Raw genomic sequence first — 57,671 nt, forward strand, 5'->3', positions numbered from 1 at the left:
GGCGCCGCTCCCGGCCGGGACGGTGGCGCTGCTCCTCGGGAGTGGCGACGAAGACGTGTCCGGCGTCGCAGAGCCAGCACAGGTACACGTCGGCCGCGGGCGGGATCTGGCTGAGCACGATGCCCTCGTTGTACTCGGGCCGGTACTGCCGCACCAGGACGGGGTAGGACGCCCACGCCTCCCGGTAGGTGCCGACCGCGTAGGGGACGTCGGCGCCGCGCGAGAACCGCCGCCGCTGCCACCACCGCCCGATCGCCTCCGCCACCCTCCGCACGCTACGCGCGACCACCGACGCGGAAGCGGCGCCCGCATGCGCAGGCGGGATCTCGAGACGCCCTCCGGGCTGCTCGATCAGCATGAACGGCGGGCACTCCGCGGAGGGGAGCACGGAGCGGCCTCAGGCGGGAACGCGCTCGCGTGCGCGGCGGATCCCGAGACGCCCTGCGGGCTGCTCGATCAGCAGGCGCGGCGGAAGGGACCCTCCACCCGCGATGCTGTGCTCCCGGCCGACTAGGTGACGGCGGAGCCGTCCCTCACCTAGTGTGCGGAGTCCTGCTCGTCGATGTCCGCGATCTCGGCCTCGTCCGGCTTGAAGGTCAGCGAGAACATGGCGATCGCGACGAGCACGACGATGAAGGCGACGCCGAACGAGATGAGCGCGACGACCGGCTCGCGGGTCGAGAGCATGACGACCAGACCGACGAAGGCCGCCATCACCGCGGAGAAGCCGATGAGCTCGAGCGGGCGCAGGCGGTCCTTGCGGGTCGGCTGGAACGTGCGGGGCGTGAACTCGCCGGGGTCGCGCGCCGGGGCGGAGTCGGCGGCCGAGGCGCGGTCGGCGGGAGAGGCGGGGTCGGGCTGCTGGCCTTCGGCGGTCATCGGTCTCCTCCGGAGGTCGGTGTCGTGGGGGCGACGGGATCGTGTCCGGTGGCTGCGTCGGCGCCGGCGGCCCATTTGAGCGAGAACGCCGCGATGGCGAGGAACACGGCGACCATCACGGCGTAGGCGCCGAGGAGGCCGACGGTGACGACGGGGTGGGGCGGGAGGAGTCCGAAGGCGGCGCCGAGCAGCATCGTGCCGACGCCGACGATCACGGAGTCGCGGGCGGCGAGGCCCTGACCGCGGCGGCCGCTCGAGAACTCGAGGAAGCCGGAGAGCAGCGCCCAGCCGGCGACGAGGGCGACGAAGGAGAGCAGGTTGGCGACCGGGAGCGCGACGAGCGCCGCGACTCCGGCGACCAGGGTGAGCACCGCGGAGCCGAGGGCGAGCGGGCGGGCCCGGCCGCTCCAGCTGCGGAGCCCGAGGGCGAGCGAGACGGCGCCGGTCGCGATCGCGAAGCCGCCGAAGACGGCGAGGCCGAAGGCGGGCCCGTGGTCGGGCGAGAAGGTGACGACGCAGCCGGCGACCGCCGCGATCACGGCGCGCGCGAGGGGCAGGGTCCACAGGCGGCGGTCGGAGTCGGCGGCGATGGCCACGGTCGAGCCTCTCTGGGATGGAGGGAGAAGGCGTCCGGGAGCGGACGGCTGGGCGCGCGACGGCACGGCGACGCGGACTCCAGCGATTTTACGCTCCCGCGGCTCCGCCCAGGCCCGGAGCGGGGCCCGGGGCGCGATCCGGGGCGAAGTCGCAGGCGGCTCAGCCGAGCCAGACCTCCTCGACCCGCGGGAACACGGCGTCGGCGGAGAAGCGCTCGCGGAAGCGCGCCCCGGCCTTCTCGACGACCTCGGCCCGGGCGTCCTCGTCGGTGATGAGCTCGGTCAGCGCGGCGGCGAGGCCCTCGACGTCTCCGGGCGCGACAACGCGGCCGCAGCCGTCGCCGAGGACCTCGGGGATGCCGCCGACCGCGGTCGAGACGACGGCCGCGTCGCGGGCGAGGGCCTCGAGGATGAAGATCGGCATCGCCTCGTCGCGCGAGGGCAGGACGGCGATGGACGCCTCGTCGAGCAGGGCGAGCAGGCGGGCGTTCTCGAGCGAGCCGAGGAACTCGATCCCCGGGACGCCGCGGTCGACGACCTCCGGCTCGCGGATCGGACCGGCGACCAGCAGGCGCCAGCCCTCCTTGCCCTCGACCTGCGCCCACGCCTTCTGCAGCACGTCGACGCCCTTGCGGTGGCTGACGACGCCGCCGAAGACGACGGTGCGGGTCTTCTCGCGCGGGGTGCCCTGCTCGAGCGCGTTGGGCACGAGGTGCACGCGCTCGGCGGCGACGTAGCGGCGGCAGATCGCCGAGGTCTCCTCCGAGAGCGAGATGATCTCGTCCGCGCTGCGCAGCACGTCCTTCACCAGGCGCGGGTGCGCGGCGGTGAAGGCGGCGAACTCGCTGCCGTGCAGGTGGGCGACCGTGCGCAGGCCCAGGCGGTGCGCGAGGCGGAGGAGGGACCCCTCGCGGAGGAACGAGCCGCGCTCCGAGAGGTGGACGACGATCACGGCGCCGGGCTCGCGGCGCGCGATCGCGACGATGCGGGCGGCGGCGCCGGCGGCCAGGCGGGCCGCGGCGACGTGCTCGCCCGGAGCGGTGCGGGAGGAGATCACCCGGACGTCCGAGCGCTCGAACGGCCAGCGCAGGTACCCGTTGACGACCTGCGTCATGCCTCCGGGGACCTCTCCGCTGCGGCCGACGTGGTACACCCGCGTCTTCGGGCCGGCAGGGGCTGCCGCGGCGGCCGGGCGGCTGCGGGGCGGCACGGCGAGCAGCGCCTGGATGTCGTCGCGGACGCCGCGGAGGCGCCCGCGGGCGACGAGCAGCTTCTCGAGCAGCTCGCTCCGGCGGGCGACGACGGCGGAGAAGGTCTCGACGCCGGCGGCCGGGGTCGTCCGGGACATGTCGACCGTGACGTCGTGGATCCCGATGGTCTCGAAGTGGCGCGAGGCCTTCGTCGATCCGTCCATCTGCAGGCTCACCGGGGCCGCGCCCTCGGTGAACGCCATGATGATCACGTGCAGCCGGTCGCTCATCGCGACGCGGGCCGTGCGGTAGAGCTCGCGCAGCAGGATCTCGTGCTCGTCGTGGGTGTGCGCCGGATCCCAGTCGAGGATGTCCGCGTCGAGGTCGGCGGCGAGACGGCGGGAGCGCTCGGCGTCGACGGCGACCTGCGTGACGACGACGATGTCGAGGTCCTCGCGCTCGGCGAAGCCCTTGATCGCGGCCAGCCACTCCTGCTCGGGATAGGGGCGGGCGTCCACCTCGTGGTCCTCGCGGAGGGAGAGGACCAGAACGCGCCGCTCCTCGTCGGGCTGCGCGGCGAACGCGGTCAGCTCCGCGTCGCTCGAGCCCTCGCCGTAGCCGAGGTCGGGCATGGCGGCGCCGACGCGCATGTAGCCGGCCGTCTTGTCGTCGCGCCAGCGGGTGTAGCTCGAGAGCGCCATCGAGGGCCACATGATCGCGCGGGGCAGCGGGGCGAAGTTGCGGGTGCCCACGCCGGCGCGGATCACGCGGCCGCCGCCGAGGCGCACCAGGGCGATGCCCGGGAGCATCACGAGGTGCTCCTTCATCCCGATCAGGGTCAGCTGGATCTCTCCCGGCTTGAACACCGAGTTCGCCCGGCCGGCGAGGGCCTCGCGGGCGAGCGCCGCGTACCAGCGCAGGAGCGAGCGGTACACCGTGTCGTCCGGGCCCAGGCGCAGGCCGTCGTCGTAGCCCCACGGCGAGTGGCCCACGTAGACGTGGAGCGGACCCGACTCGCGGAGCCAGTCGAGGAGCTGGCGACGCAGGATGATGTCGCCGATGTTCTCGTACTGGCCGCGGCCGACGGCGAAGATCGATCGGGCAGGTGTCACGGGCGGGCCTTTCGGAGGGGTTCGCGTGGGGGTGACCGGTGCGGAGCGGGGAGCGTCGCGGGTCTCCCCGGTCGATCCTCCTGCCGCGCTGCCGTCGTGGGCCGGGCCGGCCGGGCTCCGCAGGAGCGGGCTCGGGGCCGATGGCGCCCCGGGCAGACTAGCGCAGGCGGGCTCGGCGGCTCGAGGAGGAGTGCTCGCGTCAACAGCCGTTGGTGACCAGGAAGGCCTTGAGGAAGGCGCCGGTCTGGTAGACGTACTGGTTCACCAGGTAGTCCAGGCCCATCGGCTCGCCCGAGGGCACCATCGAGAGCTCTCCGGAGTAGCAGCGCTCGATGATCATCTCGGCGCGCACGAGGTGGGAGGCGTTGGTGATCACGATGACGTGGTCCCAGCCGTACTGCTCGGCCATGTCGCGCAGCTGCCGGGCCTCTCCCTGGGTCGTGAGCGGGTCGGCGGAGTAGCAGAGGACGTCGCCGCCGGGCTCGTTGCACTTCTTGTACTTCTTGGCCTCGTAGGGAGCGTTCATCTCGCCGGGGCCGACCGAGAGCACCATCGTGTCCGTCGCTCCGGAGGTGATGATCCGGCGGGCGAACTCGACGCGCGCCCTCGTGGACGGGCCGAGCACGAAGACCGCGTCCGCCTGCTCGGGGATCGGGTCGATCGGGGGCGTGACGTAGAGCGGGATCCCGGCGCCGAAGGGGGCGAGGATCACGAGGGGGACGAGCAGGAGCCGTCCGATCACGGTGCGAGCGCGGACCCGGGGGCGCCTCGGGCGCTCCCGGGACGGCGGGGTGGACGGGCGGTCGCCGGTCGCGGTCGTGGCCGTGTCCATCGCGTCCTCCCTCTCGTCGGGACCGCCGCTCGCCCGCGGCGGGTGATCCGCGACGCGGGTGCGACGGCGATCACCAGTGGAGAGCCCATCATCGCAGTGTTTCGGCGCGGGGTCGGCCCGGTGAACGCCCGGTCAATTCTCTCGCCCAGCGGCCCGGCCCGGGGCCGTGTCCAGAGTCGCCGGGTAGGGTCGCCGTTCCTCGACCGACCAGCACTCCCCCTCGTCCATTCCGCGGACGGGCATCCCCGGAGTCCCCTCCCGATCCGACATCCGCCCTCCGATCCGTCGTCGACAGCGCGTGTGACCGTTCCGTGTACACGCATGCGCGGCGGTTCGCCAGTCCTTCAGCGGAATCGCTGATACAGGCCCGACCACCACGCCCGAATGGGGCACTACAACCTGAATCCGTCTCATCCAGCCATCAGTCGCAAGGCCCGTCTATAGCGTCGGGAGGACCAGCACCACCCCCTTGAGCAGCCCCCTCGAACCGCCCCCGACGCCCCCTCGAAGACCCGGAGCCGATCGTGAATCCTCAGACGACGCCAGACCCGACCCGCCCTCGCCGACGACGCGCACGCCTCTCCCTCACCACCGCTCTGATCGCCGCTCTCGGCATCCTGGTCGCCCCCCTCACGGCGCCCGCCGCCTCCGCGGCCACTCTCGACCCGGGCGCCGGGCAGAGCACGCGGATCCAGGAGACGAACTCCTCGCTGACCTACAGCGGCTCGTGGCGCACGATGACGGGCGGCGACAGCGGCGGCGGGATCAAGTTCCTCAACAGCACCGGCTCCGTCTCGTTCAGCTTCCGCGGCACCGGCTTCAGCTGGGTCAGCCGCACCACCGCCTCCGCCGGAATCGCCACCGTCACGGTCGACGGCGCGAGCACCTCGGTCGACCGGTACACGAAGACCACGGCGTACCAGGTCCCGGTGTTCACGAAGAAGGACCTCGCCGACACCGTCCACACGGTCAAGATCGCGTGGAGCGGCACGGCCAACAGCTCCGCGAGCGACAAGAACCTCGTCATCGACGCGTTCGACATCACCCGCGCGACTCCCGCCACCGAGGAGCCGACCGACGAGACCGGCGGCGGCGAGGACGACGGCCCCGTGCTCGACCCCTCCGGAGCGACCAGCCTCCTCGTGCAGGAGACCGACCCCGCGCTGCAGTACACCGGCTCGTGGAGATCGATGGCCGGCGGCGACAGCGGAGGCGGGATGAAGTACCTGACCTCCGCCGGATCGGTGAAGTTCACCTTCGTCGGCACGTCGTGGCGCTGGATCAGCCGGAAGACCTCCTCCTCCGGCATCGCCGCGGTCTCGGTCGACGGCGGACCCGTCACCAAGGTCGACCGCTACAGCTCGACCGCGCAGTACCAGGTGCCGGTCTACGAGACGACCGACCTCGCCGAGGGCACGCACACCGTGACCATCTCCTACACGGGGACGAAGAACTCCAAGTCGACCGACAAGAACCTGATCATCGACGCGTTCGTCCTCGCCGAGGACGGCCTCGCGACCGACGCCGTGGAGCTCTCCCCCCTGACCGACGGCTACACCGTCGCCTGGGACGCGCCCTTCAGCTCGCGGGTCGTCTCGTACGACGTGCACCGCTCGAACGAGGACGGCTCCGGCGACACGGTCGTCGGCACCGTCGCCGACCCGGTGCGCCAGTACCGCGACGAGACCGCCGAGGCGGGACGCGCCTACACGTACACCGTCACGGCGACCGACGACGCCGGCCGCGACTCGCGGCTGAAGGAGTCGGCCACCACCTCGGCCGACCTCCTCGCCTCCCGCGCCTCGCTGCTCGCGGCCTTCGACTGCCCCGCCGCCACCAAGACGGTGTCGACCTCGGCGCAGCTCGTCACGGCCCTGACCAACCCCTCCTCCGGCGACGTCATCCGCCTGGCCGACGGCGTCTACACCGGCAAGTTCGCCCTCCGCGGCACCGCCGCCCAGCCCGGCTCGATCTGGATCTGCGGCTCGCCCAACGCGGTCCTCACCTCCGGATCCACCTCGAGCGGCACCGCGCTCATCCTGAACACGGTGAGCGACGTGCACCTCGTGGGCTTCTCGGTCCGCAGCTCCTTCCAGGGCATCCAGGTGCTCGCCAGCAACGGCGTCCAGATGGCCGGCCTGACGGTGAGCGAGATCGGCTACGAGGCGGTCCACTTCCGCAACCAGACCACCGACTCCCTGATCGTCGGCAGCACCATCCGCCGCACCGGCCTCGTCTCCGCCAAGTACGGCGAGGGCGTCTACGTCGGCACCTCCGACCGCAACTGGTGCGAGTACAACAGCTGCAACCCTGACCGCACGGCCCGCATCACGGTCGTGGACAACGCGATCAGCGACACCGGCGCCGAGCCGATCGAGGCCAAGGAGGGCACCCTCGACGGCGACATCATCGGGAACACGGTCCTCGGCGGATCGCGGCTCGCCTCGGACGTCGTCTCGCTGATCCTGGTCTCGGGAAACAGCTGGCTGGCCGCGGGCAACTCCGCCGCGGGCACCACCACCTACGGCTACCAGGTGATCACCCGCGCCGACGGCTCGGGCAACGACAACACCATCAGCGGCAACCTCGCGCTGAAGACCAGCAACGCGGTGGTCTACCTCCACCAGCCGTCCAACTGGTCCACCAGCGGCAACACGCTGAGCTGCTCCAACTCCGGGAAGGACCTGATCGGGAACGTGGCCTGCACGCCGTGACCTGATCCGCTCCCCGCGCGCAGAACCGCCGCCGTCGTCCCCTCGACGGCGGCGGTTCTGCGTGTGCCCGCCTCCCGCCGACCACGCGGGAGTCGGCGGAGTCGCGCGCCAGTACGGCGACTTCTGCGGACTCGCGGGGTGAGCGGGCTCCCGGGAGCCGGTGAGGCACCTGGTCCGGCCACGGCGGGCGCTGGAGAGGGCTGGACGGGCCGGGCAGGTCCCGGGGAGTCGAGCGGGCCCGGACGGCGACGCCGCCTCCTGTCGAGTCCGCGGAAGTGGGCGGAGTCGCGCGCGAGTACTGCGACTTGAGGGGGCTCGCGGGGTGAGCGAGCTCCCGAAAGCCGGTGAGGCACGTGATCAGGCCACGGCGGGCGCTGGAGACGCTGAAAAGGGACGGACCGGTCGGCCGGGCCCCGGAGAGCCCGCGGGCCCGGACGGTGACGCCGCCTCCTGCCGAGACCGCGGAGGTGGGCGGAGTCGCGCGCGAGTACCGCGAGTTCTGCGGGCTCGCGGAGTGAACGGGCTCGCGGAGGGGTGGAGGGGGCTGGAGTGCCGGCCAGGCGTCGGAGGGGCCGGCTGGGCCCGGACAGAGGGCAAGCCGGGCCCCCACCGGGCACCGCGCAGTCCCCGGATGCGGAAGAGCGCACCGCGGCCGGGGCCGGGGTGCGCTCTTCCGCAGCGTGCGAGGACGCGATCAGACGATCGCGGGGGCCTTCTGCAGCTTGTGGCGGGCCAGGACGACCGCGCCGACCACGGGGGTGCCGGCGGTCTCGATCCAGTGCACGTCGGCGGCGGCCTGGGGCGAGTCGACCTTGCCCTCGATCAGGACGAGGACGGCTCCGTCGGCCACGCCGCGGAAGGTCGGCGACTGCTCGGTCGCGCCGAGGGTGCCGGTGACGATCAGGACGATGTCGTAGACCTTCTCGAGCTCCTCGACCAGCGCGCGGAGGGCGTCGGTCGGCATCGGCGTGCCGGCCTGGGCGCCGCCCGCGGGGAGCAGGTCGACGCGGTCGGTCGAGCGCTTGATGATCGCGTCGTCGAGCGAGGCGGCTCCGGCGAGCACCTCGCGCAGGCCCGGGCGTCCGCCCGAGGCGGAAGCGAGAGCCGAGCCCTCGGCGGTGCCGTCCACGATCACGACGGACGAGCCGAGCACGGCCAGCGCCTTGGCGAGCAGCACCGCGCTGGCGGTGTGCGGGGTCTTCTCGGACGCCGGGGCGATCGCGAAGGAGGAGTACGAGCGGGTGCGCGCGATGGCGGAGAGCTCGAACGCCACGGCCGAGTAGCGGGCCGGGATCTCGGTCGAGTTCAGCATCTCGTCGAGCTTGGTGGCCTTGACCGGGACGATGCCCAGCAGCGGCCGGTCGATCGCGGAGCGGACGTCGTCGCCGCTGCGGAGGCGGCGGTCGAGGGCGGTCATCACGATCGCCACTCCCACGCCGACCACGGCGCCGCCGAGGATGCCGAGCGCGAGCAGGACGAGGATGCCACCGGTGACCGGCAGCTCCGGCGGGAGCGCCTGGCTGAGCACCTGGAGCTGGATCTGCGGGACGGCGACGCCGTTCGTGGTGGTCGCCGGATCGGCGCCCTTCACGGCCGCGTCGAGCTGGGCGGCGACCGCGTTGGCGATGACCGCGGCCTGCTCGGGCGAGGGGTCGGTGGCCGAGATCGTGATGACCACGGACTCCGGCTCGGCGAGGACGGTCACGCGCTTGGCGAATTCCTCGATGGGCTCGTCGATGCCGAGGCCGTCGATGACGCCCTGCAGGACGGTGTCCGAGGTGCCGAGGGCGACGGAGGTGACCGTGGCCTGGGAGGCGGCGCTGTTGGCCGCGACCCGGTCCGCGGTCGAGAGGACTCCGGACGAGGAGACCGCGACGTACACGCGTGCGTCCGCCTTGTACTGCGGGAGGAGGACGGCGTTGAGTACCAGGGCCGCCACGGCGCCGAGCAGAGCGAAGGCGACGATGTAGACCCACCTCCGGCCGATGCCGGCGAACAGTCCGTTCAAGGTCATGGTGTGTGGTGTCCCTTTCGTCGACTGCACCGGAGTGCAGGGGGTCTGACTGTAGCGTCGTGATGTGTCGTCCGCGTTGCGCGGAACCGGCCGCGAGGTTTCGCGCGGGAGCGGTGGATCAGAGGTGGGCCTGCAGGAAGGCGAGGATCGCCTTCTTGTTGTTCGGGGTGTTGTTCTGGAGCCCGTGGTGGCCGGAGCCGTCCACGCCGACTTCGGACGCCACTCCGGCGTCCTGCAGGGCGACCTGCATCGCGTCGGCCTGCTCGACCGGGACGAGCTCGTCCTCGGAGGTCAGCCAGATCTGCGGGGCGTCCGTGGAGTCGACCGAGGTGATCGGCGACGCGGGGATGCTCTGCGGGCAGGTCGTCGAGTCGATCTCGTCGCAGTCCAGGTAGGAGAGGATCTGCTCCTTCGCCTCGGGCACCGGCGTGCCCAGCGACATCCCGGTCTCGGTCATGTCGGCGACCGCCGAGAAGGCGACGACCGTCTTGACCCGCGAGCCCTCGGTGAGGGAGCCCTCGCCGAGCGTGCCCATGGTCGCTCCGATGATCGCTCCGGCGGAGCTGCCCATCACGCCGATGCGGGCGGGGTCGAGGCCGAAGCGCGTGACCTGCGCGGGCTCGCGCAGCCACTCCACGGCGGCCTGCGCGTCCTCGATCTGGCCGGGGTACCGGCTGTCCTGGAGGAGGCGGTAGTCGACGGAGACCGAGACGAAGCCGCGCTCGGCGTAGTACTCGCAGAGCTCGGTCATCCCGCCCTCGTCGCGGGCGCCGTCGACGAACCCTCCGCCGTGCAGCATCAGCAGCGCGGGGCGGTCGGTGCCGCCCGCGGTGGGGAGGCAGGCGTCGGCCTTCAGCGAGACGCCGTCGACCGAGCGGTACTCGATCGCCTTCTCCGTCGTGAAGCCGTCGGGCGTGCGGACGGGCTCGGGCTGCGAGGAGCAGCCGGCCAGCCCGAGGGCGACGGCCACGACGGCCGCCAGGACTCCGGCTCTGCGTGCTCGTGTCGTCTTCACTCGTGGGACTCCGCTCTCTTCTTCTCGTAACTGGGGGAGGTGCCGGGCTCATCGGCCGGGACCGCGACGGGATCGGAGACGACTCCGGGGCCGCGCGCAGGGACGGGCACGGGCTTGCGCCGCTTGCCGGGGCCGCCGAGGGCGGCCGGGGGGACGTAGATCCACTTGACCTTCGAGAGGTAGCGGGTCACGAAGAGCGAGAGGACGACCGCGAGCACCATCACGACCAGCAGCAGCGGCACCTCGAAGCCGCCGATCTCGGAGCGGTCCTCGGGGAGGATCACCCGCAGGATCGTGATGGCGATCACGATGAAGTAGAGGTGCAGCAGGTAGATGTGCAGGCTGCGCTCGCCGCAGATCGTGAAGAAGTTCAGGAATCGCACTCGGGAGAGGGCCCGCGACACGAGGATGCCCATCGCGACGGCGGCCATCTGGCCGGCGAGGGCGAGGAACGGCACCCAGCGGATCGGGAAGAGGAAGAGCACCGCGCTCAGCACGACGAAGACCGGAGTGACGTAGAGGAACGCGCGGCTCCCCTTCTGCTCGACGAAGTCGATGATCCTCTTCGAGTAGAGCGTGCCCACCAGGAAGAAGACGAACAGGGCGCCGATGCGGTTCCAGCCCACGTTGGTCGTGTTGAGGAGACCGGTGGTGAACATCGTCCCCATCACCGCGGCGAGGGCGACCTGCACGCGGTGGTCGACCTTGCGCAGGAGCCACGCGCCGAGCGTGAAGAGGACGAGGCCGTAGATGAACCAGTAGCTGCTGCTGGGCCAGAAGAACAGCAGGAGCAGGTTGAGCGGGTCGGTCGCGGGGAGCTCGCCGAGTCCGCCGTTCGCGAGCGGCACGACCAGGTAGAAGGCCATGCGGATCACGGACCAGACCACGTAGAGCCAGAGCAGCGGGTACAGCCTGCGGCGCCAGAGGTCGCCGAAGCTCCAGGTGCGGATGCGCGAGCCGAAGAGACCGGACACCAGGAAGAAGAGGGGCATCGGGAACAGCTCGAACACGACCTTGATGCGGCCGAGAGTGTTCTCGACCCCTATGTCACCGAGGTACAACGACGTGTGGTAATACACGACCATCAGGATGGCGGCACCCTTGGCGAAATCCACCCATTCGCGTCGGGCCCCGCCCGTAGGCTTCAGCAGCTTCATTCTCTCCCCCTTGTGCCCGGTCGTACCGCTCGTGAATTCCATCCGAGGTGAACAAGGCTCAGAGAAGGACGCAGGCTCGGTCGCAGAAGGCGACCGAGGATCAAGACTAAGGGTGTATCGTCCGCGCCGCACATTCGACGGAATAGTGACGAGGACTCGATTGCCGGGAAGCGCACTCCGGCCTCTCCGCGCACCGGGGAGACGACGGTCACCGGCGTCCGTTCCCGGCGCTCATCGCCGCTCGGTAGAGCGCGGGCGCCGCGGCGGCGAGCCCGAAGAGGACGGAGCGCTTGAGGTCGCGCCGGCGCACGAGCGCGACCAGGTGCCGGAGCCCCGCCTCGTCGTGCGCGGCCCGCCAGAGCCGGTCGGCCTCCTCGGGGCTGTGCGCGCCCGAGGTGGCGTCCTTGAAGCGGGAGAGCAGGGAGAAGCGCGCGCGGTAGTAGGAGTAGTCCTGCGAGTCGAGGAGGCGCGGGTCGAGCCCGCGGGCCGTCCGCTCGATCACGGCGGCGAGCCCGGCGAGCGAGTCGGCGCGCTTCGCGCCCGAGCGGATGATCGAGCCCGAGCGGAGGCGGTACTCGTAGACGGAGTCGGGGACGACGACGACCTCGTCGGCCGCGGCGAGCAGCTGCGCGACCTGCGCCTGGTCCGAGTGCTGGCGGATCCGCGTGAACTCGATGCCGTCGAACAGCTCGCGGCGGAACAGCTTGTTCCAGAGGTGCCCGGTCAGCTCCCCGACCAGGAGCGCGGTGAAGGCGCCCCGGCCCGAGAGCGCGAGCGGGCCGCGCAGGGAGCCGACGGGCGTGGATCCGGTGGCGTCGACCGTGACCGCCTGGGCGACCACCACGTCGGCGCGGCCCGCCTCCCCCGCCGAGAGCATGGCCTCGACCGCGGTCTCCGGCCACTCGTCGTCGGCGTCGACCAGCCAGACCCACTCGCCGGCGGCCTCGCCGACGGCGCGCTCGCGAGCGGCGGCGACGCCCTGGTTCTCGTCCTGGCGGAGGTAGCGGATCCGCTCGTGCTCCTCGGCGAACGCGCGGCCGATCGCCTCGGTCCCGTCGGTCGAGGCGTCGTCGACCACGAGGATCTCGAGCTCGGCGTGGGTCTGCCGCAGCAGGCGCTCCAGGGCGGAGGCGAGGTGCGCCTCCTCCTGGTGCGCCGGGACCACCACCGAGACGAGGGTCACTTCTGCCCCACGACCCGGCGGAGCACCGTCTCGAGGTCGCGGCCGCTGGACTCCAGCGAGAAGCGGTCGAGCCAGCGGTCGATGCCGGTGATCTCGAGCTCGCTCGCGCGGATCAGCGCGTCGGCGAGGTCGGAGGCGGAGGGGGTGAGCGCGAGCTCGCCGGTCAGGCCGGGGACGATCGCGTCCGCGACTCCGAGCGCCCCGGACACGGCGACCGAGGGGACGCCGGCGGCGGCCGCCTCGACCAGCACGTTGCCGAAGCCCTCGCGCAGCGACGGGAGCAGCACGACGGCGTTCTCGTCGAAGTGGTGGAACCAGTCCTCGACCCAGCCCATGTCCTGGAAGTCCACGCCGCGCGCGGTCGCCTCCGCCTTCATGCTGCCGAGCAGCGGGCCGCCGCCGAAGGAGACGACCTTCGCGGGGATGCCGCGGCGCTCCAGCTCCTCGGCCGCGAGGATCGCGAGCTCGGGGCGCTTCTGGACGACGAGGCGGCAGGGCAGCACGATCTGCAGGCCCGCCGCAGTGCCGGGGGTGCGCGAGACCTGGCGGGAGCGGTCGACCTTGGCGGTCGCCGGGTTCGGCACGACGGTGCAGCGCTCGCCCGAGACGCCGAAGCCGGCGACGAGCTCGCCCGCGACGGGGTGCGAGATCGCGATGACGTGGTCGGCGCGGCGGTAGAGCGTCTTGGCGAGCCCGAGCTGCACCTTCTGGGTCCTCGAGAAGCCCGGGATGCCGAGCGAGACGAGGTTGCGCTCGCTCACGATGGTCTTCGGGCGGTCCGCCTTCGCGGTCATCTCGGCCGAGGCCAGGAGCACGATGTTCGGGTAGCCCTGCAGGGCGACCGCGACGTCGGGGGTGCGGCGGCGGAACAGCTCCTTGAGCATCCGCGCCTTGCCGACGTGGCCCTTGCCCTCGCCGATACGGTGCAGCACCGCGCCCTCGGGGAGGTACTCGTCGGTGCCCTTCACCGAGGTGGTGACGACGTCGACGTGGTGGCCCTGCTCGAGGAGCCAGCCCATCCAGGTGCGGGCGACGAACTCGGCCCCGCCGCCGTGCAGCGACGTGACGACGAACATGATCCGCATGCGCGGTCCCTTCTCCTGCGCCGCGCTCATCGCACGACCTCCGCGCCGAGGCCGCGGGTGTTGAGCGCCGAGAGGCGGCGCACCTCGGGCATGGCCGCGTCGATGGTGGCGCGCACGCCGCCGTCGCCCGGCTCCGCGAGGATGCGGTCGATCACCGGGAGGACGCGGTCGGCGAAGCCGGGGACCGGCTCGACGCACAGCTGCGGCAGGCCGATGAGGCGCATGATGCCCTCGACCTTGCCCTGGGTGGCGAGGGTGATCGCGGGGACGCCGAGCGAGAGCGACATGATCGCGAGGTGCATGCGGCCGGTGACGGTCAGCAGGGCGTCCTCGGCGAGGCCGCGGATCTCGGCGGGCATGAGCACGCGGTCGACGACGGTGACGCCCTCGGATCCCACGCGCTCGGCGACCGCGCGAACGGCCACCTTGTCGTCGCCGATGGGGCGGGAGACGTGCGGGAGGAGCACGACATGCACGCCGGCGGCGCGGAGGCGGTCGACGATGCGCTCGTACTCCGGCACCTGGTCGACCATGCCGGCGACGAGGGCGCTCGCGTTCACGAGAGCGAAGGGGACGCCCTCGGGCAGCCCCAGCCCCTCGCGGAAGCTGCGGTCGCGGGTGCGCGCCGAGAAGACGATGTCCGTGACCTCCTCGACGCGCTGCACGCCGATGCTCCGGGCGCGCTCCGCCGAGAGCGGATCGCGGAGCATCGGGACGACGCCGGCGCGGGAGGCGGCGATCAGGGAGCGGCGGGCGGCGAGGCGGGCCGCCGCGTTCCAGGAGAAGCCGAGGATGCGCGTGGGCACCCCTGCCTCGGCGGCCGCCTGCGCGAGCAGGGAGCGGCGGACCGAGCCGCGGAGGCTGTACTTGCCGTCCATCATGTCGGCGCCGACGACCGAGACCGAGCGGGCGCGGCGGATCAGCGCGGCGTAGGCGCGGAGGTCGGCGGCGTGCGCGTCGCCCACTCCGTAGACCAGGTGCGGGAGCTCGACGACCTCGACCCGGTCGGCCTGCTCCTCGGGGATCACGACGTCGCCGGCGTAGCGCTGGACGACCACGACGGGACCGGTGGTGTTCTCGAGGAACGCCTCCAGCATCGCCTGGTCGCCGATGTTGCCGCTGCCGGGAGCGGCGATCACGAGGTGCGACTCGGGCTCTGGTCGGAGGTCCGCGAGGGCGGCGCGGAGCACCGCCGCGTCGCGGCGGGCGGGCAGGCGGGTCGTCGTGACGAAGTCCTTCTTCCAGGACTTGACGACGCCGAGCTTGAGTTTCATCGATCTCTTTCGGTGGGGGGAACGGCGGCGGGAGGCCGCTCGGAGTCGGGGGTGCCGGCCGTGACGGCTCCGTCGACCAGCGCGCTGTCGCCGGTGGGGCTGGTGGCGTCGACCGTGGCCGGGGCGGGAGCGGCGGCCGGGCGGCTGCGGCGGAAGTGGCGGCGCAGGTCGGCGAGGCCGAGGATCTGGCGGCGGAACGCGGGGAGGATCAGCATCCAGAGCCCGACCCCGACCAGGACGGCGGCACCGCCCACGAGGAGGCGGAGGACGGGCTGGTCGGCGGCGATCCAGACGGTGGAGAAGAAGGAGCCCACCGTGATCGAGCCGAACGCGATGCCGCTGCGGAGGCCGTTGGTGAACATCTCGCGGGCGGGGGCGTCGGAGGTGCGGCCGATCCAGATCAGCGCGATCGGCCAGGTGAGGGCGAGCGAGCCGGCGTACGCGACCGCGACGCCCGTCACTCCCCAGTTGGAGCCGAGCAGGATCAGGACGACCATCAGCGGGCGGGTCGCCAGGCTGTACCAGACGCTCTGGCGCACGAGGCCCTTGGAGAGGAACACCCACCAGGAGCAGTACGCCGTGGCCTGGAAGAACCCGGCCACGAGCAGGATCTGGAAGATCGGGACCGAGGCGAGCCAGCGCTCCCCCAGCAGGATCCGGATGACCGAGTCGGACTGGGAGCCGAGGACGGCGAGCACGAGGCCCATCACCGTCAGCATCGCCGACTGGCCGAAGAGGATGAACGTGCGGAACCGCTCGCGCTCGTCCTGCAGCTTGGAGAGCACGGGCAGGGCGACGCGCTGCGCCGGGGCGTTCAGCTGCTGCAGCGGCAGCATCATCAGCTGGAACGCGCGGTTGTAGAGGCCCAGGTCGACCGGGCCGAAGCGCGCGCCGATGATGACGGAGTCGACGTTCTTGCTCGCGTAGGTCAGCGCCTGGGTCGCGAAGACGCCGCCTCCGTAGCGGAGGAAGTGGCCCATCGCCTCGCCGCGGCGGTAGCGGCCGGGACGCCAGCCCGTGATGAAGACCAGCATCAGCACGCCGATGAGCGGCTGCACGACCTGGCTCGCGGCCAGCGCCCAGTAGCCGGCGCCGCCGAGCGCCATCAGCACGCCGACCACGAGGCCCAGCACCTGGCCGACGATGTCGACCAGGGTGAGCTTCACGAAGCGGAGGTGCCGGGCGAGGTCGGCGCGGAACTGCGTCGAGATCCCGTTGAGGAGGAACGTCGAGGAGAGCACGACGGTCAGCAGCTGGAGCCGGTCGTCGCCGTAGAGGGCGGCGATCGGCCAGGAGGCCGCGATGACCAGCAGGGTGAGGGTGAGGCCGATGCCCGCGTTCATCCAGAACAGGTTGCTCTTCTGGCCCGGCGTGATCTCCTTCGCCTGGATGGCGGCGGAGGAGAGGCCGAAGTCGCGGAAGATCTCGCCGATGCCGATGATCGCCGTGACCATCGCGAGCAGGCCGTAGTCGGCCGGCGCGAGCAGGCGCGCGAGGACGACGATGCTGCCCAGCTGGACGGCGATGCGGATCGCCTGCCCGCCGATGGTGACGGCGGCGCCGCGGCTCGCGGAGCGGCCGAGGCTCGGAGACGGCTTCTGCGTGGTCCCGGTCATCGGGTCGAGCCCTTCTTGGTGGCGATCGCGCCCTCGTAGGCCTTCTTGAGCTGGAGTCCGAGCACGTCCCAGTCGCGACCGGAGAGGGCGGGGAGCCCCTCCGTCGGACGGGTGCGCGTGCGCTCGAGCGCGGAGGTGATCAGCTCGGGCGTGAGATCGCCGTCGTACTCGATCACCCAGTCGCTGCCGACCTCCTCGGCCAGGGCCGTGTTGGTGGGCGTGCGCGGCACCAGGATCGGCCGGCCGAGCGAGAGGGCGACCAGGATCGAGCCGGAGTTGTGCATCTCGCGGTAGGGCAGGACGATCAGCTCGGCCCGGCCGATCTCGTCGACCATCTCGGCGTCGTCGACCCGGCGGAGCGTGGTGCGCACCCGGGTGTCGCGGGCGGCCCGCTCCTCGACCAGCTCGCGCTGGCCCGTGCTGGGGCTGCCGACCACGTGCAGGGAGAGGGAGTCGTCCTCCACGCCGCGGAACACGTCGATCAGCTCGACGACGCCCTTGTACGGGCGGATGATGCCGAAGTAGAGGACGCGGCCGTGCTCGCGCTCGGGCAGCGGGTGCTGGGCGAACTGGTCGCGGTAGTGCCCGTGCAGCACGGTGACGGCGGGCGCCCGGCCGGGAGTGACGGTCGTGGGGTTCAGGCGGACGAACAGGTCGGTCGCGCGGTCGATCCGGGCCAGCGAGCGGCGCTCGGCGGCGGGACCGAGCTCGTGCGGGTGCAGGTTGTGCACCGTGCGCACGAGCGGGATGCGCTGGAGTGCGAGGCGCACGAGCAGCACGTCGAGGGCGCGGCGGCGGAGGAAGCGGTGCAGCGGGCTGCGGCCGCGGATCATCAGCTCGGGCCAGTGCACGTGCAGCACGTCGTAGTCGGCGAGCAGGGCGCTGCGCCAGGAGAAGAACAGCAGCTCGACGCCGGGCGCGAGGCCGTCGACGATCGAGTCGACGTACTGCGTGGTCGAGTCCGGCGGCGCGAGCGACTGCTGGACGACGAGCGCGGCCGGCGACGAGTCGTTCCTGCGGGAGCGGCGGCTCACCGGTCGCCCCGCATCCCGACGGCCATCGGCGCGTCGAAGATCCGCGCCCCGAGAGGCTGGCGCATCCGGATGCCCTTCGAGAAGTCGGGGACGTGCACCGGGTTCAGGCAGATGATGACGAGGAAGCCCAGGAGCAGGTGGCTGGGGCGGACCGCGTCGATGGCGTTGTAGCCGGCGAGGCAGACCATGAAGCCGAGCAGGCCCGCCGCAGGACCGACGTCGCGACGGCTGAGCGTGGCGCCGAACATCGCGGCCACCATGATCACGAAGAGCAGCAGGCCGGGGATGCCGACGCTGATCAGCAGCTGCAGGAACGAGTTCTCGATGACGACGTCCGAGAACCGCCTGCCGCTGATGCCGGACGTCGCCGCTCCGGAGCCGAGCCAGTGCGTGAGCTCGGCCGCCTTCAGCGACACGGTCACCGCGAGGTCGCGGGCGCCGGCCGAGATGGAGGCGTCGAGGTTGTTGTTGCGGGCGGTGACGGGCTCGAAGTTCAGGACTCCGACACCCGCGACGAGCCCGGCGATCAGGATCGAGCCGGGCCGGAGCAGCGAGCGGTTCGGGTTGAGGAAGCCCACGGCGACGAGCGCGACGATGACCGCGACGGCGATGGCCGCCATCGGTCCGCGCGAGACGGTCGCGACGACGCCGCCCGAGGCCAAGATGCCCAGCAGCAGGTCCGACTTGCGGGAGCCCTGGAGCCAGGAGCCGAACGCGAGACCGGCGCCCACGGTGAGGAAGGTGCCGGCGAGCAGCGGGTGGCCGAAGGTGATCTCGGCGCGGTAGAGCGACCAGTGCTGGTCCTGCTCGTAGCCGAGGGCACCGTAGACGGCACCGAGGATCGGGGAGCTCTGCGCGACCAGCTCGAGGGCGGCGTAGAGGGCGAGCAGCCCGGAGAGGATCACCCACGTCTTGCGCAGCAGCACGGCCTCGCGCTGGGCGTCGAAGACGAGCATCGGCACGCCCACGCAGATCGCGAAGCTGAACAGCCACGAGACGCCCTCGCTCGCGAAGGAGCTGCGCACGGTCGCGACGGCCGACCAGAGCATGAGGGCGATGAACGCGAGGATCACCACGGCCCGCCACGGGGAGAGCACGAGCTCGCGGGTCCACGCCTTGACGGGGGCGCGCCACAGCTCGGGAGCGAGCCCGCGCCGGATCGCCCAGATCACGAGGATGACCGCCCAGAGCGTCATGCGGAACGTCAGGGTCGAGGGGGTGAGCGGCGTCGGGACGAGCGCGAAGAACGCGAGCGCCATCGCCGGCAGCCAGTGCGCGGGGACCCGCAGCAGAACGTAGGCGCCGACGATGCCGCCGACTCCGGCGGCGATCACCAGGAGGCCGGTGGCCGGCTCCCGGGTCGAGAAGATGTACCCCATCCCGAGGACGATCACCAGGGCGACCGAGAAGAGCGCGCCGACGAGGAGTCGTCGCGGGAGGATGTCGATCACGTCAGGGAGTCCTTCTGGCGTCGGAGCGGAGTGGTGGAGGAGGGGGCGGGCGGTGCGGCGCTCACGGGAGTGGTCCCGTCGGCCTCGATGAGGATCGCGATGCCCTCGCGAGCCGCCTCTCGGCGGCTGGGACGCCTGCGATGCCGTGCCCTCCTCCTCCACTGCTCGACCCTGGCGCCGACCCCCGGGGAAGAGGGGTCGCGTCGGTCCTGCCGCGGATCAGGCGGGGCCCTCCTGGAGCCAGCGGCGGAAGGTCTGAACCATGTCGTTGTTCGTGAAGGGGGGCACGACGTGACCGAACTGGCCCCCGTCACCGGAGTGGTACGCGATGGTCGTCTCTCGCGCGACGGGCTGAGCGAGGCGGCGCAGCCGTCCGCCGTGGAGCTCGGCCGGCACGAGAGTGTCGGCCGAACCGGCGGTGATCCGCAGGCGCGTGCCCGTCCAGAGGGACTGCGGCAGGCGCGACGGGTTGCCCGCGCGCAGTGCGTTCACGTTGCCGCCGTACGCAGCGAGGACGCGGCCGGGGTCGCGCGCTTCGGTATCCTCGATGTTGTAGACGCCGCTGGCGTGGTAGGCGCCGTAGATGTTCGGGACCAGACGGTTCGCGTAGGCCCAGCAGAGCAGAGCGCCGCCGCCGGAATTCGAACGGAGGAAGCTCGCGCGGATCGACCACTGGCTCGTCACCCACTCGACGGCAGCCTTCTGAGCGGCGAGTGCGGGGGCGCTCGTGTAAGCGCTGCTGCCGCTGTACTGCGGGCAGATGCTGACGAATCCCTGGTCCACGAGCTTTTCGGCAGAGTTCTTGTAGGCGCCGGAGAGCGCCTTCCAGTCGCTCCCGCTCGCGTGGTAGTACCAGACGACCGGCACCGAGAGGTTCTTGCCCGGCACAGCGCTGTGCGGCACGAAGAGGCGCGCGGGATCGTTGCCGATCTTCACGTCGATGACCTCGTACGGCTTGCCGCCGGACTCTGAGCGGACGGTGTCGAGGCGCGAGACCTCGCCCGGGAGCCTCGGGATCACGCTGTAGTTCGGCGCGGCGAGCGCCGGGGTCGCCACCAGCGCGGAGGCGGTCGCGGCGGCTCCGACAGCGGAGGCGGCGAGCAGGAGGCGGCGCGAGAGGCCGCGCGGGGTGTCAGTCATATCGAGAATCCTTCGGAGCTTTCGCCATCAGTGTCGAGTCGGCCGACCATTCCGAATTCGACGCACATGAAGTGACGTCCGGCCCCCCAACCCATTCGAGAGTGTACGGGCCGCGGATGACGCGTGGATGTCGTTCTCATCACGTCTTGTCGCTCGGGCGGGGATCAGCGGGAGGAGGGGAAGAGTCGGCGGGAGAGGCTCGAGGACTTCTCGGCCGTCTCGTGCACCACGAAGGGCACGGCGGAATCGGCGGAGACGACCCGCCTCGCCGCGGCGAGTTCGAGCGTCTCGCGGGAGAGGCCCTCGATGTCGACGGTGACCGCGAGGCCGGAGTCGGCCAGGCGCGTGGCGATCTGCACCTGGTGGTCGTCGACGTGCTCGCCGAACGAGGCGCGGCGCGGGACCAGGATCGGCACCCGGCCCTGCTCGATGGCGCTGAGCGCGGTGCCCACTCCCCCGTGCGCGATGACGACGTCGGCCGCCTTCATCGCGGCGTTGAGCTCGTCGTGCGGCACGGAGTGGCGGCCGTCGATCCCGAGCCCGGAGACGTCGTTCGCTCCGGTCTGCCAGAGCACCTCCACGCCCTCGAGCAGCGGCGCGAGCGCGGCGAAGAAGCGGGGGAACGGGTAGCCGTCCTGCGTGCCGACCGAGACCACGGCGCGGCGGATCGGCTGCGGGACGACGTCCTCGACGCGGTAGGTGTCGAAGATCGAGCCGCCGAAGCTCCAGCGGTCGTCGGCCCAGGAGCGGTACTGGGTGTAGGTCGAGACGGCGGGGACCCGGGCGAGGATCCGACCGGTCATCGACGGGCCGAGCACGCGGGCGGCGCTCTCGATGTAGTGCGCGGGGATGCCGCGCGAGGCCGCGAGCGGCAGGAAGGAGAGGGCGGGGCTGGCGCCGGTGCTGAAGACGGCGTCGAAGGACCCGCGGGCCAGCAGGGAGCGGCCGATCATCGCGTTGCGGAGCACCGGCACCACGGCGCGGGGCGGCGGATCGGCGAGGTGGGTCACGCGCCGGTCGGCGAGGAGGGTGCGGCTGAGGGCGCTGTCGACGGTCGCCCAGTGCTGCTCCTCCGGGTCGACTCCGAGGAGCCCCGAGAGGGCGAACATCTCCTTGAGATGCCCGCCGCCGGAGCAGACGAAGAGATACGAAGCCATACGCGCCTTCACTGGTGATGATCGAGATAACAGGCGTGTGGATGATCGATCGTCCGCCGAGAACGACCCCCCGGTCCCTGGTGCAGAAGTCGCCCGATCATAGCAGGGAGGATCTCCGAGGGGCACTTCTCTGAGAGAACTGTTCACCTCGCCGGAAAGCGATAGGGGCTCATTCGACAGGCGATATCCGCTCACTTCTCCGGAGGGTGGAAAGCGATATCCGCTCGACTCGGGGATGACCGGGAACGTCGCTCGGCACCCCGATAGCGGACCGGCCGATTCCCGTCGATCACCTGCACCGCACGGGCCGCGCGCGTAGCGTCGGACCACCGGCGCAGAGGCCGGTCGACCCAGGAGGAGCGCCATGAGCGACAACGAGCAGAACAGCCCCGTGATGGACGGAGCCGAGGACGCCAGCAACGACGAGAAGCTCGGCGGCCTGATCGACCAGGTCGAGCACGACCACGGAGCCGAGGGCGCCGGCGCGATGGCCGACGCGCTCCGCGACCGCGCCGACGAGACCGACACCGAGATCACCGAGGAGTCGGACGCGTCCGGCCCGGTCGAGGACAGCGGCACCGCCCAGGTCTGAGCGACGGGGCCCGGAGGACGACTCCGGGCCCCGCTCCCTGATCGCTGGGGAGAGCGGTGGGCCCTCCGGATCGCTCGTCAGAGCGGCCCGGCGAGCGCCGCCCGATGTGCACCGGAGCGGCCCGGTGAGCGCCGCCCCACCCCCAAAGCCCTGTTTGACGGTGCGGGAGCCGCCGGTCACCATGGCCGCATGTCCTCTCTCGACGAGCTGCGCGCCACCGCGCATCCGATCCGCCTCCGTCTGCTGTCCCTGGTGACGGGAGCGGCGATGAGCGCCGCGGAGGCCGCCCGCGAGCTGCAGCTGTCGCAGGCGACGGCGAGCTACCACTTCCGCGTGCTGGAGCGCGCCGGGCTCGTGGCCGTCGTCGAGACCGTGCGCCTGCGGGGCGGCGAGGCGAAGAGGTACCGGCACGAGGCCTCCGGAAGGCCCTTCGACGTGACCGCGTCAGTGGACGCCGGGCCGGAGGAGGAGCGGGACCTGCACCTCGAGGCCCTGATCGAGGAGCTCCGGCGGCGCTCGTCGAGCCGGGCGGACGGTCCTCAGCTCTCGACGGACGCGGAGCTCTGGGTCGACCCCGAGGCCTGGCGGCGGGTGGTGCGGCACGTCGGGGAGGCGTCCGCGCTGCTGCACGCGGCGGCCCGGCCGCCGAGGACCCCCGGGACCGCGCCGGTGTCGATGACGACCGCCATGTTCCCGCTCCGCCGGCCGTGACCCGCGACGGGCGCGGGCCGCTGGCGCACGGGCCTCTCGCGCACGGCCCCTTCCGCTGGCTCCTCGCCGCCCGCACGACCGGGGTCCTCGGCAACGCCGTCGCTCCGATCGCCCTGGCCTTCGCCGTGCTGGACCTGACGGGCTCGCCGACGGACCTCGGACTCGTCGTCGCCGCGCGCTCCCTCGCCAACGTCGCCGTCCTGCTGCTCGGCGGCGTCCTCGCCGACCGGCTCTCCCGCTCCGTGATCCTCGTCGGCACCTCGCTCGCGGCGGCGGCCACTCAGGCCGCGGTCGCCGTGACGGTGATCACGGGGACGGCGACCGTCCTGGCCCTGGTCGTGCTCAGCGTGCTCAACGGCGCCGTCGCGGCGATGAGCCTGCCCGCAGCGGCCGCCCTCGTCCCCGAGACGGTGCCGGTCGGCGAGCTCCGCCCGGCCAACGCCCTGCTCCGCCTGGGCCTGAACGCCGGGAGCATCGTCGGCGCCTCAGGCGGGGCCGCGCTCGTCGCACTGGTGGGTCCCGGGTGGGGGCTGGCGGTCGACGCCGCGGGCTTCGCCCTGGCCGCGGTCCTCTACTCCCGTGTGCGGCTGCCGCGGACGGTCCGCTCGGGCCCGGGCGCCTCCGTCCTCGCCGACCTCCGCGAGGGGTGGCGGGAGTTCACGAGCCGGCGCTGGGTGTGGATCGTCGTGGCGCAGTTCACCGCCGTCAACGCCGCGTTCGTCGGCGCGACCACGGTCCTCGGCCCGGTCGTCGCCGACCGGTCCTTCGGCCGAGCGGCATGGGGACTCGTGATCGCCGCGCAGACCGTCGGCCTGGTGATCGGGGCCGTGATCGCGCTGCGCTGGCGGCCCCGCCGTGCGCTGGGGGCGGGCGTCGCCCTCATGGCGGTGACGGCCGTCCCGGTCGCCGCCCTCGGAGCCGTCCCGGCGCTCCCCGCCCTCCTCCTCGCCTTCGCCCTCGGCGGAGTCGCGCTCGAGATCTTCGCCATCGCCTGGGACCAGTCGCTGCAGACCCACGTCCCCCGCGAGGCGCTCGCCCGGGTCTACTCCTACGACATGGTCGGCTCCTTCCTCGCCGTGCCGCTCGGGGAGGCGCTCGTGGGCCCGCTCGCCGACCTCGTCGGGCTCGACCGCACCCTGCTCGGCTGCGCCGCGCTCGTCCTCGTCGCCTCGCTCCTCGCGGCCTCCAGCAGGAGCGTCCGCGGGGTGGGCACGGACCGTCCGCGGCCGGAGACGCTCTAACACGTCCCGGGAGGTGCGGGTGAGGGGGCGAGCGGTCGGAGGTGCCGGAGGATCGCGGCCGCGACCGCCCCGGGGGCCTCGCGCTGCACGAAGTGGCCGACGCCGTCGAGCTCGATCAGCTCCCGGCCTGCGGAGAAGTACCGGCCGTTCGCCCGTGCGAGGGCGGGCGTCTCGCAGCCGTCGGCCGTCCCGAGGAGGAATGTCGTCGGCGCGTCGATGCGCGGCCAGGCGTCGAGGGCCTCCTGCGCGGCGCGGTACACGGCCCGGCCGGGCGCCTCCCCGGCGCCGTGCCGGTAGTAGTCGACGACCGTGTCGGCGAAGCCGCTGGTCGCCGTCGCCGCGAGGACCTCCTTCAGGGCCTCCGACGGGAGGGAGCCCGGAGGCGACCACTCCCGCCAGGCCCAGCGGACGAGCTGCGCCGGGTCGCCCCGGAACGCCTCCGCTCCCGCGGCCGTGCAGAGCCAGTAGCGGTACCAGGCCGCGGCGGCGTCGTCGAGGACCTCGCCGCCGCTCAGCTCGCTCGACGGTCCGTACGCGGTGGCGAGGGTGACCAGTGCGCCGACCCGCTCGGGCGCGAGCGCCGCGACGGCGTGAGCGCTCCGTGCTCCCCAGTCGTGGCCGACGAGCACGACAGGCCCGAGGTCGAGCGCCTCGAGGAGATCGAGCAGGTCGGTGGCCAGCGCGGCCACCTGCCCGGACCGCGCCCCGGGGTCGACGACCCGGGTCCGCCCGACCCCGCGCAGGAAGGGGCGCACCACCCGGAGCCCGGGGGGAAGCAGCTCCAGGACGCCGTCCCAGGTGGCGGGGACGTCGGGGAAGCCGTGCACGAGCACGAGCGGAGTGCCGTCCTCCGGTCCCTCGTCGAGGTAGTGGACGTCGGTGAAGCGCGTGGACAGGACGCGCGCACCCGTCCCCTCCTGCTCCGGCCCGTCCGAACGGGAGTGCCGCGGCCCGCTCACGGGCGGTAGAGGGCGTCGACGGGGACCTCGCGGCTCGAGCCGTCCCCGGTGGTGATCGTGACCTAGTCCCTTCCCGGAGGTGTGCGGACGGAGTGCGCTCCCGCGTCAGTCGGCGAAGATGGCGCCGACCGGCTCGCGCTTCTCGGCCTGGAAGCGGTCCTCGGCGCGGCCGAGAGCCCAGTAGGCCGAGAGCGAGAGCGCCCGGCGCTCCACCCCCCACTCGTCCTGCAGGAGGGCGCGCAGCTGCTTCATCGCGGTGCGCTCGCCGTGCGCGAAGACCTCGAGCACGCCCTCGGGCCTCGGCTCGGCCCGGACGGCCGCGACCAGCGCCCGGCCGGCCTCGAGACCGCCGCGGTGCAGCCAGCGCACCTCCACTCCGGCCGGAGCGGGAAGATCGAGCTCGTCGGCGGCCGAGTCGACCTCGATCAGGACCAGGCCGCGCGCGTGCGCGGACATCCCCTCGAGGGCGGAGGCGATCGCCGGCAGAGCGGAGTCGTCGCCGAGCAGCAGGTGCACGGCCTCGGGGTCGGCGCTCGGCGACCAGGCGCCGCCGGGCGCGGAGAGCGCGATCCGGTCGCCGGGAGCCGCGGCGAGCGCCCACGGTCCCGCCACCCCTTCGTCGCCGTGCACGACGAAGTCGACGGCGATCGAGCGCCGCTCGAGGTCGACCGAGCGGACGGTGTAGGTGCGGCGCACGGGCAGCTGCTCGGGGGCGACGCTCGCCCGGAGCGCATCGAGGTCGAAGGGCGGCTGGAGGTCGGAGCCGCGCGGCGGGAGCAGGAGCTTCACGTAGCGATCGGTCGCGGCGAGGCGCTCGGGGTCGGACTCGGCGAGGAACGCGTTGAGCCCGTCGCCGCCGAGGTGCACGCGGACCAGGTGGCCGGTGAGGCGCTCGGTCCGCAGCACGATGAGCACGTGCTGGCTGCGGGCACGGCGCGGGCGGTCGGGGGACGGGGCGGCGTCGGTCATCCGTCCAGCATGCCCGGTCGTGCTCGGTGCGGGCCGAGTGCAGGCCGCTCGCGGGCGGGCGGGCGTCGAGGGGTCACGATCGGTCGCTTCGGAAGGACGGAAGGGACCTTTCGTGACGCATCGGAGCAGGTCGAGGCGAGGCCGGGACGTCGCGGCGGCGCCGAGCGCGAGGCGGCGGCGCGGGCGCGCGTGCGGACGAACGGGCGCCGAGGGGTCACGAACGGTTGCTTCCGACGGGTCGAGGGGACCGTTCTCGACGCATCGGAGCGGGCCGGGGGCACGGCCGGTACATCCGGCGCCGAGCGCGAGGCGGCGGCACGGGCGGGCGTGCGGACGAGCGGGCACCGAGGGGTCACGAACGGTCGCTTCGGGAGGGCGGAAGGAGCCGTTCGTGACGCATCGGAGCAGGCCGAGGCGAGGCCGGGACGTCGCGGCGGGGATCCGCGCGAGGCGGCGGCGCGGGCGGGCGCTGATCCGTCGCTCACGGCCCGCGGAGGAGCGCAGGACGGGCCGTCCGCGACGGATCGGAGCGGGCCGGGCGCGCCTGGGCGCCGCATGCGGAGCGAGCGCGGGCCTGCCGGACGGCGCCGGGCGTCGATCCGTCACGAACGGCCCGTGCGGGAGGACGGAACGGGCCGTCAGCGACCGATCGGAGCGGGCGGCCGGAGGCCGGGCCGACGGAGCGGAGCGGACAGCAGCGCCCGTCGGCGGAGCGGGCGGCGCCGCGGCCGGTCAGCGACGGGTGGGAGCGGGCCGCCGGAGGCCCGGACCGACGGAGCGGAGCGGACAGCAGCGCACGCGGGCGGGGCGGGCGGCGCCGCGGCCGGTCAGCGACGGCTGGGAGCGGGCGGCCGGAGGCCCCGGCCGACGGAGGGGAGCGGACAGCAGCGCACGTCGGCGGAGCGGGTGGCGCCCCGGCCGACGGCCCGGCGGACGGCCCGGCGGGCGGCCGGTGGCGCGAGGTGCGCTCGCGCCGGGCGCGGCGGCGGAGGCGCGCCTACTCTCGCGGGATGACTGCGACGGCTCCGCGACTCCGGCACGACCGACTGGTCGCCCCCGACGTGCTGCGCGGAGTGGCGGTGGCTGCCATGCTCGTCGCGCACGCGATGCCGCTCGTGCCGAGGGCGCGCACGGGAGTGGTCGGGTTCCTGGCGTGGAACGTCAACGATCTCGCGTCGCCGCTGTTCGCGCTGGTGATGGGGATGTCGGCGGCCCTGGTGCTCGCGCGGCCCGGTGCCTCGCCCGGGCGGGTGCTGCTGCGGAACGCGATCCGCGGCGCGGTGCTCGTGGCGCTCGGCGTCTGGCTCGAGACCTGGGGCAGCTGGATCGCGATCGTGCTGCAGTACCTCGGCGTCGTGCTCGTGCTCGGCACGCCGCTGCTGCTCCTCCGCTCCCGGATCATCGCCGCGCTGGCCGCTGTGCTCGCGCTCGCCGCCGGGCCCGCGAACGCCGCGGTCGCCGCCGCCGCATCCGGCTCTCCGCTCGCCCTCTGGCTCTTCACCGGGCCGAGCTACCGCGCGACCAACCTGCTCCCCTTCTTCCTCCTCGGAGCCCTGCTGCTGCGGCACGGCGCGCAGCGGGACCGGCTGCTGCCGGTGCTCGCGGCGGTCGCGGTCGTCGCGTATCCGGTGCGGCCGCTGGTCGCGCTCCTGCTCGGCGTGGAGTCCCCCTCCGGCAGCCTCCCGGACACCCTGCACGACCTCGGGCTCGTGCTCCTGGCCTACGTCGCGGTGGTGCTGCTGACCACCTCGCGCTCCACCGCTGTCCAGCGGCTGCTGGTGCCGCTCCGGGCGATCGGCACGCTCGCGCTCTCGGTCTACGTGCTGCAGGTGGCGCTCGTCGCAGCGCTCGCGCGGGCGGGCCTCGGCTACTCCGCCGACACTCCGCTCGCCGCTCTCGCCCTCGTGCTCGGTTTGTGCACGGCCGCCGTGCTGTGGTGGCGGTTCCTCGGTGCCGGCCCCGTCGAGCGGCTGACGGCGCGGCTCACCGGGCTCGTGCCGCGCTGAGCCGCCCGGCCGCCCGGCTGGGTCCGCGGCGAGGACCTGAGCCCGCTGCGGTCCCCGGCGAGCTCGCCTGAGCTCGCGTCGGGCCGCGGCGACCTCGGCTGAGCCCCCGACGCCCGACGGCCCGCACACGAGCGCAGGCCGCCGGGCGTCCCCTCCCTCAGCGCGCGAGCGCCGACGCCTCCTTCGCGAGGGCCGGGCCGTGCGCCGCGAGCACCAGGTCGCGCACCGCGGTGGCCGGGAGCGACGCGGCTCCGGCCGGCAGCAGGTCCGCGTCCGAGGCCAGCACGAGCGGGGTGTCGGCCGATGAGGACGGCAGCCTCCCGTGCGTGCCGCGCACGAGCGACGCGTCCAGCGGCACCAGGTTCATCGCGTAGCGCAGCCCCAGCGCCTTCTTGGCGAGGTTGCCCGCCGCCTTCGCCTTCACCAGCGGGTCGGCCGGGTCGAAGAAGAGCTCGGCCGGGTCGTAGCCGGGCTTGCGGTGGATGTCGACGCCGCGGGCGAAGTCGGGCGCGCGGTCGTCGTCGAGCCAGTAGTAGTAGGTGAACCACGCCCCCGGCCGGGCGACCACGACGAACTCGCCCGAGCGCTCGTGGTCGAGGCCGTAGCGGGCCTGCGCCTCCCGGTCGAGCACCTCGTCGACGCCGTCGAGCCCCTCGAGGATCGAGCGCACCCGCGGCAGGTCCGCCGCGTCCTGCACGTAGACGTGCGCGACCTGGTGGTCGGCGACGGCGAACGCGCGCGACGTCCACGGGTCCAGCTGCTCCCGGCCGTCCTGCACGTAGACCTCGAGCAGGCCCTCGCGGCGGAGCGCCCGGTTCACGTCGACCGGGGTGTCGGCGTCGGCGATCCCGTACTCGGCGACCACGATCACCGACGCGCCCAGCGCCTCCGCGTCGTCGAGCAGCGGAGCGAGCACCACGTCGAGCTCCGACGCGGCCCGGCGCGCCTCGGGCGAGTCCGGTCCGAAGCGCTGGAGGTCGTAGTCGAGGTGCGGCAGGTACGCCGTGGTCAGCTCGGGCGGTCCGGAGCCGTCGCCCGCCAGCACGTGCCGGGTCGCGTCGACCATCCACTGGGTCGAGCGGAGCGACGCGGTCGGCCCCCAGTACTGGAACAGCGGGAAGGCGCCGAAGCGCGAGACCAGCTCGTCGTGCAGCGCCGGCGGGCGCACGTACGCGTCCGGCGACTTGCGGCCGTCGGCGTGGTAGATCGGGCGCGGAGTGACGGTGACGTCGGTCGACGCCCCCATCGCGTACCACCAGCCGATGTTGGCCGCGCGGTACGGCTCCCCGCTCAGCCGGCGCGCGGTCTCCCAGACCTTCTCCCCCGTGACCAGGCGGTTGTGCTGGCGCCACAGGTGCACCTCGCCGAGGTCGCGGAAGTACCAGCCGTTGCCGACGATCCCGTGCTGCGCGGGCATCGAGCCGGTGAGCATGGTCGACTGCACGCTGCAGGTGACCGCGGGCAGGACCGTGTCCAGCGGCAGGCGCCCGCCCCCGCGGGCCAGCCGCGAGAGGCGGGGCATGTCGGCGAGCGCCGTCGAGGTCAACCCGACCACGTCGAGCAGCAGCACGGGCCTCACAGCGCCGCCGCCTGCGGGAGGAGGGGCGCCAGCAGCGCCTCTCGGGAGGCGGGCGTGAGCAGGTGAGCGGCCGCCCAGGCGAGCTCGGCGCCGATGCCCGTCGAGAGGTCGCTCGGGGCGTCGGCGAGCACCGACCAGGTGTAGGTCTCGACGTCGAGGTGGATCTCGTCGTACGGCCAGGCGGCGTCGACCGCCGAGACCGCCTCCGCCAGGACCGCCGTGGTGGCCGAGAGCGGCGCCTCCGGCCGGTGGTGCAGCGGCACGTGGAAGTGCACGCGCCACGGGCCGGTGCCGGGGAGCGTGTCCAGCGCCTCGGGCAGGTCGTCGACGCGGAGCACGCCGTCGATCCCGTTCTCGCGGGTCTGGTGCAGGTAGCGCTTCTCGACGAACGGGGTGAGCGCGGCGCGGCCCGAGGGGTCCTCCAGGTGGAGCGCGGCCGAGGCCTGCACCTTGACCACGCGCAGGCCCGCGTCGCGGATGCGGCGCACGGCCGAGACCGGATCGGCGAAGGAGACGGCGAGGTGGCAGGTGTCGAGGCACACCCCCACGTACGCCGGGTCGACCACTCCGATCCGCGGGTGCAGCCAGTCGACGACGTCGTCCACGGTGTCGAGGATGCAGCCGGGCTCGGGCTCGATCGCCAGGCGGATCGCGTGGCCGGTGGAGCGGCGCAGGTCGCGCAGCTCCTCGACGAGCCGGGCGAGGTTGCGGCAGGCGGCCTCGTCCTGCTCCCGTCCCCAGCCCTCGCGCCAGCCCAGAGGCAGCGTCGAGATGCTGCCGTCGGCGCCGGCGGGCAGCAGGTCGGCCAGGATCCGCGCGCAGTCGATCGTGTACTGCAGGCGCTCCGGCGTGGTCCAGTCGGGGCGGTAGACGTCGAGCTTCACGACCTCGGCGTGGAACGCGGCGTACGGGAAGGCGTTGAGCGTGCGCACCTCCAGGCCGTTGCGCTGCAGGGCCGCGCGGAGGACGGCGCGGTCCTCGGCGCTGGCGACCAGGCGGGCCGCGAGGTCGCGCGGGATCCACAGGCCGACTCCGACCAGGGCGAGCCCGGCGGCCACGCGCGCGGGTCCGGCGTAGACGTCGAGCTGGCGGACGACTCCGGCCAGGTCCTCGGCGGGATGGACGTTGGTGCAGTAGGAGAGGTGCATCACACGACCTCCGCCACGCGCGGCGCGCCCCGGAGCACGGAGTTGCCCTCGAAGGTGCGGCCGGCCGACTCCTGCACGTCGAAGCCCGCGACGGGCGAGAGGTCCAGGCGTCCGCTCTGCCCGTAGAACTCGACCGGGTTCTGCCAGAGCAGCCGGTCCACGTCTCCCGCGCTGAATCCGGCGACGAGGAGGAGGCGGCCGGTCTTCGCGGTCGTGAGCGGGTCGGAGCGGCCCCAGTCGGCGGCGGAGTTGACCAGCACGCGGTCCAGCCCGATCCGTTCGACCAGCGTCACCAGGCGGGTCTCGTCCATCTTCGTGTCGGGGTAGATGGAGAAGCCCATCCAGCAGCCGGAGTCGCGGACCGCGTCGACGGTGACCTCGTTGAGGTGGTCGACGAGGACCCGCCCGGGCTCGAGCCCCGAGTCGGCGACGACCTCGAGGGTGCGGCGGGTGCCCGACTCCTTGTCGCGGTGCGGCGTGTGCACCATCGCGGGGAGGCCGTGCTCGCCGGCGAGCTCGAGCTGCTGGCGGAAGACCTGGTCCTCCTCGGGGGTGAGCGAGTCGTAGCCGGTCTCGCCGACCGCGACGACGCCGTCCTTGGCGAGGTAGCGGTCGAGCTCGGGCAGGACGGCCCGGCAGCGCGGGTCGTTCGCCTCCTTCGGGTTGAGCCCGATGGTGCAGTGGTGGCGGATGCCGAACTGCGCGGCGCGGAAGCGCTCCCAGCCGATCAGGGCGTCGAAGTAGTCCGTGAACGAGCCGACGTTCGTGCGCGGCTGGCCGAGCCAGAAGGAGGGTTCGACGACCGCGCGGACGCCGGCGTCGAACATCGCCTGGTAGTCGTCGGTGGTGCGGGAGGTCATGTGGATGTGCGGGTCGAAGATGCGCATCGTCGCGCCTTTCTCATCGGTGGTGGTGCCCCGCGGTCGGGGCGGCGTTCGGGGGCGGTCAGCTCGGCAGGAGCACCGCCAGATCGTCCGGGAGCGGGCGCCCGGCCGCGCGGCGCTCGTCGGCGAAGCGGCCTGCCATCGCGCGCAGCTCGGCGTCGCTGCGCTCCTCCAGCCCGGCGACCGCTGCGAGCGGGACGCCGAGGAAGACGAGCTTGAGCACCCCGTGCCGCCAGGCGTGCGCGTCGAGGTGTCGGCGGGCGAAGGAGCCCATCGCCGCGGCGACGAGCCGGGTGTCGTTGGCGCGCAGGGCGTCGGCGGTCAGCTCGAGGCCGGCGAGGGTCGTCGCCCGTCCCGGGTCGCCGAGGGCGTTCAGCCCGGCCAGCACTCCGCGGCGCTCGGCGCCGTCCCCGCCGCGGTAGAGGCGGAGGAGGAGAGCGGCCAGGTCGTCGTCGCCGAGCGCCTGCGCGGCGGCCTGCACCAGGGCGGCGCGGGCCGCGTCGTCGTGCGTGCCGTGGACGAGGCCGTGCGGGTCCTCGGCGGGCCGGAGCGGCTCGCGTCCGGCCTCGCGGCCCGCGGCGGGGAAGAAGCGCTCGATCCGCGACGGGCGCTCGAGGACGGCGGAGCGGGCGGCCGCGGTCCACGGGTGCTCGACGTGCGAGGAGGCGCCGCCGAGCGCCTCCTCCATCGCCGCGAGGCTCGCCACGGCCAGGCGGGGCGCGTCGTGCGAGTGCCGGGGCAGCTCGACGGCGGCGATCCCGCGGTAGCCGATCTCGGCGAGGGTCGCGAAGGCGGCCGCGAGGTCGAGTGATCCGGTGCCGAGCTCGAGGTGCTCGTGCCGCTCCGGGAGCATGTCGTCGACCTGCACGTTCAGGAGCAGGTCCCCGGCGCTGCGGAGGGCTCCGACCACGCCGTCCGGCTCCACCACGACGCAGTGGCCGAGGTCGACCGTCAGCCCGACCGACTCCGGGTCGCCGAGCTCGCGGCGCAGCAGCAGCGCGTCGGCGACCGTCTCCACCAGCATCCCCGGCTCGGGCTCGACGGCCAGCCGCACGCCGTGGCGCTCGGCCGTCGCGACGACGCCGCGCATGCGCTCGACGAGCAGCCGCCAGGCAGCGGCCGCATCGGCGCCCGCCGGCACGACCCCCGACCAGAGGGAGACGGCGTCGGCGCCCAGCAGCGCGGCGATCTCGATCGCGCGCTCGAGGAAGCGGACGCGGGGGCCGGCCTCCTCGTCGACCAGCGTGGGGCGGTGCTTCGCGAACGGGTCGAGCAGGTACCGCGCGCCCGTCTCGACGACCACGCGCAGGCCCAGCTCGTCGAGCCGCGACCGGAGCGCCAGCGTCCGCTCGCGCCAGTCGGCCGCGAAGGGATCGAGGTGCGGGTGCCCGAGGGTGAGCGCGACGGCGCGGTACCCCGCGGCGTGGATCACCGTGAGCGCGTCGTCGAGGGTGTGGTCGGCGAAGCCGTTGGTGCCGTAGCCGAGGACGGGTCCGGTGGCGCTCATGTGATGTCCGCCGTCCGCGGGCGGCGGAGCAGGAGGGAGCCGAGCGCGTCGAGCGCGAGCAGCGCCGCCCCCAGCTCGGGACGCTTCAGACCGGCGAGCGCGGCCTGCAGCGGGATCATCCCGGTGATGCCCGCGCGGGTCGCCGTCCGCGCGGCCGCGGCCGTCGGCGTCCGCACGGACTGCAGCTGCGCGGTGAGCACGAGCAGGAGCCAGCGCCCGAGGCCCGCGGCGGCGACCGCGGCGGGGGCGGCCCGGCGCTCGGCCAGAGCGCCGGCTGCGGTGGACAGCGCGATTGCCGCGGTGCCGGCCGAGACCGCTCCCGCCGCGACCGGGGTGGTGCCGTGCACCTCGCCGCGCGAGAGCACGGTGACGCCGAGCGTGTGCGCGGCCACAGCGGCGGAGGCGGGGGCCGCCGCGCGCACGCCGTCGACGCCCGCGCCGAGCAGCACGTCGAGACCGCGGCAGGCCGCCATCACGACCGGGCCCAGCGGAGTCGGCTTCGCGAGCAGGTCGTACGACCAGATCCCGGCCGCGAGCGGCAGCGAGAGCGCGAGCGAGCGCCGCCCGTCCACGACGGCCGCCACGACGATCCCCGCCGCGGTCAGCGCGGCCGCCGTGCCCAGCGCCGCCGAGCGCCGGATGCGCCCCGAGGGGATCGGCCGCTCGGGCCGCTCCCGGGCGTCGAGCTCGGCGTCCGCGTAGTCGTTGAGCGCCATGCCCGCCGAGTAGAGCAGCGCCGAGGACAGCGGGAGCGCGACCGTGCGCGCTCCCACTCCGCGGCCCGCCCACGCTCCGCCCGCGACGGTGTCGCCGATCACGGTCAGCGCGGCCTTCGCGCGGACGAGCTCGAGGTAGTCGCGCAGCTCAGCCATCGCTCCGCGTCCCGCTCGTCACCGGGGTGCGGCGCTCGGCGACGAGGGCGCCGGTGCGGGCGGACCAGGCCACCAGCTCCGCCGTCTGCTCGGCGAAGCCGTGCACGTCGCTGCCCCACGGGTCCTTGAAGAAGAAGCCGAGCTCGCCGACCGGGCCCGAGACGCCGGCCTCGTCCGCGAGCGCCAGCAGGCGGGCGAGGTCGAGGATCAGCGGCGCCGCGAGGGCCGAGTCGTACGCCGACCAGATCGTCTGCACCGTGATCCGCGAGCCGAGGAAGCCCTCGGCGTGCACGTGGTCCCAGGCGGTCTTGACGTCGCCGAGGTCCGGGACGTTGTCGATGTGGAGCGGAGTGACGACGTCGTCGCCGAGGAGGCTGCGGAGTCCGCGGTTCTTCGAGACGAGCTTCGAGCGCACCGCCTCCGGGTCGGCGAGGGTCTGCCCGTCGCCGCCGCCGAGGAGGTTCGCCCCCGCCCAGGAGAGCACGCGCATCCCGCGCGCCGTGAACATCGGCGCGAGCACGCTGCGGAGCAGGGTCTCCCCCGTCTTGCCGTCCTGGCCGGCGATCGGGATCCCGGCCTCGGCGGCCCACTCCTCCAGGGCCGGCAGAGCCAGCGCGGTCGAGGGAGTGAAGCAGGCGTAGGCCGCGCCCGCGACGACGGCCGAGAGGGCGGCGATCGAGCTCGGCGGCAGGAGGCGCTCGCCCGGACGCGCCAGGGCGGCGCGCAGAGCGGCGAGGTCGTGGAACTCGGGACGGTCGGCCGGCAGCACCTCGGTCGAGGCGACGTCGATCACGACGACCCGGGCGAGGCCGTGGCGCTCGCGGAAGGCGACGATGTCGGCGGCCCGGCGGTCGATCTCCTCCTGCTGCGACGCGGCGTCGGCGGGGGCGAGGCGGATCTCGGCGTCGGTCGCGTCGATCCGGTCGGCCACCTCGGCGACGACCGAGGTCGGGAACATGCCGCCGGCCGCGAGGCCCGTGGCCTTCTCGAGCAGCGGGGTCGGCGAGACGTCGTGGCCGCCGATGACGATGTCGGCGAACCCGGCGAGCGGGACGTCCTCGAAGGCGGGGGTCGCGGTGGCGCAGCCCGAGCTGGGCGCGGCTCCGGCGGCGATGGCGTGCAGGCCCACGGCGGCCGTGGTGGCGACGCTGCCCCGGGCCCCGATCAGCCAGAGGCCGATGCGCCCACTCGATCGGGGGGCGCCTGTGGTGGTGTCGGACGAGGTCATCGTTCTCTCCTGTCTGGAAGGGCTGGCTGAGCGGCGATCGTCGGGGCGCACCCGGGCGATCGGAGTGGGGAGGGGCCGCGGCCGGGCGCGCGACGCGCCTCCGGCCGGCCGTGTTGCGCAGGACCCGCACGCAGGGCCCGCCGAGATTGCGCAACCGTGCGTCGACTGGTTTCCTCAGGTGTGCTGTCCCCCGAACCCGTCCTCCGGGCCGAGAGAAGGAGCTGAGCGTGGCCGAGCGCGCCGGTACCGCGACCGGCGACATGCTGAGGCTGTTCGCCGACGGTCGACCGCGCACCCGCGCCGAGCTGGTCGAGGAGACGGGTCTCGCGCGGACCGCGGTGATGACGCGCCTGGAGCAGTTCTTCGAGCTCGGACTGATCGCGCACCTCGACCGCGCTCCGTCGACCGGCGGCCGTCCGTCCGCGCGTCTCGTCTTCGACCCGGCCGTCCGATCGCTCCTGGCCATCGACCTGGGCGCGGCGCACTCGACCATCGCGCTGACCGACTTCGACGGCCGCATCATCGCCGAGCGCCGCGAGGAGCTCGACATCGCGCAGGGCCCCGTGGCGGTGCTCGGGCACGCGCTCGACGTCTGCGACGGGATCCTCGCCGCGGCCGGGGTCGACCGCTCCGCCCTCGCGGGCATCGGGGTCGGCGTGCCCGGCCCGGTGGAGCACGCGAGCGGCCGCCCGGTGCGCCCGCCGATCATGCCCGGCTGGGACGGCTTCGACATCCCCGCCTTCGTGCGCCGGCGCTACGACACCACGGTGCTCGTCGACAACGACGTGAACCTGCTGGCGCTCGGTGAGCGGGCCTCGCGCTTCCCGCACGCCCTCGACCTGATGTTCGTGAAGGTCGGCACCGGCATCGGCGCGGGCATCGTCTCGTCCGGGCTGCTCCAGCGCGGAGCCCTCGGCTCCGCCGGTGATCTCGGCCACGTCCAGGTGCCGCGCACGGCCCCGGCCGCGGCGGGAGGTCAGGAGGGGGACCTCGAGGCGGTCGCGGGCGGCTCCGCTCTGGCCGCCGGGCTCGCCCGGGCGGGCCGCGACGTGCAGTCGGTGCGCGAGCTGATCGACCTGCTGAAGGCGCGCGATCCCGAGGCCGTCGAGGCGGCGCGGATCGCGGGACTGCAGCTCGGCGAGGTGCTGGCCACCTGCGTGAGCCTGCTGAACCCCTCCGTCATCGTGCTGGGCGGCGCGGTCGCCCTCGCCAGCCCGGAGATCCTGACGGCCGTGCGCTCGGTGATCGACGAGCGCTCCCTCCCCCTCGCGACGCAGCGGCTCGACGTGGTGACCGCCGAGCTGGGCGGCAGCGGGGGCGTGCGCGGTGCCGCGCTGATGCTGCGCGGGCACCTGCTCAGCCCCGCCGTGGTGGACGGCTTCCTCGAGCAGCTGCGCGCCGAGGGGCGGGCGGTCCGCTAGAGCGGCGGCCGCGCGCCCGGAGGCGGCGGGCCGCGCCGGCGCGATCCCCCGCGGACCGCGTCGGCCGCACCCGGTCAGGAGCGGACCTCCGCGCGGTCGGCGTCCTCCGGCTGGGCGCCGAGAGCGGCGGCGACGGCGGCGTCGATGCGCGCCTGCTCCCCCGCGGCCCGGCGGCGGCGGCGGACGACGGTCAGCACGATGAGCCCGATGAGCAGGGCGAGGAGGAGCACGGCGCTCCACGGCACGGCCGCGGCCGAGGTCTCGGCGGTGGCGACCGGCACGTCGGGGACGACGACGGCGGAGTCGGCCTGCGCGGCCTGGTCGGCGGTGACGACGGTGCCCGAGAGCGCGGCGCGGGCGGTCGCGACGAAGAACGGCCAGACTCCGGCGACGGTCACGGTGCGCGAGACGGAGGTTCCGGGGAGGAGCTCGGGCAGCGGCTCCGGGTCGGTCGCGGACACCGGCGCGAGGCCGAAGAGGCCGGCGACGCTGATCTCGGCGCCCGGCGCGATGCGGGTGTTGCCCGCGTTGGTCACGGTGTAGTCGACGGTCGCGGAGCCGGGGGCGAAGGGGTTCCAGCCGCCCTGGTACGAGACGGCGAGGCCGTCGATCGACAGGCGCGGGGCGAGCTCGCCGCCGACGCGGAGGTACATCCGCGAGCCCAGGCGCCGGTCGACCGAGACTCCGGTCTCGCCCTGCACCAGGATCGAGGAGACGACGCCCGCGGCGTAGTCGCCCGGGGTCACGTCCTCGGGGACGGCGACCTCGAACGGGACCTGCACGCTCTCGCCGGCGGGCACGGTGACCTCGGGCTCGGGGAACGCGATCCAGCTGCCCAGCTGCGTCGAGGGCTCCGCGGCGGGGAGCAGGTCGAGCTGGCCGGCCTCGGTGATGAAGCCGTCGGAGCCGTAGACGCGGAACGTCTGCTCCTCGTCGTCGTAGTTGGAGACGATCAGGGCATCGCTGAGGCGGCCGCCGGGATCGAGGGCGTACGCGTAGTTCGGCCGCTCGCTGCCCTGCTCGGTGTCGGCGGGGCGCACCCCCCAGGTGACCGGCGTGGAGGCGGGATCCGCCTCCTGGGCACCCGCCTGAGCCGAGAGGCCGCCGGCTGCGAGGAGCGTCATCAGCAGCAGGGCGGCGGTGGTGCGGGAGGTGCGTGGCATGAGCGGCATCGATCAGGCTTCCGTTGCAAGGGGGGATGCCTCCCCGCGGGACGCCGCTCCGGTACGCGGCACGCCGAGCGGGGCGGACCGGAGTGGCGTCTCGCGGGGAGACGGGGGGAGGGTGGGGCGGCCCGGAGGCCGCCCCACCGGTGCTAGCCGAGCGCGGTGAGCGTCAGCGTCGCGGTGTAGGTGCCGGTTCCGACCGAGAGCGGGAGCTTCAGGTCGAGGTCGGCGCCCAGGACCGAGGATCCGGTCGGGTGCTGCGCCGCGGCGGAGCCGAGGACGCGGGGCGTGGCGAGGCCGTTGCCCGAGTCGAACCCGGAGGGGACGGCTGCGCCGGCGACGGCACCGCCCGTGTTCTCCAGGACCTCGGGGGTCCAGCCGAGGTGCTTGCCCGAGAACGTCTTCTCGCCGGAGCGGAAGTCGCTCAGCTGGCCGGTGACCGACCAGGCCGGGCCGTTGAGGCGGGTGTCGGTCACGCGGACCGGCACGAGCTCACCGGAGGCGGCGAAGTGGTCGCCCTGCTCCTCGGCGACGCCGAGGTTCACCAGGTTGCTGGTGCCCTCGAGCGTCCAGGTCAGCTCGCCCTTGTTGGCCTCGGGGACGATGACGGCCACGGCCTGGTCGCCGGCCGCCGCAGCGCCCGCCGCCGTTCCCGTGAAGGTGCCGTCGACTCCGGCGGCGGTGTTGCCCGCGCCGAAGTTGACCGCCGGCGCGTTGTCGGCGAGCGCGATGCGCCCGCCGACCGTCGAGCCCGCGAGCTGGACGTTGCCGGAGTTGCCCGAGAGCGTGAGGTTCCCGCCCACCGTGTTGCCGAGGGCCGAGGCCGAGCCGTCCTCGTTCGCGCCCAGGAGGACGCCGCGCGAGGAGCCGGTGACGGCGAGCGAGCCGCCGACGATGGCGCCCTGCACGTTCACGCCGAAGTCGCTGCCGGCGAAGGTGGCGTCGCCGCCGACGCTGGTGCGATCGACGTCGACGTAGTTCGCCGCGTCGGTGCTGACCGAGCCGTCGACCGAGAGGTCGCTGAACTCGACGTCGATCCCGCCGGCCTCGACCATGCCGCCGACCGTGAGGTCGCGCAGGTAGAGGAAGCCGTTGCGGCTGCCGTCCGAGAACGACACGACGTCTCCGCCGACGCTGGTGCCGTCGATCGAGATGCCGTACGCGTCGGTGCCGATGACGTCGCCGCCGATGGTCGCCGAGGTGGCGTCCAGCCAGGCGTCGTCGCCGACGATGACGTTGCCGGTGACGGTCACGTTGCCGAGCACGCAGGTCTGGCCCGCGCCGACGTTGAGGTCTCCGGTGATCGTCTGGTTCCCGAGCTCGGTGGTGCAGTCCGTCGTCGCCGCGAAGGCGGACGGTGCGGCGACCATCGCGAGGGAGGCGGCCGCGAGGACCGCCGTGGGCGTCTTCCACTTCATGGGGGTTCTCCTCGGTGCGCTCGTGCGCGTCGTGCTGGTGGTGGTGCTGTCGGTGCGGCGCGCGCGGCGCGAGGTGCGCTCAGCCACGGAGCGCAGCGATCGCGGAGTAGCTGCGGGAAGCGGCCTCGAGGGAGTTCCCCGTGCTCGGCGGCGTCGCCAGCGTGGGAGCGGTGTCCTGCTCCCAGACGCCGAAGCGCTGGCCGCGGTCGCGCAGCTCCGAGAGGAACGCCTGGTAGGGCAGGTTGCCCGCGCCGAACTCGACGATGTCGTAGCCGTTGGTGTTGGCGTTGTTCGTCTTGCCGTCCTTGAGGTGCAGGATCGGGTAGCGGCGCGGGTTGCGCTTGATGTAGTCGAGCGGCTCGAAGCCCGGGTAGAGCTTCTTGCCGACGTACGCCCAGTAGACGTCCATCTCGAGGTACACGTGACGCGGGTCGGTGTTGTCGTAGAAGAGGTCGTACAGGCGGGTCTTGGGGTCGTCCGTGGCGAACCCGAACTCACCGGCGTGGTTGTGCTGGTAGAGCTTCATCCCCGCGGCCGAGACCTGCTGGCCCCACTTGTTCCACTCCTCTGCCGCGGCGAGGTAGCCCGCCTTGGTGTTGACGTTGGTGGGCGCGTTGCCGGTGCCGAGGTGCGGCGTGCCGAGGATCTGCGCGATCTCGATCTGCTTGCCCAGCTCCGAGCGGAGGAGGTTGGTGCCGACGTGCGAGCCGACGGCGCGGAGGCCGTTGTCGTCGAGCAGCTGGCGGATCTGCTGCGGGGTGATCGCTCCGACGTTGCCCTGGGTGTACCCGGCGAACTCGATCTCGCTGTAGCCGATGCGGCCGAGCTCCTCGAAGACGGCCCGGAAGCCGAGCGACGAGACCTTGTCGCGGACGCTGAAGAGCTGGATGCCGATGCGGTTGATCGGGACCAGGCGCGTGGATCCGGACGAGGGCGCGGGGGCGGCCGTGGCGGGCGCCGCGAGGGCTCCCGCTCCGACGCCGACCGCGACGGTCGATGCGGCCAGGGCCGTCATCAGCGAGCGCCGGCTCATCGGCTTGGCCGTGATGGATGCGTGGTGGTGGTGCATCATTTCTCCTTCGAAATGGCAGATGGTGCAGGGGGTGGGGGGCCGGCCGGCCCGGTCGAGCCGGCCGGCCCCTGCGCGGGGGCTACTGCTGGACGGTGAGGTTCAGCAGCGCCGACGCGGCGTTGGTGTCCGCCGTGGCGGTGTGGGTGACGGTCAGCTTGTAGCTGCCCGCCGCGAGCTTCGGGAGCGTCACCACGACGTGCCCGTTCTCGTCGAGGGTCCCGGTGAGCATCGCGACGGTGGAGAGGTTCCTCTTCACCATCACGCTCACCTGACCGGTGCCGGCGACACCGGTCGAGGACTTCGCGTCGACCGTGACCTGCGCGCTGGCGCCCGGCTTGACCGGGTTGGGCGAGACGGTCGCGGTGAGCTCCGAGGCGGCCTTCGAGACGATCAGGCGGGCGGTGCCCTCCGAGGCCTTGAAGGTGGCGTCCGAGCCGTACGCCGCACGGAGGGTGTGGGTGCCGGCGCCGAGGGTCTTCGGCAGGGCGAAGGTCGCCTTGCCGTCCTTCAGCGTCGCGCGGCCCAGCTCGGTGGCGCCCTCGTAGAGGACGACCTCTCCGCCGGGGTTCCCACCCTGTCCGGTGACCGTGACGGTCGCCTCGCCGGGTGCCCCGAAGGTCACGCGGGGAGCCGAGAGCGCCACGGTGGTGGTCGACGCGGCGGTCGGGGCGTTCGCCGCGGCCAGGTCGATCGTGAACTTCACCGTGCCGACCGCCGAGACGTTGCCGCCGGTGTCGGTGGCGCGGTACTGGATCGTCCGGGCGCCGTTCGTGGTGAACGGGACCGTGTACGCGCCGTTGACGGCGCGGATCGTGGTCCACGTCGTGCCGTTGTCGGCGGAGTACTGGACGGTGGAGAGCGCTCCGTTGTCCGTGGCGGTGAGGCCGAGGGTCACGGGCTTGTTGTAGACGCCGCCGACGCCCGCAGGCGCTGCCGGGTCGAGGGTCGCCGCGACGGTCGGAGCCGTCTTGTCACCGGCGCCGGCACCCTGGAAGGTGAGGGAGTCGAGCGACAGGCCGCTGGGCGAGGTCACGTAGAGCGAGCCGGTGCCGCGGGGGACGTTGGTGCCGAAGGGGACGAGGACGTCCTTCCAGCCGGCTCCCGCGGGGATGGTCGCCGTTCCGAAGGGCGCTGCGTCGGCAGCGTTCCAGCGGAGGTCGACGGTGCCCTCACCGGTGGCGCGGACCACGACGCCGGTCAGGTTGGCGAAGTTCACCGGGTCCCAGCGCAGGAAGGATCCCGCACCGAGTCCGCTGACGGCGTTGCCGCCGCTGGCGGTGGTGTCCGCGTAGGGCAGGACGCCCTCACGGGCGGCGTGCTCCGCCTCCTGCGTCTTCGGGTTCAGCCGCAGCGTCGCCTCGGCCGCAGCCGGGGGCAGGCCGTTGAAGCCGCCGTCCGTGTAGGTCACGACGACGGTGCCGTACAGCAGCGCGCCGGGGCCGTGCTCGGGCGAGTCCTTGGACGTCGGGAACGCTCCCTTGGCACCGGTGCCGGTGACCTCGGGGTGGGCGTGCTCGTCGTGGCCGAGGCCGTAGGTCCAGCCCACGCGGCTGCTGACGATCTGGTCGCCGTCCTCAGCGTCCTTGCCGGTCACCTGGTAGGGGATCGCGTCGCCCCAGCTGAAGAACGAGCCGTTGCCGGGCGTCTGGATCTGGATCTGCGGCGCCTGGTTGCCGACCGAGATGACCCGCGAGGTCAGGCTGAACTTGCCCTTGGCGTCGGTGACGCGCAGACGGGCCGTGAACTGTCCGAGCTCGGTGTAGGTCTTCTTGACGGTCACTCCGGTGGCGTCGAAGGTGCCGTCGCCGTCGAAGTCCCAGTCGTAGGTGAGCGCGTCGCCCTCGGGGTCGGTCGATCCCTTGGCGTCGAACGTGACCTCGAGCGGGGTCTGCGAGGCGGACAGGGGGGTCGCGGTGAAGCGGGCCTGCGGCGCCTTGTTGCCCTCGGCGTAGTCGATCCGGTACAGGCCCGCGTCGGGGTTGGCGCGGAAGAATCCGTCGCCGTACTCGATCACGTACATCGACCCGTCGGGGCCGAACTCCATGTCCATCGGGTTGTCGTGGATCGGCTGCGCGGCCTGGCTGAGCGCCGCGTTGGGGAGGAAGTCCTCGATGTGCGTGACCGCGCGGTCCTCATCGAGCGTGAACGCCGCGATGTAGTCCTGCGAGAACTCGCCGAAGAAGGTCTTCTTGTCCCAGTACTCCGGGAACTTCGACGTCGAGGTGTTGTCCGCGTCGAAGTGGTACACCGGTCCGCCCATGGGGCCCTGGCCGGTGCTGGTCCCGAAGTTGACGAGCTCGTCGAACGGCTGGTCGCCGGGGTTGTCGCCGTAGTAGACGGTCGCCGCCTTGGCGTCCGGGATGTCGACGAGGCCGGTGTTCCAGCGCGAGTTGTTCTTCAGGTTCTCCGGGTCGAAGAAGCCGCGGGGCGTCGACGTCTCGAAGTTCCACTCGTTGTACGGCGCGTTGGGTCCGTGGACGTAGGGCCAGCCGGAGTTGTGCGGCTCGTCCAGTCCGGTCGCGTTCCACTCGACGAGGCCCATCGGGCCGCGGACGCCGTCGGCCGCAGCGGCCTTCGTGGCGTCGGGGCCGTAGTCGCCCCAGGAGAGGGTGTTCGTCTCGGCGTCGACGTCGATCTTGAACGGGTTGCGGACGCCCATCACGAAGATCTCGGGGCGGGTCTTCTCGGTTCCCACCGGGAAGAGGTTGCCGTCGGGGATCGTGTACGAGCCGTCCTCCTGCACGGTGATCCGGAGGATCTTGCCGCGGAGGTCGTTCGTGTTGCCGGCGCCGCGACGCGAGTCGAAGCCCGGGTTCATGCGGGGCGCGTCGTTGTTCGGCGCGAAGCCCGCGGCACCCGGAGCGCTCGCCGGCGTGTTGTCGCCGGTGGAGAGGTACAGGTTGCCGTCGGCGTCCCAGTCGAAGTCGGCACCCACGTGGCAGCACTGCCCGCGCTGGGTCTCGATGTCGATGATCTTCTGCTCGCTCGCGAGGTCGAGGCCCGAGCCGGTCCACTTGAACCGGGAGAGGCGGTTGATGCCCTTCCACTGGTCCCAGTAGCTGTCGGTCGCGCCCTCGGGCAGCATGTTCGGGGCCGCGCCGGTCGGGGTGTTCCCGGGGGGCGCGTAGACGAGGTAGACCCACTTGTTCTCGGCGAAGTCGGGGTCGATGCCGACGGACTGCAGTCCGTCCTCCGAGTTCTGGTACACGGGGATCGTGTTGACGACACGGGTGGTGCCGGTCTTGGGGTCGGTGTGGCGGATCTCGCCGTTCCGAGCGGTGTGGAGGACCGACTTGTCCGGGAGGACGGCCAGGTCGAGGGGCTCGCCGACGTTCTTCGTCAGCAGGACCTTCTCGTAGTTGCTCCAGTCGAGAGCGGATGCTCCGCCCTCGGAACCGTGGTCCACTCCGTCGTGGGCCGAGGCGGGCAGGCCGAGGGCGGTGAGTCCGGAGACCGTCACCATCCCGGCGATGCCGAGTGCGAGAAGACGCCTGATGCTTCTTCTCGAGGATCGCTTACCATTCATGCGTGATGTGATTCCTTCAATGAGGTGTTCATCGCAGAGGCCGGGTCCGTCGCTGTCCGCACGACTGAGCGGATCCGGTCTCCTCCTGTCCGGCCCAGTGGCCGGTGTCTTGCACTCCTCCTCCTCTCGCGGATGCCGGTGGCGTTGCGCTGCGGGTCGTCAGTGATCCCGGGGCGGCGCCGAGGTGGGGGTCGGCGCGGGATGGTTCCCGCGCCGACCCGGGCTGGTGGGGCCGATCAGGACTCGAAGGCCGAGGGCAGGTACTCGGAGACGTTGTCCTTGGTGACGACCGGCGCGAAGAGCTGGATCTGGCGCGGGACGCCGAGCGAGCTGGTGTCGGCCATCGACTTGTTCTGCTCGACGAGGCGGGCGAGCTTGATGCCGTCCGCGGCCTGGGTCGAGGGGTAGACGACCGTGGCCTTGACGACGGAGTCGTCGGCCTCGATCGCGCGCATCACGTTGGCCGAGCCGGCGCCGCCGACGAAGAGGAACTCGTCGCGTCCGGCGGTGTCGATCGCCGCGAGGACGCCGACGCCCTGGTCGTCGTCGTGGTTCCAGATGGCGTCGATCTTCGGCGCGGCCTGGAGGAGGTTGGCCGCGGCCTGCTCTCCGCCCTGGACGGTGAAGTCGGCGGCGACGCGGTTGTCCACGTCGAGTCCGCAGCCCTCGAGCGCGTCCGAGAAGCCCTGGCTGCGCTCCTGGGTCAGCGGGAGGGAGTCGATGCCGGCGATCTCGGCGACGACGGCGTCGGGGTTGTCGCCGAGCTCCTCGCAGATGTAGGTGCCGGCGCTGACGCCCATGCCGTAGTTGTCGCCGAGGATGGTCGACCGGGCGGCGAAGGGGCTGGAGAACTCGCGGTCCACGTTGATGACGGTGATGCCCGCCTCCATCGCCTGGGTGGCGACCTGCGTGAGCGCCGCTCCGTCGATCGGCAGGAGCACGATCGCGTCGACGCCGTCGTTGATGAAGGTCTCGACCTGGCTGATCTGGAGGTTGACGTCGTTGGTGCCCTCCGCGGTGCGGAGCTCCACGTCGTCGTACTTCTCGGCCTCGGCGATGGCGGCGCGGCTGACCGCGCCCATCCAGCCGTGGTCGGCGGCGGGAGCGGTGAAGCCGATGACGACGTTGTCGCCGGAGGCGTCGTTGTCCGAGGCGGCCACGGCGGCGGCGGTCCCGCCGGAGGCGGCGTTGCCGGTCTCGACCGGGGCGTTCGAGATGCATCCGGTGAGCATCAGCGCGACGGCGCCGAAGGCGACGCCGGCCGAGCCGAGTCGGGCGGTGCGGGAGAGGCGGCTGCGGGTGAAGGGGCGTGCGGGCATGGAAGTGATCTCCTTCGATCGATCCGAGGGGTCCGAGGGCACACGTGTCCTGCGGAGAGGTGACCTGAGTGGTCGGGTGGGTTGCTGTGTGTGGAGGAGCGGGGCCGGAGCCCCGGGGTCAGGACTTCCTGCCGCGGGCGGCGAACCGCTGCTGCAGCAGGACGGCGGCGACGATGATCGCGCCCTTCGCGACGGCCTGAGTCGAGGTCGACATGTTGTTCTGCGTGAACACGTTGGTCAGGGTCGTGAAGATGAGGACGCCGAACACGGTGCCGACGATGGTGCCGCGGCCGCCGGCCAGCAGCGTGCCTCCGACGACGACCGCCGCGATGGCGTCGAGCTCGTAGAGGAGGCCGTTGGTCGAGCTGCCGGCGGTGGTGCGGGCGAGCATCATGACGGCGGCGATGCCGGCGGTGAGCCCGGCGAGGCCGTAGACGTACATGGTGTGGCGGCGGACCTTGATGCCGGCGAGGCGGGCCGCCTCGGGGTTGCCGCCGACCGCGATGGTGCGGCGGCCGAAGGTGGTGCGGTTGAGCAGGATCCAGCCGGCGACGGCGACGACCACGAAGATCAGCACGAGCACCGGGATGCCGAGCACGTCGGCGCGGAAGAAGTCGAGGAACGGCGTGACCGTGACGACCTGCGTCTGGCGGTTCGAGATCAGCTCGGCGAAGCCGCGGGCGGCGACGAGCATCGCCAGGGTCGCCATGAAGGCGACGACCCGGCCGTAGGCGATCAGCGCGCCGTTGATCAGGCCGCAGACGAGGCCGACGACGACCGCGGTGAGCACGATCACCAGCCAGGAGGTGTTGGCCGCGTAGTACTGGGTCGAGACCGTGCTCGCCCAGACCGTCGCGAGCCCCATCACGGAGCCGACCGAGAGGTCGATGCCGCCGGAGGTGATGACGAAGGTCATGCCGATGCTCAGCACGCCGATGACGGCGGCGAGGCGGAGGATCGTGAGCACGTTGTCGACGCTGGCGAAGCGCTCCCCCGCGGTCGCGAATCCGACGATGCAGAGGATCACCAGCGCGAGCAGCAGCCCGACGTTGCGGCCGAGGGAGCCCTGCATGAGGCGGGCCATCCCGGAGCGGGAGTCCTTCGAGGGCACGCCCCCGGAGGAGCCTCCCGTCGCGGCCGACGCGTGACGGGCGGCGTCCTCCTGCGGACCGCCGATCGACGGCGACGCGGTGTCGAGCTGTCCGCTCACGCTGCACTTCCTTCCATGACGAGATCGAGCACGCGGTGCTCGTCGATCGAATCGGCCGGGCCCTCGTGGACCACGGCGCCGTCGGAGATCACGAGCACTCGGTCGGAGAGTCCGAGGACCTCGCCGATCTCGCTGGAGACCACGAGCACGGCGGCGCCGTTGGTCGCGAGGTCCCTGATCAGGGTGTAGATCTCGGCCCGTGCGCCGACGTCGACCCCGCGGGTCGGCTCGTCGAGCAGCAGGACGCGGCAGCCGCGCACGAGCCAGCGGGCGAGGAGCGCCTTCTGCTGGTTGCCTCCGGAGAGGGTGCGGGCGTCGCGGTCGACCCCGGAGGGCCGCAGGTCGAGGGAGACCGCCTGCTCGGCCGCCGCCGCGCGCTCGGAGCGCTCGTCGAGGAAGCCGCGCTTGGCGAAGCGGTCGAAGGTCGAGAGGGTGATGTTGCGGTAGACCGGCTCGTCCAGGAGCAGGCCCTGGCTCTTGCGCTCCTCCGGGCAGAGGCCGATGCCGGCGTCGACCGCCGAGGTGACGGATCCGGCGCGCAGGCGCTTGCCCGCCACGCTGACCGTCCCGGTGCTGGCGCGGCGCGCCCCGTAGATGGTCTCGAGGATCTCGGAGCGGCCGGAGCCGACCAGCCCCGCGAGGCCGACGACCTCGCCGGCGCGGATCTCGAGGGAGACGTCCGAGAAGGAGCCCTGCAGGCCCAGCTTCTCGACCTTCAGCAGCGTCTCGGCCTCGACGTCGAGCTCCTGGCGGTCCGGGAAGACGTACTCGACGGCGCGGCCGGTCATCAGGGTGATGAGCTTCGAGGTGGGGGTGTCGGCGACCGCGAGGTTCTGCGCGACGGTCGCGCCGTCCTTGATCACGGTGATCCGGTCGCCGATGGCGCGGATCTCGTCGAGGCGGTGCGAGATGTAGACGATGGCGACGCCGGAGGCGGTGAGCTGGCGCACCACGTGGAAGAGGTTCTCCACCTCCTCGGAGTCGAGCACCGCGGAGGGCTCGTCCATGATGATGACCCGCGCGTCGTGCGAGAGGGCGCGGGCCATCTGCACGATCTGCTTGCCGGCGGCGGAGAGCGTGCCGACCTCGCGGTTCGGCGAGATCTCGGAGTGGCCGAGGCGCTCCATCAGCTCGCGGGTGATCCTCGTGGCCTTCGCCCGGGCGGTGAAGCCGCCGCGGGAGAGCTCGTGGCCGAGGAAGATGTTCTCGGCGACGGAGAGGCCGTCGACGACGTCGAGCTCCTGGTACATCGTCGCGATGCCCAGGGCGAGGGCCGCCGTCGGGGACGGGATCGTGACGACGTTCCCGTCGACGAGGATCTCGCCCTCGGTGGGCTGGTGGGCCCCGGCGAGGGTCTTGATGAGGGTGGACTTGCCGGCGCCGTTCTGGCCGAGGAGGCAGTGCACCTCACCGGGTCGGACATCGAGGTCGACGCCGTCGAGAGCACGGGCGCCGGGGAAGACCTTCACGATGCCGCGCATCTGCAGAAGCAGCTGCTGAGACTCGTCGGAGGTGCGGGGAAGAGGCTGTGCAGCAGTGCTGCGGGGGTCTGCGGTGACCATGCGGATGAAGCTACTTCCACTTACGTCGCGGGTCAAGCAAAAGTTCTGAACCGATTCGAAGGCGGTTCGAGTGATCGCCCAGTCGCCCGGAAGGCTTCCTGCTACCGCGTCAGGGCTGGGATCCGCGGGATTACGCGACATCTGACGGCGGAGGTTGAGACATTCCGTCCGTGATAGAGCGCTCTCCGAACCCTATGAACGCGCTCATGTCCGTGCAGCCCGGGCGCGTCGCCCCGGAGGCGGCCTCGCCGAGCGCGGTAGCGCCCGCGCCCCGACCCGTGGCAGGGTCGTACGGCCGACGAAAGGACGACGATGTCGAACGACCGAGCCCTGCGCGTCGCGATGGTGGGGACCGCCTTCATGGGCCGCACCCACTCGCACGCTTGGCGCACCGCCTCCCGCTTCTTCCCCCTCCCCCTCCGCCCCGAGCTCGCCGTGCTCGTGGGGAGCAACCCCGACTCGACCGCGGAGCGCGCCGAGCGGCTGGGCTGGAGCGAGGCCTCCACCGACTGGCGGGCCGTCATCGCCCGCGACGACATCGACCTCGTCGACATCTGCACCCCGGGCGACACCCACGCCGAGATCGCCATCGCGGCCCTCGAGGCCGGCAAGCACGTGCTGTGCGAGAAGCCCCTGGCCAACTCAGTCGAGGAGGCGGAGCGGATGGTCGCCGCGGCCGCCGCCTCCGGGAAGGTGGCGATGTGCGGCTTCAGCTACCGCCGCACCCCGGCCCTCGCCCTCGCGAAGCGCTTCATCGAGGAGGGCCGCCTCGGCGACATCCGGCACGTGCGCGCCCAGTACCTGCAGGACTGGCTGTCCGACTCCGAGGCGCCGCTGACCTGGCGCCTGCAGAAGGAGCGCGCCGGCTCGGGCGCCCTCGGTGACATCGGCGCGCACAGCATCGACACCGCCCAGTGGCTGACCGGCCGCGGCATCACCTCGGTCTCGGCGACGCTGCGCACCTTCACCACCGAGCGCCCCGTGCTCAGCGAGCAGGTCGGCCTCGGCGGACGTGCCGGTGCCGACGCCCCGCGCGGCGCCGTGACCGTCGACGACGCCGCGGCCTTCACCGCCTCCTTCGAGGGCGGCGCCCTGGGCGTCTTCGAAGCGACCCGCGTCGCGACCGGCCGCCGCAACGCCAACCGGATCGAGGTGAACGGCGAGCTCGGCTCGATCGCGTTCGACTTCGAGCGGATGAACGAGCTCGAGTACTACGACGCCCGCGACCCCGAGGAGGCGCAGGGCTTCCGGCGCATCCAGGTCACCGAGCCGGCGCACCCGTACATGGCGGCCTGGTGGCCGACCGGGCACGGCATCGGCTACGAGCACCTCTTCACCCACCAGGTCGTCGATCTCGTCGAGGCGATCGCCGGCGGCACGGCGGTCACGCCCACGTTCGCCGACGCCCTCGACGTGCAGCGCGTCCTCGACGCGGTGGCCACCAGCGCCGGCGCGTCGTCCGTCTCCACGCCGGTCGCCCGCTGACCCGACCCCTCCCCGCGAGATGCCGCCCCGGTACGCCTCCCCTGCGTGTCGCGTACCCGAGCGGCCTCTCGCGGAGGGGGACGGAGGGCGGGTGCGGGAACGCGTTCGGCGCCGTGCGCCGATCCTGCGCCATAATGCGCCTATGAGCAAGAAGATTGACGCCGCGCATCGCGCGCTGGTAGACGCCCTCGACAAGCACGCCCGACTCGTCTCGGACAAGGAGTCGAAGCCGCGGAAGGTCGAACGGGCGGGAGCCGAGCTCCGCGCCGCGACGAAGGCGTACGCCGCGCTCGTGTCCGCGCGCACCGGCGCCGCGAGCCCCTTCGCCGACCTGGCCGACCCCCGCCTGGACAAGCCGACCATCGCGTCGCTCCGGGCCGAGCGCGACGCGATCGCGAAGCGGATCGCCAAGCACGAGGCGTCGGCGGGCGAGGACGGCGCGCTCGCGAGCTGAGCGTCCGGCGCGGCGCGGTCAGGCGCTGAGCAGCCGTCACAGCACGATCCCGCGGTGAGCGCGCGCCTCCTCTGCCTCCGAGTCGCCGTGTTACGCGCGGGTTCCGCGCGGGTCCGACCGCCTTCGTAAGGTGATCCCCGGGATCCGCGCAGTCGCGGCGCCGAGCGACCGGAGGCCGGTCGCAGCGCCGGCGGTGACCAGCACCGCTCGGTCGGCGCCGAGTGCCCGGATCCTCTCCACGGAAGGATCCCCACAGCCATGACCCTGCGCTCCCGACTCCTCGCGACCTCCGCGATCGCCGCTTCCGCCGCCCTCCTCCTCGCCGGCTGCTCCGGCGCGGGCGGCGGCGACGACACCGTCCGCATCGGCGTGGTCGGCGCGAGCGACCCCTACTGGGCCACCTACGAGAAGGCCGCCGCCGACGCCGGGATCGACGTCGAGATCGTCGACTTCAGCGACTACAACCAGCCCAACCCCGCCCTCACCGAGGGCGAGATCGACCTCAACCAGTTCCAGCACATCGCCTACCTGGCGCAGTACAACACCTCGGCCGACGCCGACCTCGTGCCGATCGGCGCGACCGCGATCTACCCGCTCGGCCTCTACTCCTCGAAGTACGACGACGTCGCGGACATCCCCGCCGGCTCCACCGTCGCGATCCCCAACGACGAGACGAATCAGGCGCGCGCGCTGCTGGTGCTGCAGTCGGCCGGGCTCGTCGAGCTGAAGGACGGCGGCGGAGTGCTCTCGAACGTCGACGACGTCGAATCCTCCTCGAAGGTGGAGGTCACGGCACTGGAGGCCTCCCTCACCCCGACGTCGCTCCCGGACGTGGCCGCCGCGATCATCAACAACGACTTCATCGAGAACGCGGGCCTGAAGGCCTCGGACGCGATCGCCCAGGACGACCCGAGCGACCCCGCCTCCCTGCTCTACACGAACATCTTCGCCGCCCGGGCCGACGACGCCGGGAACGAGACCTACACGAAGCTCGTCTCGATCTACCAGGACAGCCAGGACGTGCTCGACGGCGTCTCGGAGCAGTCCGGCGGCACCGCGGTCTTCCTGAAGACCCCCGCCTCCGAGCTGGAGACCTCGCTCGAGTCCGCCGAGACCGACATCTCCGCCGCCTCCTGACTCCGGCACCCGCGGGACCGCGCCGGTCGGGTCCTCCGCTCGCGGAGCTCCCCAAGGGCGCGGTCCCGCGCCTCCCCCGCAACAGAAAGGGCGCCCCGTGCCGCTCATCCGCATGACCGACGTGCGCAAGGTGTACCCCGGCGCAGGGCGGGGCGCCGCCCCGACCGCGGCCGTCGACGGCGTGAGCCTCGAGATCGAGGCGGGCGACGTCTACGGCGTGATCGGCTACTCCGGCGCCGGCAAGAGCACGCTCGCGCGCCTCGTCAACGCTCTGGAGCCCGCGACCAGCGGCAGCATCGAGATCGACGGCCGCGAGACCGTGGGCCTGCCCGAGCGCGAGCTGCGCCGGCTGCGCCTGGGGATCGGGATGATCTTCCAGCAGTTCAACCTGTTCGGCTCGAAGACCGTGGGGCAGAACGTCGCCTACCCGCTGCAGGTCGCGGGCGTCCCGCGGGCGGAGCAGCGCGCCCGCGTCGACGAGATGCTCCGCTTCGTCGGCCTGAGCGACAAGGCGCGCAGCCACCCGGAGCAGCTCTCGGGCGGGCAGAAGCAGCGCGTCGGCATCGCCCGCGCCCTCGCCGCCTCCCCGCGCATCCTGCTGGCCGACGAGGCCACCAGCGCGCTCGACCCGGACACCACAGGCGAGGTGCTCGCCCTCCTCCGCCGCATCAACGAAGAGCTGGGCGTCACCATCGTCGTGATCACCCACGAGATGGACGTGGTCCAGCAGCTCGCGACGAAGGTCGCGGTGATGGAGTCGGGCCGCATCGTGGAGCGCGGGCCCGTCTTCGACGTGTTCTCGGCCCCGCGCGAGCCGGTCACCCGCCGCTTCGTCTCCACGGTCGTCCGCTCGGTGCCCTCGCCCGCGGAGGCGGCCGTCCTGCGCGCGCGCCACCGCGGTCGGCTGGTCACGCTCTCGTTCTCGGACGACTCCGCCTCCCAGGGCGACGTCTTCGCCGAGGTCGCGGCCGCCGGCGTGCCGCTCGAGCTCGTCTACGGCGGCATCACCGACGTCCGCGGGCGCGCCTTCGGCCACCTCACGGTCGCTCTCGACGCGCCGGACGGCGTCGTCGACCCCCTCCTCGCCCGCCTCGGCGGACGCGTCGCCCTCACGGAGGTGCCCCGATGAACGAGCTGATCCCGCTCCTGCCCAAGCTCGTCCAGGCGACCGGCGAGACGCTCTACATCGTCGCGCTGAGCCTCCTCTTCGGCGGGCTCGGCGGACTGCTGATCGGGCTGGGCCTCGCGCTCACCCGCGGCGGCGCCCTCTACGCGAACCGGGTGGTCTACGGACTGCTCAACGTGATCGTGAACGTGTTCCGGCCGATCCCGTTCATCATCTTCATCGCCGCGGCCCAGCCGCTGGCCCGGCTGGTGGTCGGCTCCGGCATCGGCACGGACGCCATCGTCTTCACCCTCTCGCTCGGCGCCGCCTTCGGCATCGGGCGGATCGTGGAGCAGAACCTGCTGACCGTGCAGCCCGGCGTGATCGAGGCGGCGCGGTCGGTCGGAGCGAGCCGGTTCCGGATCGTCCGCACGGTGCTGCTGCCGGAGGCGCTCGGTCCGCTGATCCTCGGCTACACGTTCGTGTTCGTCGCCGTGATCGACATGTCGGCGGTCGCCGGATACATCGGCGCCGGCGGGCTCGGCAACTTCGCGATCCAGTACGGCTACCGGCAGTTCGAGCCGGTCGTCACCTGGGCCGCGGTGCTCGTGATCATCGTGATCGTGCAGCTGGTGCAGCTGCTCGGCAACGTGCTGGCCCGGCGCGTCCTGCGCCGCTGAGGCCGCCCCCCCGCACGAACGCGAGACGCCACTCCGGTACGCGACACGCAAGGGTCGCTGTACCGGAGTGGCGTCTCGTGGAAGCCCGTGCGCAGAGGCGGGAGCCGTCAGTAGCGCGGCTTGCGCTCCGGGCGCTCGCTCGAGCGGCTCGGGCCGCTGGGGCGTGCGCCGCGGTCGGCGCCGGCGCGGCTCGGACGGCGGTCCGGCTTCAGCTCGATCAGCTGCCCGCTGATGCGGGTGTCGGCGAGGCGGTCGAGCACGTCCTGGGGCAGGTCGGCCGGCAGCTCCACGATCGAGAAGTCCGGGCGGATGTCGATGTGCCCGAAGTCGCCGCGGTTGAGGCCGCCCTCGTTCGCGAGCGCGCCCACGATCTGGCGGGGCTCGACGCGCTGGCGGCGGCCGACCTCGATCCGGTACGAGGCGAGGTTGCTGTTCGCCGGGCGCTGACGGCGCTCGGGACGCTCGCCCCGGTCGAAGCGGTCGCCGCGCTCGGGTCGGTCACCGCGGTCGGGCCGGGAGTCGCGGTCCTCGCGCTCGCGACGGGCGAAGCGGGGGTCGTCGGGCGAGAGCAGCAGCGGCTCCTCGCCCTGCGCGACGATGGCCAGCGCGGCGGCGACGTCCGACTCGACCACGTCGTGGTGCTCGACGTAGTGGCCGATGATGTCGCGGAAGCGCTGCAGGCGCTCGGTGTCGGCGAGCGCCGCGGTGATCGCGTCGTCGAAGCGCGAGAGGCGGGTGACGTTGACGTCCTCGACGCTCGGCATCCGCATCTCGGTCAGCGGCTGGCGGGTTGCCTTCTCGATGGCGGCGAGGAGGCGGCGCTCGCGCGGCGTGACGAAGCTGATCGCCGCTCCGCTGCGCCCCGCGCGGCCGGTGCGGCCGATGCGGTGGACGTACGACTCGGTGTCGATCGGGATGTCGTAGTTGACGACGTGGCTGATGCGCTCGACGTCGAGGCCGCGGGCGGCGACGTCGGTCGCGACGAGGATGTCGAGCTTGCCCGACTTCAGCTGCTCGACGGTGCGCTCGCGCTGGGCCTGGGCCACGTCTCCGCTGATCGCCGCCGCGGTGTAGCCGCGGGCGCGCAGCTTCTCGGCCAGCGTCTCCGTCTCGCTCTTCGTGCGGACGAACACGATCATGCCCTCGAAGTTCTCGACCTCGAGGATGCGGGTGAGGGCGTCGACCTTCTGCGGGTACGACACCATCAGGTAGCGCTGGGTGGTGTTGACGGAGGTCGTGGTCTTGTTCTTGACCGTGATCTCCTCCGGCTCCTTCAGGTACTTGCCGGAGATGCGGCGGATCTGCGCGGGCATCGTCGCCGAGAACAGCGCGATCTGCTTCTCGACGGGGGTGTCGGCGAGGATCGTCTCGACGTCCTCCGCGAAGCCCATCTTGAGCATCTCGTCGGCCTCGTCGAGAACCAGGAACTTCAGCTGCGAGAGGTCGAGGGTGCCCTTCTCGAGGTGGTCCATGATGCGGCCGGGCGTGCCGACGACGACGTGGACGCCGCGGCGGAGCGCGGAGAGCTGGGTGCCGTATCCCTGGCCGCCGTAGACGGGGAGGACGTGGACGCCGCGGAGGCCGGACGCGTAGCGCTCGAACGCCTCGCACACCTGCAGCGCGAGCTCGCGGGTCGGGGCCAGCACGAGGGCCTGCGGCGTCTTCTGCGAGACGTCGAGGCGCGAGAGGATCGGCAGCGCGAACGCCGCGGTCTTGCCGGTGCCGGTCTGGGCGACGCCGAGGACGTCGCGGCCGGAGAGGAGGGACGGGATCGTCGCGGCCTGGATGGCCGAGGGCGTCTCGTAGCCGACCTCCTTGAGGGCCTTGAGGACCGGGTCGGAGAGACCGAGGTCGGAGAAGGTGAGCGTGGGGGCGCTCTCGGAAGCGGTGTCGGCTTCGGGGGCGGAATCGGGGGTATCGGTGGACGCCATGGTGCAACGGTAGTGCTCCGGCGGCGCCGCCGTCCGAGGGAACCCCGAACGCTCGGGCGATCCCGACCCTCCGGAGGCGCCTCGAGCGCCCGTCACGGGGTGAAGTCGAGCAGCACCTTGCTCGAGCGCGGGGCGTCGCGGGCGAGCTCGAAGGCCTCGAGCGCGCGCTCCAGCGGCAGCACCTGCGTGACCACCGGCGCCACCGCGAGGCTCCCGTCGGCGAGCGCCGCCAGCACCTCGTCGATCTCGTCGACGAAGCGGAAGGAGCCGATCAGGCGCAGCTCCCGGGTGATCGCGAGCGAGATCAGGGCCGGCTGCTCGCCCGAGAGGAGGAGTCCCACCATCACAACGGTGCCGCCGCGGGCGGCGCCCCGGACGGCCGAGGCGAGGCCGCGCGGGCTGCCCGAGGACTCGAAGACGACGTCGGCCGCGACCTCGGCGATCGCGTCGGCGTCGGTCGCGCGGATCGTCCGGGTCGCGCCGACCGCGCGGGCGATCGCGAGGGGCTCCTCGGCCAGGTCGACCGCGACGATCTCGGCCGCCCCCGCCCGCTTCAGCACAGCGACGATCAGTGCTCCGATCGGGCCGCTGCCGATCACCAGCGCGCGCCGTCCCGACACCTCCCCCGCGCGGGACACCGCGTGCCAGGCGACGCTCGCCGGCTCCGCGAGCGCCGCCTCCCGGGGCCCGAGACCGGCGGGCAGCTCGCGGAGCATGCGCGCCGGCAGCACCGCGTGGCGGGCGAACGCGCCCTGGGTGTGCGGAATCCGCGCGGCGCTGCCCAGATAGGTGCCCTCGGTCGCGAGGTTGGGGCGCCCGTCGGGCCACTCGCCGCGAGCGGTCGCGGGGTGCACGGCGACGGCCGCGCCGACAGGGGGTCCGGAGCCGTCCGCCGCTGCCTCGACGACCGTGCCGACCACCTCGTGGCCGAGCGTCAGCGGCTCGCGGAGGATCGACTCGCCCGCGGCGCCGTGCGTCCAGTAGTGCAGATCGGAGCCGCAGATCCCGCCGCACGCGACGGCGACGAGGGCCTCGCCGGGGCCGCGCGGCGCGAGCGGCGCCTCCTCGACGCGGAGGTCGCCGGCGGCGTGGACGACGACGCGGGTGGTGGAGGCGGGGACGAGCGCGGTCATTCGGGTTCCGTTCGTGGGTCGAGGGGTGGCTCAGACGACGACGGTCATGCCGCCGTCGATGAAGACGACCTGCCCGTTGACGTAGTCCGAGCCGTCGGAGGCGAGCCAGACGGCGGGGCCGATCAGGTCCTCGACGCGGCCCCAGCGCGTGGCGGGCGTGCGCCCGAGGATCCAGCTGTCGAACTCCTCGTCGTCGACGAGGCCCTGCGTCATCTCCGTGTGGATGTACCCCGGAGCGATCGCATTGACCTGGATGCCGTGCTGCGCCCACTCCGCCGTCATCGCGCGGGTGAGGTTGCGGATCCCGCCCTTCGAGGCGGTGTAGGGCGCGATCGTCGGCCGCGCGAGATCGGCCTGCACCGAGGCGACGTTGACGATCTTCCCGGCGCCGCGCGGGATCATCCGCTTCGCCGCCGCCCGGCCGACCACGAAGGCGCTGGTGAGGTTCGTGCGCAGCACCCGCTCCCAGTCGGCGACCTCGAGCTCGAGCAGGGGCACGCGGTGCTGGACGCCGCGTTGTTGACCAGGATGCGCAGCGGACCCACCGCCTCCTCGATCCAGGCGACGCCCGCCTCGGCGGCCGCGTCGTCGGTGACGTCGGCGGGGAGCGCTCGCGCGCGGAGGCCGGGCCGAGACGTCCCGCTGCGCGCCGGACGCCGGCGAGGGGCGGTGTCTCGGCGAGGGGCGGTGTCTCGGCACTGACGGGCAGCGGGAAGCCGGCGCCTCAGCGCTGCCGGGCGCGTGAGCACGGCAGCTCGGCGGAGAGGCGCCGCGCGAGAGCAGCCTCCGCGCGTCGGCGCAAGGGCCCCCGCTCCGGGCGTCCCCGACCTAGCGTCGGAGGAACGGCATCATCGAGCGAAGGAGCACGACATGGCATCAGGAGTCGCAACGGTCTGGGTCCCCGTCACGGACATGGAGCGGGCGGTCGCGTTCTACCGCGACACGCTCGGCCTCGAGGTCAAGGACACCTCGGACGACTGGTCGGAGCTGGACGCCGGCGGGCTGATGATCGGCCTGAACGCCCGCGAGGCGGCGACGGTCGCGGAGCAGGGCGGGGCGGTCATCTCGTTCCAGCCCGAGGGCTCGATCGAGGACGAGCTGGAGCGCCTCACGGCGCGGGGCGCGTCGATCGAGGGTGAGATCAGCGACCACGAGTGGGGCCGCATCCTCCCCTTCAAGGACTCGGAGGGCAACGACCTCCAGTTCTACTCGCCGCCGCAGAGCTGAGCGGAGGGCCGCCGTCGAGGCGGCCGCGACGAGCGGCGGGCGGGCCGGAGCCGGAGGGCTGCGGTCCGCCCGCCGCTGTGCGTCGCGCGGGCGGTCGTTCCCCGCGCAGGTGCATCGCCCGGCCGGTCCGGTCCTCGGATCGTCTCTCCGCCGTATGTGAAGCCCCACTTACAGCCCTTCTCCGCACCTGAGGTCTTAGGATCAGCTGTCCGCCGCATCTGCGGACCCTTGATCCGGAGGTCCCCGTGCGTCGTCGACTGCTCCCCCTCGTCCCGGCCGCTGCCGCGCTCCTCCTGCTCGCGGGCTGCTCCGCTCCGTCGACCCCCGCCGGCGATGCGGCCACCGGCGGCGCGACGTCCTCGGTCGGCGGCTCCCTCACGGTCTTCGCCGCCGCCTCGCTGAAGGGCGCGTTCACCGAGCTCGCCACGGGGTTCGAGGCCGCCGAGCCCGGCGCGCAGGTCGAGCTCTCCTTCGCCGGCTCCTCCGATCTCGCGTCGCAGATCGTCAACGGCGCCCCGGCCGACGTCTTCGCCTCCGCCGACGAGCGCACGATGTCCACCGTCGCCGAGGCCGGGCTCGTCGACGGGGACCCGGTCGACATCGCCACGAACACGCTCGAGATCGCCGTGCCCCCCGGCAACCCGGCGCAGGTCGCCTCGCTCGCCGACCTCGCCCGGCCC

45 protein-coding genes and 2 pseudogenes (1 of these 47 running past the window's edge) are annotated in these 57,671 nt (G+C 73.0%); 13 read left to right on the plus strand and 34 right to left on the minus strand.

Going from position 1 to position 57,671, the window contains the following annotated elements:
- The 5 genes and pseudogenes from C5B93_RS12740 to C5B93_RS12760 all read right to left on the minus strand — a co-directional run.
- A pseudogene (locus tag C5B93_RS12740) lies at positions 1-265 on the minus strand (hypothetical protein); the annotation flags it as partial.
- 272 nt (positions 266-537) lie between these two features.
- Positions 538-879, minus strand: coding sequence for a hypothetical protein (locus C5B93_RS17695; protein ID WP_258059918.1), 342 nt, complete (start codon positions 877-879; stop codon positions 538-540).
- Positions 876-1,475 (minus strand): DUF308 domain-containing protein, encoded by a 600-nt coding sequence (locus C5B93_RS12750; protein WP_104225185.1) that lies wholly within the window; start codon positions 1,473-1,475, stop codon positions 876-878. The genes C5B93_RS17695 and C5B93_RS12750 overlap by 4 nt, the downstream gene beginning before the upstream one ends.
- A 160-nt stretch (positions 1,476-1,635) precedes the next feature.
- Complete coding sequence (locus C5B93_RS12755) at positions 1,636-3,777, minus strand: glycosyltransferase family 4 protein (protein WP_104292615.1); 2,142 nt, start codon at positions 3,775-3,777, stop codon at positions 1,636-1,638.
- Between the two features lie 199 nt (positions 3,778-3,976).
- On the minus strand, positions 3,977-4,609 hold the full coding sequence (locus C5B93_RS12760; protein WP_104292616.1) for a YdcF family protein: 633 nt from the start codon (positions 4,607-4,609) through the stop codon (positions 3,977-3,979).
- Between the two features lie 524 nt (positions 4,610-5,133).
- Between C5B93_RS12760 and C5B93_RS12765 the strand changes: the two genes are divergently transcribed.
- Positions 5,134-7,323 (plus strand): hypothetical protein, encoded by a 2,190-nt coding sequence (locus tag C5B93_RS12765; protein WP_104292617.1) that lies wholly within the window; start codon positions 5,134-5,136, stop codon positions 7,321-7,323.
- A gap of 694 nt (positions 7,324-8,017) precedes the next feature.
- Here C5B93_RS12765 and C5B93_RS12770 read toward each other — a convergent pair.
- From C5B93_RS12770 to C5B93_RS12820, 11 genes are all read right to left on the minus strand, one after another.
- Positions 8,018-9,337: a Wzz/FepE/Etk N-terminal domain-containing protein gene (locus C5B93_RS12770; RefSeq protein ID WP_104233544.1), complete on the minus strand. Its 1,320-nt coding sequence runs from the start codon at positions 9,335-9,337 to the stop codon at positions 8,018-8,020.
- A gap of 118 nt (positions 9,338-9,455) precedes the next feature.
- Positions 9,456-10,352, minus strand: a complete 897-nt coding sequence (locus C5B93_RS12775; RefSeq protein WP_104247646.1) for an alpha/beta hydrolase — start codon at positions 10,350-10,352, stop codon at positions 9,456-9,458.
- The gene (locus C5B93_RS12780) at positions 10,349-11,467 is read right to left on the minus strand and encodes an acyltransferase family protein (RefSeq protein WP_181068398.1); all 1,119 of its coding nucleotides are present in this window, start codon (positions 11,465-11,467) and stop codon (positions 10,349-10,351) included. The genes C5B93_RS12775 and C5B93_RS12780 overlap by 4 nt, the downstream gene beginning before the upstream one ends.
- Before the next feature lie 250 nt (positions 11,468-11,717).
- A complete protein-coding gene (locus tag C5B93_RS12785) occupies positions 11,718-12,692 on the minus strand; it encodes a glycosyltransferase family 2 protein (protein ID WP_181068399.1) in 975 nt (324 codons plus the stop codon).
- On the minus strand, positions 12,689-13,777 hold the full coding sequence (locus C5B93_RS12790) for a glycosyltransferase (protein ID WP_181067812.1): 1,089 nt from the start codon (positions 13,775-13,777) through the stop codon (positions 12,689-12,691). The genes C5B93_RS12785 and C5B93_RS12790 overlap by 4 nt, the downstream gene beginning before the upstream one ends.
- Positions 13,778-13,803: 26 nt before the next feature.
- Complete coding sequence (locus C5B93_RS12795; protein WP_104233543.1) at positions 13,804-15,051, minus strand: polysaccharide pyruvyl transferase family protein; 1,248 nt, start codon at positions 15,049-15,051, stop codon at positions 13,804-13,806.
- A complete protein-coding gene (locus tag C5B93_RS17830) occupies positions 15,048-16,667 on the minus strand; it encodes a lipopolysaccharide biosynthesis protein (RefSeq protein WP_104233542.1) in 1,620 nt (539 codons plus the stop codon). The genes C5B93_RS12795 and C5B93_RS17830 overlap by 4 nt, the downstream gene beginning before the upstream one ends.
- Positions 16,664-17,701: a glycosyltransferase gene (locus C5B93_RS12805; protein ID WP_104292619.1), complete on the minus strand. Its 1,038-nt coding sequence runs from the start codon at positions 17,699-17,701 to the stop codon at positions 16,664-16,666. The genes C5B93_RS17830 and C5B93_RS12805 overlap by 4 nt, the downstream gene beginning before the upstream one ends.
- A complete protein-coding gene (locus tag C5B93_RS12810; protein WP_104233540.1) occupies positions 17,698-19,152 on the minus strand; it encodes an O-antigen ligase in 1,455 nt (484 codons plus the stop codon). Before C5B93_RS12810 ends, C5B93_RS12805 begins: the two co-directional genes overlap by 4 nt.
- Positions 19,153-19,371: 219 nt before the next feature.
- Positions 19,372-20,292, minus strand: a complete 921-nt coding sequence (locus C5B93_RS12815) for a hypothetical protein (protein ID WP_104249975.1) — start codon at positions 20,290-20,292, stop codon at positions 19,372-19,374.
- A 164-nt stretch (positions 20,293-20,456) separates the two neighbouring features.
- Positions 20,457-21,449, minus strand: a complete 993-nt coding sequence (locus C5B93_RS12820) for a glycosyltransferase (protein WP_104324895.1) — start codon at positions 21,447-21,449, stop codon at positions 20,457-20,459.
- A gap of 364 nt (positions 21,450-21,813) precedes the next feature.
- Between C5B93_RS12820 and C5B93_RS12825 the strand changes: the two genes are divergently transcribed.
- From C5B93_RS12825 to C5B93_RS12835, 3 genes are all read left to right on the plus strand, one after another.
- Positions 21,814-22,041, plus strand: coding sequence for a hypothetical protein (locus tag C5B93_RS12825; RefSeq protein ID WP_104222474.1), 228 nt, complete (start codon positions 21,814-21,816; stop codon positions 22,039-22,041).
- 189 nt (positions 22,042-22,230) lie between these two features.
- The gene (locus C5B93_RS12830) at positions 22,231-22,752 is read left to right on the plus strand and encodes a helix-turn-helix domain-containing protein (protein ID WP_104292621.1); all 522 of its coding nucleotides are present in this window, start codon (positions 22,231-22,233) and stop codon (positions 22,750-22,752) included.
- Positions 22,749-23,993 (plus strand): MFS transporter, encoded by a 1,245-nt coding sequence (locus C5B93_RS12835; RefSeq protein WP_258068225.1) that lies wholly within the window; start codon positions 22,749-22,751, stop codon positions 23,991-23,993. Before C5B93_RS12830 ends, C5B93_RS12835 begins: the two co-directional genes overlap by 4 nt.
- On the opposite strand, the gene C5B93_RS12840 is transcribed toward C5B93_RS12835, so the two are convergent.
- Positions 23,990-24,952 carry an alpha/beta fold hydrolase gene (locus tag C5B93_RS12840; protein ID WP_104292622.1) on the minus strand — a complete coding sequence of 321 codons (963 nt, stop codon included), beginning with the start codon at positions 24,950-24,952 and terminating at the stop codon, positions 23,990-23,992. The genes C5B93_RS12835 and C5B93_RS12840 overlap by 4 nt on opposite strands.
- Positions 24,953-25,057: 105 nt before the next feature.
- Positions 25,058-25,921 (minus strand): siderophore-interacting protein, encoded by an 864-nt coding sequence (locus tag C5B93_RS12845; protein ID WP_104292623.1) that lies wholly within the window; start codon positions 25,919-25,921, stop codon positions 25,058-25,060.
- Positions 25,922-26,931: 1,010 nt separating this feature from the next.
- Here C5B93_RS12845 and C5B93_RS12850 point away from each other — a divergent pair.
- On the plus strand, positions 26,932-27,927 hold the full coding sequence (locus C5B93_RS12850) for a DUF418 domain-containing protein (protein ID WP_104292624.1): 996 nt from the start codon (positions 26,932-26,934) through the stop codon (positions 27,925-27,927).
- Between the two features lie 157 nt (positions 27,928-28,084).
- Here C5B93_RS12850 and C5B93_RS12855 read toward each other — a convergent pair whose 3' ends face one another.
- The 6 genes from C5B93_RS12855 to C5B93_RS12880 are packed head-to-tail and all read right to left on the minus strand — an operon-like array spanning position 28,085 to position 35,145.
- Complete coding sequence (locus C5B93_RS12855) at positions 28,085-29,506, minus strand: alkaline phosphatase family protein (protein WP_104237951.1); 1,422 nt, start codon at positions 29,504-29,506, stop codon at positions 28,085-28,087.
- Positions 29,503-30,654 carry a metabolite traffic protein EboE gene (eboE, locus tag C5B93_RS12860; RefSeq protein ID WP_104222467.1) on the minus strand — a complete coding sequence of 384 codons (1,152 nt, stop codon included), beginning with the start codon at positions 30,652-30,654 and terminating at the stop codon, positions 29,503-29,505. Before eboE ends, C5B93_RS12855 begins: the two co-directional genes overlap by 4 nt.
- The gene (locus C5B93_RS12865; protein ID WP_104222466.1) at positions 30,654-31,541 is read right to left on the minus strand and encodes a TatD family hydrolase; all 888 of its coding nucleotides are present in this window, start codon (positions 31,539-31,541) and stop codon (positions 30,654-30,656) included. The genes eboE and C5B93_RS12865 overlap by 1 nt, the downstream gene beginning before the upstream one ends.
- 58 nt (positions 31,542-31,599) lie before the next feature.
- Positions 31,600-33,045 (minus strand): EboA domain-containing protein, encoded by a 1,446-nt coding sequence (locus C5B93_RS17710; RefSeq protein ID WP_104292625.1) that lies wholly within the window; start codon positions 33,043-33,045, stop codon positions 31,600-31,602.
- Positions 33,042-33,917 carry an SCO3242 family prenyltransferase gene (locus C5B93_RS12875; protein WP_219814042.1) on the minus strand — a complete coding sequence of 292 codons (876 nt, stop codon included), beginning with the start codon at positions 33,915-33,917 and terminating at the stop codon, positions 33,042-33,044. Before C5B93_RS12875 ends, C5B93_RS17710 begins: the two co-directional genes overlap by 4 nt.
- Positions 33,910-35,145 (minus strand): inositol-3-phosphate synthase, encoded by a 1,236-nt coding sequence (locus tag C5B93_RS12880; RefSeq protein ID WP_104292626.1) that lies wholly within the window; start codon positions 35,143-35,145, stop codon positions 33,910-33,912. The genes C5B93_RS12875 and C5B93_RS12880 overlap by 8 nt, the downstream gene beginning before the upstream one ends.
- A gap of 227 nt (positions 35,146-35,372) precedes the next feature.
- On the opposite strand from C5B93_RS12880, the gene C5B93_RS12885 reads away from it, so the two are divergent.
- Complete coding sequence (locus C5B93_RS12885; RefSeq protein ID WP_244229502.1) at positions 35,373-36,566, plus strand: ROK family protein; 1,194 nt, start codon at positions 35,373-35,375, stop codon at positions 36,564-36,566.
- 74 nt (positions 36,567-36,640) lie between these two features.
- Here C5B93_RS12885 and C5B93_RS12890 read toward each other — a convergent pair whose 3' ends face one another.
- The 7 genes from C5B93_RS12890 to C5B93_RS12920 all read right to left on the minus strand — a co-directional run bounded on the left by C5B93_RS12890 (position 36,641) and on the right by C5B93_RS12920 (position 47,758).
- Complete coding sequence (locus C5B93_RS12890; RefSeq protein ID WP_181068400.1) at positions 36,641-37,729, minus strand: WxL protein peptidoglycan domain-containing protein; 1,089 nt, start codon at positions 37,727-37,729, stop codon at positions 36,641-36,643.
- A gap of 152 nt (positions 37,730-37,881) precedes the next feature.
- Complete coding sequence (locus C5B93_RS12895; protein ID WP_104226600.1) at positions 37,882-39,150, minus strand: hypothetical protein; 1,269 nt, start codon at positions 39,148-39,150, stop codon at positions 37,882-37,884.
- A gap of 79 nt (positions 39,151-39,229) precedes the next feature.
- Positions 39,230-40,219 (minus strand): sugar phosphate isomerase/epimerase, encoded by a 990-nt coding sequence (locus C5B93_RS12900; RefSeq protein ID WP_219813837.1) that lies wholly within the window; start codon positions 40,217-40,219, stop codon positions 39,230-39,232.
- 82 nt (positions 40,220-40,301) lie between these two features.
- On the minus strand, positions 40,302-43,748 hold the full coding sequence (locus C5B93_RS12905) for a PQQ-dependent sugar dehydrogenase (protein WP_146078491.1): 3,447 nt from the start codon (positions 43,746-43,748) through the stop codon (positions 40,302-40,304).
- A gap of 236 nt (positions 43,749-43,984) precedes the next feature.
- Complete coding sequence (locus C5B93_RS12910) at positions 43,985-45,067, minus strand: substrate-binding domain-containing protein (RefSeq protein ID WP_104222461.1); 1,083 nt, start codon at positions 45,065-45,067, stop codon at positions 43,985-43,987.
- Positions 45,068-45,185: 118 nt separating this feature from the next.
- On the minus strand, positions 45,186-46,151 hold the full coding sequence (locus tag C5B93_RS12915; protein ID WP_104222491.1) for an ABC transporter permease: 966 nt from the start codon (positions 46,149-46,151) through the stop codon (positions 45,186-45,188).
- A gap of 122 nt (positions 46,152-46,273) precedes the next feature.
- A complete protein-coding gene (locus C5B93_RS12920; RefSeq protein WP_208543410.1) occupies positions 46,274-47,758 on the minus strand; it encodes a sugar ABC transporter ATP-binding protein in 1,485 nt (494 codons plus the stop codon).
- 393 nt (positions 47,759-48,151) lie between these two features.
- On the opposite strand from C5B93_RS12920, the gene C5B93_RS12925 reads away from it, so the two are divergent.
- From C5B93_RS12925 to C5B93_RS12945, 5 genes are all read left to right on the plus strand, one after another.
- Positions 48,152-49,324: a Gfo/Idh/MocA family protein gene (locus tag C5B93_RS12925; RefSeq protein WP_104226598.1), complete on the plus strand. Its 1,173-nt coding sequence runs from the start codon at positions 48,152-48,154 to the stop codon at positions 49,322-49,324.
- A gap of 142 nt (positions 49,325-49,466) precedes the next feature.
- Positions 49,467-49,778: a hypothetical protein gene (locus tag C5B93_RS12930; RefSeq protein ID WP_104233529.1), complete on the plus strand. Its 312-nt coding sequence runs from the start codon at positions 49,467-49,469 to the stop codon at positions 49,776-49,778.
- Between the two features lie 258 nt (positions 49,779-50,036).
- Positions 50,037-50,915: a MetQ/NlpA family ABC transporter substrate-binding protein gene (locus C5B93_RS12935; protein WP_104292629.1), complete on the plus strand. Its 879-nt coding sequence runs from the start codon at positions 50,037-50,039 to the stop codon at positions 50,913-50,915.
- Positions 50,916-51,012: 97 nt separating this feature from the next.
- Positions 51,013-52,044 (plus strand): methionine ABC transporter ATP-binding protein, encoded by a 1,032-nt coding sequence (locus C5B93_RS12940; protein ID WP_258066478.1) that lies wholly within the window; start codon positions 51,013-51,015, stop codon positions 52,042-52,044.
- A complete protein-coding gene (locus tag C5B93_RS12945; protein WP_104237942.1) occupies positions 52,041-52,700 on the plus strand; it encodes a methionine ABC transporter permease in 660 nt (219 codons plus the stop codon). Before C5B93_RS12940 ends, C5B93_RS12945 begins: the two co-directional genes overlap by 4 nt.
- A gap of 107 nt (positions 52,701-52,807) precedes the next feature.
- Here the strand turns inward: C5B93_RS12945 and C5B93_RS12950 are convergent, their stop codons facing one another.
- From C5B93_RS12950 to C5B93_RS12960, 3 genes and pseudogenes are all read right to left on the minus strand, one after another.
- Positions 52,808-54,631: a DEAD/DEAH box helicase gene (locus C5B93_RS12950; RefSeq protein ID WP_104292630.1), complete on the minus strand. Its 1,824-nt coding sequence runs from the start codon at positions 54,629-54,631 to the stop codon at positions 52,808-52,810.
- Between the two features lie 92 nt (positions 54,632-54,723).
- Entirely contained in the window at positions 54,724-55,764 is a 1,041-nt protein-coding gene (locus C5B93_RS12955; RefSeq protein ID WP_104292631.1) for an L-idonate 5-dehydrogenase, read from the minus strand.
- Positions 55,765-55,794: 30 nt separating this feature from the next.
- A pseudogene (locus C5B93_RS12960) lies at positions 55,795-56,366 on the minus strand (SDR family oxidoreductase); the annotation flags it as partial.
- Between the two features lie 268 nt (positions 56,367-56,634).
- On the opposite strand from C5B93_RS12960, the gene C5B93_RS12965 reads away from it, so the two are divergent.
- Both C5B93_RS12965 and modA read left to right on the plus strand, forming a co-directional pair.
- Entirely contained in the window at positions 56,635-56,991 is a 357-nt protein-coding gene (locus C5B93_RS12965; RefSeq protein WP_104292632.1) for a VOC family protein, read from the plus strand.
- Between the two features lie 245 nt (positions 56,992-57,236).
- Positions 57,237-57,671, plus strand: the 5' portion of a protein-coding gene (modA, locus tag C5B93_RS12970) for a molybdate ABC transporter substrate-binding protein (protein ID WP_104292633.1). The gene runs 360 nt beyond the window's last position; 435 of the gene's 795 nt are visible here — the first part of the coding sequence; it begins with the start codon at positions 57,237-57,239; its stop codon lies beyond the right edge, outside the window.

Origin of the sequence: Rathayibacter sp. AY1A2, assembly GCF_002930935.1 — a bacterium.
GTDB lineage: Bacteria > Actinomycetota > Actinomycetes > Actinomycetales > Microbacteriaceae > Rathayibacter.

Bases quoted from the DNA above. Each gene is read 5' to 3' on its own strand.
- C5B93_RS12915 (WP_104222491.1), bottom strand. From the start codon at position 46,151: ATGGCCCGCCTCATGCAGGGCTCCCTCGGCCGCAACGTCGGGCTGCTG.
- C5B93_RS12815 (WP_104249975.1), bottom strand. From the start codon at position 20,292: ATGACTGACACCCCGCGCGGCCTCTCGCGCCGCCTCCTGCTCGCCGCC.
- C5B93_RS12955 (WP_104292631.1), bottom strand. From the start codon at position 55,764: ATGACCGCGCTCGTCCCCGCCTCCACCACCCGCGTCGTCGTCCACGCC.
- C5B93_RS12930 (WP_104233529.1), top strand. From the start codon at position 49,467: ATGAGCAAGAAGATTGACGCCGCGCATCGCGCGCTGGTAGACGCCCTC.
- C5B93_RS12795 (WP_104233543.1), bottom strand. From the start codon at position 15,051: ATGAAACTCAAGCTCGGCGTCGTCAAGTCCTGGAAGAAGGACTTCGTC.
- C5B93_RS12820 (WP_104324895.1), bottom strand. From the start codon at position 21,449: ATGGCTTCGTATCTCTTCGTCTGCTCCGGCGGCGGGCATCTCAAGGAG.
- C5B93_RS17830 (WP_104233542.1), bottom strand. From the start codon at position 16,667: ATGACCGGGACCACGCAGAAGCCGTCTCCGAGCCTCGGCCGCTCCGCG.
- C5B93_RS12850 (WP_104292624.1), top strand. From the start codon at position 26,932: ATGACTGCGACGGCTCCGCGACTCCGGCACGACCGACTGGTCGCCCCC.
- C5B93_RS12900 (WP_219813837.1), bottom strand. From the start codon at position 40,219: ATGCACCACCACCACGCATCCATCACGGCCAAGCCGATGAGCCGGCGC.
- C5B93_RS12895 (WP_104226600.1), bottom strand. From the start codon at position 39,150: ATGAAGTGGAAGACGCCCACGGCGGTCCTCGCGGCCGCCTCCCTCGCG.
- C5B93_RS12910 (WP_104222461.1), bottom strand. From the start codon at position 45,067: ATGCCCGCACGCCCCTTCACCCGCAGCCGCCTCTCCCGCACCGCCCGA.
- C5B93_RS12945 (WP_104237942.1), top strand. From the start codon at position 52,041: ATGAACGAGCTGATCCCGCTCCTGCCCAAGCTCGTCCAGGCGACCGGC.
- C5B93_RS17710 (WP_104292625.1), bottom strand. From the start codon at position 33,045: ATGAGCGCCACCGGACCCGTCCTCGGCTACGGCACCAACGGCTTCGCC.
- C5B93_RS12825 (WP_104222474.1), top strand. From the start codon at position 21,814: ATGAGCGACAACGAGCAGAACAGCCCCGTGATGGACGGAGCCGAGGAC.
- C5B93_RS12830 (WP_104292621.1), top strand. From the start codon at position 22,231: ATGTCCTCTCTCGACGAGCTGCGCGCCACCGCGCATCCGATCCGCCTC.
- C5B93_RS12925 (WP_104226598.1), top strand. From the start codon at position 48,152: ATGTCGAACGACCGAGCCCTGCGCGTCGCGATGGTGGGGACCGCCTTC.
- C5B93_RS12845 (WP_104292623.1), bottom strand. From the start codon at position 25,921: ATGACCGACGCCGCCCCGTCCCCCGACCGCCCGCGCCGTGCCCGCAGC.
- C5B93_RS12770 (WP_104233544.1), bottom strand. From the start codon at position 9,337: ATGACCTTGAACGGACTGTTCGCCGGCATCGGCCGGAGGTGGGTCTAC.
- C5B93_RS12905 (WP_146078491.1), bottom strand. From the start codon at position 43,748: ATGAATGGTAAGCGATCCTCGAGAAGAAGCATCAGGCGTCTTCTCGCA.
- C5B93_RS12890 (WP_181068400.1), bottom strand. From the start codon at position 37,729: ATGCCACGCACCTCCCGCACCACCGCCGCCCTGCTGCTGATGACGCTC.
- C5B93_RS12790 (WP_181067812.1), bottom strand. From the start codon at position 13,777: ATGCGGATCATGTTCGTCGTCACGTCGCTGCACGGCGGCGGGGCCGAG.
- C5B93_RS12965 (WP_104292632.1), top strand. From the start codon at position 56,635: ATGGCATCAGGAGTCGCAACGGTCTGGGTCCCCGTCACGGACATGGAG.
- eboE (WP_104222467.1), bottom strand. From the start codon at position 30,654: ATGCACCTCTCCTACTGCACCAACGTCCATCCCGCCGAGGACCTGGCC.
- C5B93_RS12950 (WP_104292630.1), bottom strand. From the start codon at position 54,631: ATGGCGTCCACCGATACCCCCGATTCCGCCCCCGAAGCCGACACCGCT.
- C5B93_RS17695 (WP_258059918.1), bottom strand. From the start codon at position 879: ATGACCGCCGAAGGCCAGCAGCCCGACCCCGCCTCTCCCGCCGACCGC.
- C5B93_RS12880 (WP_104292626.1), bottom strand. From the start codon at position 35,145: ATGACCTCGTCCGACACCACCACAGGCGCCCCCCGATCGAGTGGGCGC.
- C5B93_RS12875 (WP_219814042.1), bottom strand. From the start codon at position 33,917: ATGGCTGAGCTGCGCGACTACCTCGAGCTCGTCCGCGCGAAGGCCGCG.
- C5B93_RS12760 (WP_104292616.1), bottom strand. From the start codon at position 4,609: ATGGACACGGCCACGACCGCGACCGGCGACCGCCCGTCCACCCCGCCG.
- C5B93_RS12935 (WP_104292629.1), top strand. From the start codon at position 50,037: ATGACCCTGCGCTCCCGACTCCTCGCGACCTCCGCGATCGCCGCTTCC.
- C5B93_RS12920 (WP_208543410.1), bottom strand. From the start codon at position 47,758: ATGCGCGGCATCGTGAAGGTCTTCCCCGGCGCCCGTGCTCTCGACGGC.
- C5B93_RS12865 (WP_104222466.1), bottom strand. From the start codon at position 31,541: ATGCGCATCTTCGACCCGCACATCCACATGACCTCCCGCACCACCGAC.